Genomic DNA, 55,756 nt, shown 5'->3' with positions numbered 1-55,756 from the left:
GCCTCCTGTTACCGGCGAAAGTCATCGTGTCGCGGCCCTGCTACAAAAAGCCGGACCCGGGACCCCCTGTCCGGAGCCCCCTGCCCCCCAGATACGGGACCCGCCCCGGCAGAAGGCCATGGACAGCCCCTGCTGCAGCGCCGCGTATCGGGGCTTTTCCCAAGTCCGTGCGGCGAAGGTTGGAGGGTCCTGAAGTTGAAGGTAGCCGCGAACCGTCTTCTGCAGGACTGCCGGGCCCGGACGCACTCCGCGTGGAAGCGCCGGGTCCGGCTTCTGCACGCCGGCGCCGGCTTCTTCTCCCCGGCTTCTGCATTCGGGCCGGACGCCCTACAGGTGCTTCTCTGCGTAGATGCGCAGCGCGTCGCTGACGAAGCCGGCTCCCTGCTCGCCGCCGTAGTTAGCGGCGAATCGCGGGTCGGCAACGTACATCTCGCCAAGGCCCGTGACGTAGCCCTTCGTGTCCCCGTCCGGGGCGGACGCCGGCGTGCCGGGAATGGCCGTGAGCCACTCGACATGGCGACGCGCGAGTTCCTGGGCCTCTTCGCTGTCCGCTGAAGCACCTGATTCGGCGGCGCGGATCCAGTCACGGCCGAGTTTTTCGGCGCCCTGCTTCCACGCCTTTTTCTCCTCCGCCCCCATCCCGCGCCACCAGGAATCCCCGGCCGCGTAGGCCTCCTTTCCCCACCGTTCCTCGACCTCGTCCTTGTACTGGGTGTGGTCGAATCCATCGAACATATTTTCAGCCACGAGTTCTCCATCTCCTCTCAGTGATTCGAGGGTTTGCCGGACAGAGGCCACCTGACGGTCCAGGCGCGCTTGCTCCTGCCGAAGCCAGTCAAGGTGCCCGCTGAGCGCCCGGACAGCATCGGTCTCGTGCCGGAGCACGTCGGATATCGCCGGGAGGCCGAGTCCCAACTGGCGCAGAAGCAGGATGCGCTGCAGCTGCACCAGGGCAGCGGCGTCGTAGTACCGGTACCCGTTGTGGCCGGTTCTCGTCGGCTTCAGCAGCCCGATGTCGTCGTAGTGGCGCAGCGTACGGCTGGTTGTGCCGGCGATCTTCGCTATCTCCTGGATCGACCAGTCCATCCGTCCCTCCCCTGCTCCCACGAGCCCTGTCCCTGGGAGGACAGCTCCCTGCGGGCTGTTCCCTTGCCGTTTGTCCCCTCGCGGGCCGGCCGGTCCGGCCCGATACCGAGACTCTAGGGGTTGACGTTACGTCAAGGTCAAGGGCGCTAGGCCCCGGCTCCGACCCATTCCACGGTGCCGTCGGTGAAGAACTGTTCCTTCCAGATGGGGACCTGGTCCTTGATCCGGTCCACCAGTTCGGAGCAGACGGCGAACGCCTGCCCGCGGTGTGCCGCCGCCACGGCGCAGACCAGGGCCGGATCCCCGATTTCCAGGGAACCCACCCGGTGCGCGGCCCAGATCCGGACCGGGGTGCCGGTATCGCCGGAGTGTTCGGCCACCAGTTCCGCCACCACATCGGCGAGGACCTGGTGCGCCGTGGGATGGGCGCTGTAATTCAGCCGTTCCACCGCCTTGCCGCCGTCGTGGTTCCGCACAACGCCGCTGAAACTGACCACCGCTCCCGCAGTGTCCGACTCCACGGCGGCAATGGCCTCGTCAACGGAGATGGGCTCCGCGCTCAGCACGGCATGCACCACCTCGAATGTCTGACCGGTGGCCGTGCGTCCGGTGTTTGCCTGTTCAGTGCCCATGTCCGCCCTCCAGCTGGTCACAGAGATGCCCGATCACCGGATCCAGCACGGACAGTCCGTCCATGACGCCCTTCGGTGATCCGGGCAGATTAACGATGAAAGTTGTGCCGGCGGCCCCTGCGTGCCCCCGGCTGAGCATCGCCAGCGGGGTCTTGGCGATGCCGGCCTGCCGGATCCCCTCCATGATGCCCGGAATCTCCCGGTCAAGCAGGGGCAGGGTCATCTCCGGCGTCCGGTCATCGGGGCTGAGCCCCGTGCCGCCGCTGGTGATTACGACGGCGGGACGCTGGGTGAGCAGCGCCCTGATCGCGGCGCCCACGGACTCGCCGTCGGGAACGACCATGGCGGGGAACGCCTCAAATCCATGCTCGGTGAGCCAGTCGATGATGACCGGCCCGGTCTCGTCCCGGTACTCGCCGGCGGCGGCACGTGTCGAGGCAATGACGACTCCGGCCTTCCTGCCTTGGACGTCGCCGTGGACGTGCGGTTCCGGTGTCCTTCCGGGCGTGCTCACAGCGTCCAGTCCCCGCTCTTGCCGCCGCTTTTGGCCAGCACCTTGATGTCGGTCAGCACGGCGTGCTTGTCCACGGCCTTGATCATGTCGTAGACGCTCAGTGCCGCGACGGAGGCCGCCGTCAGCGCCTCCATTTCCACGCCCGTGACTCCCCTGGTCTTCACGGTGGCGAAGATGTCCACGGTGTCCGGGCCGAGCTCGAAGTCCACCGTCACCTTCGATATCGGCAGCGGATGGCACAGCGGAATCAGTTCCGGGGTCTTCTTTGCCGCCATGATGCCGGCCACCCGTGCCACGGCCAGGGCGTCGCCCTTCGGCAGGCCTCCGGTGCCCAGCAGGGCCAGGACTTCCGGCGTGCTCCGGACAGTTGCGCTGGCCGTAGCCTCCCGTGTGGTTTCCGTTTTTGCTGATACATCCACCATCTGGGCGGTGCCGTCGCTCCGCAGGTGGGTCAGCGCGGCGTTGTCATTTTCTGCAGTCACAGCATCCATACTTCCACTTCGGCGCCCTGTGCGAGCGCGGATACTCCTTCAGGCACCTGGACCAGGGCGTTGGACCGGGCGAGGGCTCCGACCAGATGCGAGCTTTCGCCGCCCTCCAGCCGTACCGTGCCGTCCGGCAACAGGGTTCCGCGCCGCACCTGGTGCTTGCCGGCCGGCGATGTGAGCGGCTCGAGGAGCCGGCCACGAACCACGTTCCGTGGGGAGGGCGAGCCGAACAGCCCGCTGAGGACCGGCCGCAGGAACATCTCAAACGACACGAGACAACTGACCGGGTTCCCCGGGAACCCCAGGAGGGGCACGCCGTCGAACGTTCCGATCCCCTGTGGACCGCCGGGCTGCATGGCCACGTGGCCGAAGCGCACGTCCTGGCCGTCCATGGCCTGCCGCACTACCTCGTACGCGCCCTTGCTGACTCCGCCGGTGGTCACGATGAGGTCCACGTCCGAGACGTGGCGGCGCAGCAGGCCGCAGAGGGCGGCGGGATCATCCGTTGAGATGCCGGCCCTGATGACCGCCAGTCCGGCCTGCCGGAGCGAGGTTTCCAGCAGGGTCCCGTTGGCATCGAAGATCTTGCCGGGCTCGAGCTGCCCGCCCGGCTCCACCACTTCATCGCCTGTGGTGACGAGAAGGACCGTCAGCCGGCGGTGGACCAGGACGATCGGGATGCCCAGTGCGGCGATCAGCCCCAGCTGGCCGGGGCCGAGGCAGGTGCCGGCCGCCAGGGCAGCTTCACCCGCGCGGATATCGCTGCCGGCCTCCCGGATGAACGTCCCGGCAGCCGCTGGAGGGAGCCGTACAGTCGCCTCCGCGTCGGGAGCCGGGAAGGCTGCGGGAACTGCCCGCTCGATGGGGACGACGGCGTCGGCCCCGGGCGGGACCATGGCGCCCGTCATGATGGGGGCTGCCGTCCCGGGCTGCAGCGGTGCGGGCCGGGCCCCGGCCGGAACGGGAGCGGCGACGCGCAGCTCCCCACCGCCGTCGGGCACGTCCTCCGTGCGGATGGCAAAGCCATCCATCTGCGAGTTGGCGAAGGGAGGAAGGTCCAGGGGCGCGGTGATGTCTTCGGCCAGCCCCCTGCCCAGGGCCTCGGCGAGGGCGAGCCGTTCAGTGCCGCCGGCGCTGCGTAACGGCTCCAGCAGGGCCCGGACGGCGTCGCGGTGTTCCGCCACGCCGCGGTGTGCGTGCGCTCTGCTCCCTGCATCGTGGGCAACTGCGTCGTGGGCCATTGGGGACGATGTGGCGGCAGTGGCGCGCGGCTGCGTGTGGCGGTGCATGGTCCTGCCTTCGGGAGTGACGGCTATGGGTTCACGTCAACTCTAATGGTGTGGAAGCCGGTGGCGCCGTCCGGAGCAACCGGCGTGTGCTCCTCCGCCTGGACAGTGCCGCTAAGATCTGTCGCACGCACTTGGACTTCATACCGGCCCGGCTGGAGGTCAATGCCCAGTTGCCACTGGCACCACGTGTCCACGGAGATGCCGGGAGCCAGGTCCGCCTGCTGCCAGCCGCCGCGGTCCACGCGCAGCTCCACCTTGCCGATGCCGGTGTGCTGTGCCCAGGCCACGCCGCCGAACATCACCTGCCCCGGGCGGGCCGACCGGCCGTCGCGGGGTACATCGATGCGCGAGGAGATCTTGATGGGCCCGCGTTCCGACCAGCCGCGCGGCGTCCAGTAGGCAACGTCATCGGCGAACCTGGTGACCTTGAGCTCAACGAGCCACTTCGTGGCGGACACGTAGCCGTAGAGCCCGGGTACCACCAGCCGAACAGGAAATCCGTGTTCGAGCGGCAGCGGCTCACCGTTCATGCCTACCGCGAGCAGTGCGTCCCGGTTGTCCGTGAGGACGTCCAGCGGCGTGCCGGCGGTCCAGCCGTCCGAGCTTCGGGACAGCACCATGTCCGCGCCGGGAAGGGGGCCGGCCATCGCCAGCAGTTCGCGGACAGGCCAGCCGAGCCAGAGAGCATTGCCGATGAGGTCGCCGCCGACCTCATTGGACACGCAGGCGATGGTCACGTGGCGTTCCAGCATTGGTTTGGCCTGCAGGGCTTCGAAGTCGAGTTCTATCTCCCGCTCCACCAGGCCGGTGACCTTCAGCTTCCATTCCCGCGGGTCCAGGACGGGGACGGAGAGTGCGGTGTCGATGCGGTAGAAATCCGGATTTGGGGTGACGAGGGGATCCATGCCATCGAGGCCGATCTCGGCACCGGCCGGAATGGCTGCTGCAGCCGACCTGGGCTCCGGAAGGCGCAACGTCCTGCGGACCTCGTTGACCCCCGCTGCCCCGCCGCGCCAAGCTGTGGCAACCGCGCCTCCCACCAGAACCACCGCAGCTGACCCGCCCAGCAACTGCAGGAAGCTGCGCCGCCCGTCACGGCCCTGCTGCGCAGCTGCCTGCCAGGCGGCCAGCCGCAAAATCAGGCTTTGCAGCAGCATGCCGCCGATCCCTGCCGCCAGCACCGGGAGTGCGACGGCGATGACGGTCACCTGCGCGCGGGTCAGGACCGCAGCAACGCCGACGAGCCCGAAGACGGCGAAGACTGCGGCTCCGGCATAGCGCCTGCGCAGCTCCAGCACTCCGGACAGCGCCGCCAGGGCTGCGATCACCAGCGCCATGCCCGCCAGCAGGGCAAGCTTGTCCGCCGTGCCGAACAGTGCAACCGCCCAGTCCTTCACTCCCGGCGGAACAGCATCGATCACCGCACCGCCCAGCGCCGTCATCGTGGACAGTGAAGGACTGAGGAAGCCTGCGATGAGCTCGCTGGCCACCAGCCCGGTGCCCGCGGCCACAACGCCGGCGCCTGCCGCCCACCAGCGGGACGTGGCAGGTACGGCTCCGGACGCTTCAGGTCCAGAGGTGGGGAAGCTATGCATTCCGGCTGAAGCCCCGGGCGCTGCCGGCTGGGACTCGTTCACCCTTCCAGCATAAGTCCGGGCACCCGGGCCGGCAGCGGGAGCCCCCGGGCGTGATGCTTGGCCCAACGTGGCGTAGCCTGAATTCATGAGTGTTCAGCTTGGCATGCCGCAGCCGCGCGAAGGAGCCGCCCTGCTTCCTGGCGCGCCTGGAGTTCCCGCTGCCCGGCCCGCCGATGCTCCCGCCGGACTCGTTGACCGCTATGGCCGCCGCGCCACGGACATGCGGCTTTCCCTCACTGACAAGTGCAACCTGCGGTGCACCTATTGCATGCCCGCCGAGGGGCTGGAGTGGCTGTCCAAACAGGCAGTCATGTCGGCTGCGGAAATCGTGCGGATCGTGCGTGTGGGCGTGGATCTGCTGGGTGTGCGCGAGCTGCGCCTGACCGGTGGCGAGCCACTGGTCCGGGCGGACCTGGTGGACATCATCGCCGCGCTCCGGGAGGAACATCCCGCCCTGCCAATCTCCATGACCACCAACGGAGTGGGCCTGGACAAGAAGGCCGCCGCGCTCGCCGCCGCCGGACTCACCCGCATCAACGTTTCGCTGGACTCACTGCACGAGGAGACCTTCACCAAGCTGACGCGGCGCCCGTTCCTTGACCGCGTCCTTGCCGGCGTGGATGCAGCGTGGGCGGCAGGCCTGGGACCGGTCAAGCTCAACGCCGTGCTCATGCGCGGCATCAACGACGCGGAATCGCCGGCGCTGCTGGCATGGGCGCTGGACCGGGGCTACGAGCTGAGATTCATCGAGCAGATGCCGCTCGACGCCGATCACGGCTGGACCCGGCGCAACATGATCACCGCGGCGGAGATCCGTGAACTGCTGTCCGCGGACTATGTGCTCAGCCCGGATCCGCGCGCCCGGGACGGGGCGCCCGCCGAACGCTTCGAAGTACGACGCCGACCCGTAGGGTCTGTTGCGGGCGGTTCTGCGCAGCCCGACGGCCCCGTGCTGGGAACCGTGGGGATCATCGCTTCCGTCACCGAGCCCTTCTGCTCGGACTGCCGCCGGACCCGAATCACCGCTGAAGGCAAGATCATGAGCTGCCTGTTCTCCCGGGAGGAATTCGACCTGCTCGGACTCCTCCGGGCGGGCGCCAGCGACCAGGAACTGGCGGAACGCTGGCAGGATGCCATGTGGCTCAAGCCCAAGGCCCACGGCATGGACCACGTGGGACTCGACGCGCCGGACTTCGTCCAACCGGACCGCAGCATGAGCGCCATCGGAGGCTGAACCCTTGAACGTACGTTACTTCGCTGCCGCACGCGCTGCGGCGGGCCTGGAAGAGGAGCGCTTCGACCTTCCGGCCGGATCGACGGTGGAAGCACTGCTGGCTGCCGTCCTCGACGTCGAACGCGCCGAGCCGCCGGCCGGAACGCCGCGGCTGGCCACCATCCTGGCCAGGAGCAGCTTCCTGCTCAATGAAGTCGCCGTCCGGGACCGCTCAGTGGTCCTCCGCGAGGGCGACGTGGTGGACGTCCTGCCGCCCTTTGCCGGAGGCTAGGGACGCGTGTCATGAGGGGTGACGCGTCGGCGCCGTGCCGAGCGCCAGGGCCAGCAGGGCGTTTCTGCTCCGGACTCCACAGGCTGCAAAGACGGCCTTGAACTGGTCCTGCACCGTGTAGGGGCTGATGTGCAGGGCAGCCGCCAGTGAAGCCGTGTCCAGTCCGCCCGCGGCAAGCTCAAGCAGGCTGCGTTGCCTCGGCGTCAGGCCAAAGCACCGGGTAAACACCTCGAGCCTTTCTCCGGACGGGCATTCCTGGATGGTCACCGCCAGCGATGCCGCGCCGTCCTCCCCAGGGTCCAGCCGGAATGACCTCAGCACCGCCCACCGGCCGGATCCAATGGGCACCCGGGCCGATGCCGCATGTACATCAACCCCGGACTCGCGGGCCAATAGCTGAGCTGCGACGTTGAAGACCTCGGCCGGTACGGCCGAGTAGGGACCGGGCCCCGGCTGCAGCAGTCCTATCCAATCAGCGGCCGAGGCACTCCGTCCGGTAACTTCCAGCCCGGAGTCCAGGACCAGCAGGGCCTGCTGCGGCAGGTCCTGCGGTAGGGCCCCCTCGCGCTCCGGCGGGCGTGGCCCGCGCCGCTGCAGGACGTCCCTCCTCATCCCCGCCGCCCGGCTTCTCCGCAACCCTGACGCTATGGCCGGTGCAGCCGTCGCCAGATACCGGGATTCAGTATCAGTGAAGGGTCCGTCCTCGCCGGTCCGCCACAGGTCAAGCCAGCCCCAGCACCCGTGCCTGTCCGCGAACACGGTCGAAAGGACGTCCGTGACGGCGTACCGGGAGAGGATACCGGCCCACAGCGGGCTGGAGGCGGGGTTGCCGCCGGTTGCTGTGAGAAGGCTGACGGCTGGTGGGCCGCCGCCGAGCAGAGATGTCCACCGCCCTGCTGCCGTCACGTACTTCAATCTGATCAGGGCAGGCAGTTCCTGCGGGCAGGGGATGCTGGCCATCGGCGACATGCCCGTGCAGGTTTCGGGATCTGTGAGTGGCCACGCAAACCAACTGAACGGAACAATGGTGCCAAGCTCCGCCAGCACCGCCGCGCGCAGTTCATGGTTCTCCATCGAAGCACTGCTGAACTGACCAATCCGTTCCAGGCTCCGGTTCAGCGCCCAATGCGTGGTCATGAAACCAGTATGGCCCCGCTGTGGCGCCCCAAAGGCGTGCTGCCCGCACGCTCCCAGATTTCTGGGATACCGCGGCGGCACCGGCCCTGCCTACCGTAGGCCCATCGGGCACCTGGGTTCCCGCAACTGAAAGGACTGACATGTACACGCTGCAGATCGAGCATGGAATCAAGGACTTCGCGATGTGGAAGGCCGCATTTGATCGGGACCCGGTCGACCGGGTTGCCTCGGGGGTACTCGCGCACCGCATCAGCCGGCCGGTGGACGATCCGCATTACGTGGTGGTTGAACTTGACCTTGCGAGTCTTGAACAGGCCGAGGCGCTGCTGGCCAAGCTGCGGCAGCAGGTTTGGAGCTCGCCGGCAGCGGCTCCTGCACTGCACGGGGCTCCGCAAACGCGGATTGTGGAATCTGCAAACTGACTAGCGCTCAAGCAAGGGGCTGACGTGGCCGTTCGCGCTGTCAGGTGCGGCGGCAAACCGAGGTCATGAAGGGGCTGTAGTCCTGGGCGTCGCTGAGCCGGAGTTCGGCGGTGTGGATGAGGACTCCTTCATCAACGCGAAACGTGTGCCGGGCGGTGCCGCGGTCGCTGTGCCGTTCCACCGTGAGCGTGGCATCATGCCAGGCGCCGCGGGCCGGTGCCGCCGGGGGCTTCCCCATGCTGTCGACGTAGTACCAAAGTGTTTCATCGTGATCGGGATCCACGGTGAATACCCCGTGGCCTTCAAAGTGCGTGCCGTCGGCCTCGATGTGCCTGTATGTCTGCACCACTGCAAAGCCGCCGGCCGCCCTCGTGAACGTCACCTCTGCGGCGGCCGTCCGGGCCGGGCCCCAGGGCGAGGCGGCCAGCTCAGTTGTCCCCGCCCAGCGCCCGACGAACAGCTCCAGCGCCTCGTGGGCTGTCCCCGGATGCGGCCGGTCCATTATTCCTCCGAGTGCGGTTCCTCTGAATGGGATTCCTGCGGCGCGGGATCTGGCTCCATCATGGTCCCGTCCTCAGGGCATGTCCAGAGCAAGGTCCGAGGGCGGGTCCAGAGCAAGGTCCGAGGGCGGGTCCAGAGCAAGGTCCGGGGCAAAAGTCAGAACCCGAAGGTTTCGGTCTCCTCGAAGGGCCCGACAACCGTGACCGTCCGGGGCGCCGCCGCGAGCTCACCGGCCAGCTCCTGGACCTGCTCCGCGGTGACGGCCTTGATCAGCCGCAGGGTCTCGTCGATGTCCTGGTACTCCCCGGACACGAGCTCGGCGCGGCCCAGCCGGGACATGCGCGAGCCGGTGTCCTCCAGGGCCAGCACGATGCCGCCACAGAGCTGCCCCACCGCCTTGCGGAGTTCCTCCTCGGAGATGCCGCCCTCAGCGAGCTTGTCCAGCTCCGCCCCCAGCAGCTCCAGGACCTGCCGGACCTTGGTAGGTGTGCAACCGGCGTACATGCCGAAGTAGCCGGCGTCCGCGTACGAGGAGGCAAAGGAATAGGTGGAGTAGACGAGCCCGCGCTTTTCCCGGATCTCCTGGAACAGGCGCGAGGACATGCCTCCGCCGAGCACCGCGTTCAGCACGCTCATGACATACCGGCGCTCGTCGGTGGCCACGATCGTAGGGCAGCCCATGATGATGTTGGCCTGTTCCACGGGGCGCTTGACCACGTGCAGCCCTGCGGTTCCGGTGATCTCTGCGCGCTCCGTGGACCGTCGATCCACCGGGGCCGCATCGGGCTCCAGGGACCAGCCGGCGTCGTGGAGGGCATCAACCACAAGACGGCACACGACGTCGTGATCCAGACCGCCGGCGGCGGTGATGACCAGCTCGTCGGGGCGGTAGTAGCGCCGGTAGTGGTCCCACACCGAGTCGCGGGCCACGGCCCGGATGGCGTCGGGGGTACCGCCAATGGGGCGCCCCAGCGGGTGCGTGCCCAGCACGGCTGCGACGAAGTGCTCATGGGCGACGTCTGTGGGGTCATCGCTGTCCATGGCGATTTCCTCGAGGATGACGTCGCGTTCCTGTTCCATCTCGACGGGGTCCAGCACAGCGCCGGTAATCATGTCGGCGATCACGTCGATGGCCATCGGCAGGTCCGTGTCCAGCACCCGGGCGAAATAGCAGGTGCTCTCCTTGGCGGTGGCCGCGTTGGATTCCCCTCCCACCTCGTCAAAAGCCGAGGCGATTTCGAGGGCTGTGCGGCGCCGGGTGCCCTTGAACAGCAGGTGCTCGAGGAAGTGCGTTGAACCGTGCTGCCCGGGAGCCTCATCCCGGGATCCGACGCCGACCCAGAATCCGATGGTGGCGGAGCGCTGGCCAGGCATGGCCTCGGTCAGCACACGCACCCCGCCCGGCAGAACCGAACGGCGGACTTCGGAGCCTCCGTCAGCTCCATGGATCAGGGTGTCACCGGGATGGTTCTGCGCCAACGGCAGGGGAACGACAGTCATCAAGGCCTTTCAGGAAGCGGAGCCAAATCTGCCTGCAATCCTACCTTTAAACGGCGGCAGGGCCGGTGAATGATCCACCGGCCCTGCCGCTGATGCCCGCGCTGAAAAACGCGGTGCAGACTACTCTGCTGTCGCCTCGGCGACCTCAGCCTTCTCGGCGCTTTCCTCTTCAGCCACGACCGGCGACAGGGACAGCTTGCCGCGGTCATCGATCTTGGTGATCTCCACCTGGATCTTCTGGCCGACGGAGACGACGTCCTCGACGTTGTCCACGCGCTTGCCGCTGGCGAGCTTGCGCAGCTCGGAAATGTGCAGCAGGCCGTCCTTGCCCGGGGTGAGGGAAATGAACGCACCGAAGGTGGTGGTCTTGACGACCGTGCCCAGGTAACGCTCGCCGATTTCCGGAACCTGCGGGTTGGCGATGGCGTTGATGGCGGAGCGGGCTGCATCGGCAGACGGCCCATCGGTGGCGCCAATGTAGACCGTGCCGTCGTCCTCGATCGAGATGTCGGCGCCAGTGTCCTCCTGGATCTGGTTGATCATCTTGCCCTTGGGGCCGATGACCTCGCCGATCTTGTCCACGGGGATCTTGACGGCGATGACGCGCGGCGCGAACTCGGAGAGCTCGTCCGGGGTGTCGATCGCGGCGTTGATGACCTCGAGGATGTGCAGGCGGGCCTCGCGGGCCTGCTTCAGTGCCGCTGCAAGGACCGACGCCGGGATGCCGTCGAGCTTGGTGTCCAGCTGGATGGCCGTGACGAACTCGGAGGTGCCGGCGACCTTGAAGTCCATGTCGCCGAAGGCATCTTCGGCGCCAAGGATGTCGGTCAGCGCTGCGTAGCGGGTCTGGCCGTCAACCTGGTCGGAGACCAGGCCCATGGCGATGCCGGCAACGGCTGCCTTCAGCGGAACGCCTGCATTGAGCATGGACAGCGTGGAGGCGCAGACCGAGCCCATGGAGGTGGATCCGTTGGAGCCGAGGGCCTCGGACACCTGGCGGATGGCGTACGGGAACTCCTCGCGGGACGGCAGCACCGGAACGAGCGCACGCTCGGCCAGCGCACCATGGCCGATTTCGCGGCGCTTCGGCGAACCGACACGGCCGGTCTCACCGGTGGAGTACGGCGGGAAGTTGTAGTTGTGCATGTAGCGCTTGCGCGTCACCGGCGACAGCGAGTCGATCTGCTGTTCCATCTTCAGCATGTTCAGCGTGGTGACACCCATGATCTGGGTTTCGCCGCGTTCGAAGATCGCCGAACCGTGGACGCGGGGCAGCACCTCGACCTCGGCAGTCAGCTGGCGGATGTCCGTCAGGCCGCGGCCGTCGATACGGATCTGGTCCTTGAGGATGCGCTGGCGCACAACGTGCTTGGTGACCGAGCGGAACGCTGCGGACACTTCCTTCTCGCGGCCTTCGAACTGGCCGGCCAGCGAGGCAACAACCTCGTCCTTCAGCTCGTCGGCAGCGTTGTCGCGCTCCTGCTTGTCCGCGATCTGGAAGACGGCGGTGAGCTTCTCGGTGGCGGCGGCCTCAACGGCGGCGTACACGTCGTCCTGGTAGTCCAGGAAGACCGGGAACTCAACGGTGGGCTTGGCCGCGCGGGACGCCAGGTCCTGCTGGGCTTCGCAGAGAGCCTTGATGAACGGCTTGGCGGCCTCGAGGCCCTCGGAGACGACCTCTTCGGTGGGGGCGGTGGCGCCCTGTTCCTTGATCAGGCTCCAGGAGTTGTCCGTGGCTTCGGCTTCAACCATCATGATGGCGACGTCGTCACCTGCCACGCGGCCGGCAACGACCATGTTGAACACGGACTTCTCAAGCTCGGAGTGCTTCGGGAAGGCAACCCACTGCGAACCCTGCTCGTCCGCCACGAGGGCAACGCGGACGCCGCCGATCGGGCCGGAGAACGGCAGGCCGGAAAGCTGGGTGGACATCGACGAGGCGTTGATGGCCACGACGTCGTAGAGCTCGTCCGGGTTGATGGCCAGCACGGTGACCACAATCTGGACCTCGTTGCGCAGGCCCTTGACGAACGCCGGGCGCAGCGGGCGGTCCATCAGGCGGCAGGCCAGGATGGCCTCCGTGGACGGGCGGCCTTCGCGGCGGAAGAACGAGCCCGGGATACGGCCGGCGGCGTACATGCGCTCTTCGACATCAACCGTCAGCGGGAAGAAGTCGAAGCCTTCGCGCGGGTGCTTGCCCGCGGTGGTGGCGGAGAGCAGCGCGGTGTCTTCGTCGATGTACACCATCGCTGCGCCGGCTGCCTGCTTGGCAAGACGGCCGGTTTCAAAGCGGATTACACGCTTGCCAAAGCGGCCATTGTCAATGACTGCTTCTGAGAACTGGATTTCGGGACCCTCCAAGAGAGTCACCTCCGTTTCTTTGGTAACGGAAGTCCAGCCGCATCAACCCAGTCCAGCATCTGTCTACTGGCCTGCACTGCACCCGGTCATCGATCGAGACCCACGGGCCTGCTTCAATCAGCGAAGCTTCCCGGGGATCACTACCGAGGACCGCGAATGCGTGATGCGGTTGATCCTCCTGTTTAGTTTTTCTACTGAAGAAGGCGGCCCGTTCCGTGCAGGAAAGGGCCGCCCCCTAAATCAGACTAGCGGCGCAGGCCGAGACGCTCGATGAGCGCACGGTAGCGGGCGATGTCAGTCTTCTTGAGGTAGGTCAGCATGCGCTTGCGACGACCAACCATGGCCAGCAGACCGCGCTGGGTGTGGAAGTCGTGCTTGTGCTCCTTCATGTGCTCAGTGAGATCCTTGATCCGCTGAGTCAGGACGGCAACCTGGACCTCGGGTGAACCGGTGTCGCCTTCGGTGGTTGCGTATTCCTTGATGATGGACTGCTTTACAGCGGCGTCAAGTGCCACAATAACTCCTTGAGATGTGCCGTGAGGCCCGAATCAGTAACTCACTGCCGGGTGTGCAGGCGCGGACCAGCCCGTCAAAGCAGGCGGTACGCACGAAACAGGATCCAGCAACCACGGACTGCAGCCGGATCCACCGTTTAGTTTACCGGCCTTGTCGCAATCTTGTCGAAACGCCGCGGCAGCAGTCCGCGGACGGCGGCCATGCCGCGGTGGAGCTCCGCGAAGCTCGTGCTCAGCGGCGACAGGCCGATCCTGATGCCTGCCGGGGCACGGAAATCGGGGATGACGTCCTTGTCCCACAGTGCAGCGGTCACTTCCCGGAAGGACGGATGGTCGACGGTGATGTGGCTGCCCCGCAGTTCAGGGGCCCGCGGTGTGGCGAGCCGGACGCCTGCCGGGGCCAGCCAGGCGTCATGGAGTTCCAGCGCGTACGCGGTCAGGTGCAGGGATTTTTCGCGGACTGCCGCCATCCCCACTTCCTCGAGCAGGTCAAGGGTGCCGCGCATCGCGATCATCCCGAAAATGGCCGGGGTTCCGCTGAGGAAGCCGCGGATGCCCGGAGCAGGCTCATAGCCGGGGCCCATCTCGAATGCGTCCCGGCGTCCCATCCAGCCCCAGATGGGCTGGGCCAGGCCCGCAAGGTGCCTGGCATTGACGTACGCGAACGCGGGCGATCCGGGCCCGCCGTTGAGGTACTTGTAGGTGCAGCCCGCGGCAAAATCGACGCCGGCGGCGTCCAGCTCCACCTCCACCGAACCCGCCGAATGGCACAGGTCCCACACCATCAGCGCTCCGGCCTCGTGCACTGCCGCCGTGATGCCCGGCAGGTCCGCGAGGAACCCGGACCGGTACGCCACATGGCTGAGGAGCACGACGGCGGTGAACGGCCCAGTTGCCTCCCTCACCTGGTCAAGGGTCACCCCGGAGTCGGGGTCGGCGTCGATCCAACGCAGTGTCAGCCCCTCTTCCCGTGCGATGCCCTCGACAAGGTAGCGGTCCGTGGGGAAGTTGTCGGTGTCCAGGACGATCTCTGTCCTCGCAGGGTCCTTGACGGCAGCAAGGGCGGCGCGGATCAGCTTGTAGAGCACCACGGTGGTGGAATCGGCAATGATGGTCTGGCCGGGCGCCGCGCCCAGGACGACGCGGCCCAGCTGGTCCCCTATGGCCTGGGGCAACTCCAGCCATTCCTCGTCCCAGCCGCGGATCAGGCGGCCTCCCCAGCCGGCATGGATGAAGGCGTTGATGTCGTCGGCTGTCCGTTTGAGCGGGCGGCCCAGGGAGTTGCCGTCAAGGTAGGACAGGTCCGTGTCCGTCCCGATGAACTTCTCCCGGTAGGCGGACAGGGGGTCGGCGTCGTCGAGCAGGCGGGCGCGCTCGAGGAGTACGTCGTCGTGGGCCTCGCTAAGGGTGGTCACTGGCCGATCTCCGTCCGCACGGCGAACAGTTCCGGGAAGAACGTCAGTTCGAGGGCTTTCTGGAGGAAGGCCACGCCGCTGGAGCCGCCGGTTCCGCCTTTCATGCCGATGGTCCGCTGCACGGTCCGCAGGTGCCGGAACCGCCACAGCTGGAAGTTGTCCTCGAGGTCCACGAGCTCCTCGCATGCCTCGTAGGCGCCCCAGTTGTCGGACGCGTTCTCGTAGATGTGCTTGAACAGCGGGACGAGTTCGGGTACGAACTCGTGGGCCTTGGTGACGTCACGGTTCAGGACGGAGGCGGGTACCTCGAAGCCCTGACGGTGCAGGTAGGCGAGGAACTCGTCGTAGATGCTCGGGGCGTCAAGGACTTCCTGCAGCAGCGCGTGGGCTTCGGGGTCCGATTCAAAGACCGGCAGCATCTTCCGGTTCTTGTTGCCCAGCACGAATTCCACAGCCCGGTATTGGCTCGACTGGAATCCCGAGGAGTTCCCAAGGAAGCCGCGGAACTGCGAATACTCCGTGGGCGTCAGGGTGGCGAGCACGGACCACTGCTCGGTGAGGGTCTTCTGGATGTGCTTGACGCGGGCGATCCCTTTCAGGGCTGTGCCCAGATCGTCCGCCCTAAGGTGTTCGGCCGCGCTGCGAAGTTCATGCAGGACCAGCTTGAGCCAGAGCTCGGTGGTCTGGTGCTGGATGATGAACAGCATCTCGTCATGGTGTTCCGGTGTGCTGACGGGCTGCTGCGCACTCAGCAGCGTGGGCAGCTGCAGATACGCCCCATAGCTCATTCTGGAACTGAAATCGCGGACGATTCCCTTGTCCAGTTTCCTGGTGTTCTTCTCCACGGTCACAGCGTTGCCTTCCTTGCCAAGTACTGTGTGGGGCGCCGAATCAGCGCTTGCGAAGGAGGTCGTGGGCCTGCACGACGTCCTGGCGCATCTGCTCCACGAGGGCTTCAGGCCCACGGTACGCCACCATGCCCCGGAGCCGGGCGACAAACTCCACAACTACTGTCTGGCCGTACAGATTGAAGTCGTCAATGGATTCCTGGGGACGGTCGATGACGTGGGCCTCCACCTGCCGGCTGACGCCGTCGAAGGTCGGGTTGGAGCCAACCGAGATGGCGGCCGGCCACCGGGTGCCATCCTGGTCCACCAGCCAGCCTGCATAGATGCCGTCCGCAGGGATGAGTCCGCTGGCGTCAGAGGAGAGGTTGGCGGTGGGAAAACCGAGGGCGCGGCCCCGGGCGGCCCCGTGGACCACTTCCCCGCGCATCTGGTGCGGGCGTCCCAACACGGCGGCCGCCGTGGCGACGTCGCCTTCCATCAGTGCCTCACGCACCCAGGTGGACGAACAGCGGCGGTCCATGCCGCCGTCGTCGTGGAGGGGAAAGCCCTCCGAACCGAATTCACTGATGACGAGAACCTCAAAGCCGAACTCCTCCCCCAGTTTCCGCATGGTGTTCAGGTCTCCGGAGTTGCCGCGGCCAAAACGCGTGTCGTGGCCGATGACCACGTGGCTCGCATGAAGGGCGTCGACGAGGACCGTGCCCACGAACTCCTCCGGAGTAAGGCTGGCGAGTTCGAGTGAGTACTTCATGACGAGCACCGCGTCCAAACCGAGTTCGCCGAGCGCGTGGAGCTTGTCCTGCAGTCCCATGATGAGCTCGGGCGCGGACTCTGGCCGGTGGACCTGGGAGGGATGGGGGTCAAACGTGACGGCGACGGAACGTGCCCTGTTCAGCCTTGCTGTCCGGATCAGCTGAGACAGCACCTGCTGGTGGCCGCGGTGGACGCCATCGAAGTTGCCGATAGTGACAACGGAAGGACCAAAGTCATCGGGGACTTCGGTCGGATCGTTCCAGATGTGAACCATCAACCTCGCCTTTTACTGCCTGACACGAATCTGTCCGGCTGCCGCCGGGGCGCCGGAACTCTATAAGGTTACCCGCAATCGCCGGAGCGCATGGACGGCCGCCTGCGCCGGGATCAGTCCCGCGGCGGGCCTAGTCGGCGGCCGCGGCAGGCCGCCTGCGGTACAGCCAGACCAAGCCCAGCACCGGGAGGACCAGGGGGATGAAGGCGTAGCCCCGGCCGAACAGGGACCACACCGTCTCATGCGGGAACTGGACGGCGTCGAAGACGCTCAGCGCGCCCACGACCACCACGCCGACGAGTTCCACGAGCACGGCGGCGACCGATATCCGGAACCAGATCCGCCCCGGCTTGGCGAGCGAAACCGTGGCCACAACGTACACGAGCGCGGCGAAGGCGGACAGCAGGTAGGCCAGCGGCGCCTCGGAGAATTTCGTGAGGATCTGGTAGCCGGCGCGCGCGGTGGCCGAAATGGCGAACACCGCGTACACGGCGATGAGGAGACGCCCCGGGCCGGTATTGCGGGTGTCGGTGGTCTTGCGACCGTTCTGTGCGGTGTGGGCTGGCGTTGCGGTCACGTTGTTTTCTTCCAATTCAGTACCAGATCTGGTTCATTCGCGCGGCCATGACCAAGGCAGTCACTCCCACGGCGGCGAGGACAAAATTGCTCCAGCGGGTCCGTTCCAGGATGGACCAGTACACCGCCGCGACGGGCAGCAGCAGGGCTGTCACGAGATAGCCCCAAAACTCCCAGGCCTCTCCCGCGATCGGCTCCCCGGCGATGACCCTGACGATCGAGCCCACAAGGTAGACAAGCAGGGCCAGTTCCACAGCGGCCACCGACAGGATGGTGACGTCGTTGGGGGCCTTCTTCAGGATTCCCGCGACCGCACAAATGACGGTGGACAGGAGCCCGACAACAAGGATGATGTAGAAATAGGCGTCCACGGTCAGCCAGCCTGCTCGCTGGTGGCGGTGCCGCCGGTTCCGGGCGCAAAGACGAGAACCGGCTTGGCGAAGCTGCCGGTATCAGCCAGCAGTGCCACGAGGGAACCGTCGGGAGCAAACGCCGCGGCCGGGCGTTCGGCGGTGGCCGCCTGGGCAGAGCCGGCCGGTGCCCCCGCAGCGATGCGGCGGCCAAAGGATATCTCCGTGGTTTCATCCGCGGTGAGCTCGCGGTTGGGCATCAGCGCGCGGGCTGCCTGGGAGATGTCCAGAACCTCGAGGTCGTCGGCAAGCTGTTCGAGGGTCCGGGCCTGGTCCAGGGAGTAGGGGCCCACGCGCGTCCTGCGCAGCGCCGTCAGGTGGCCTCCGACGCCGAGCGAGCTGCCCAGGTCCCGGGCCAGCGCACGGATATAGGTTCCGGAGGAGCACTCCACCGTGACGTCGACGTCCACCACGGAACCACCCCGGTCAGGCCGGATGCCATGTACCTCGAAGCGGTGGATGGTCACCGCCCTGGCCGCGAGCTGCACGTCCTCGCCGGACCGGACACGGGCATAGGCCCGCTCTCCGTTGACTTTGATGGCGCTGACGCTGCTGGGCACCTGCTGGATCTCGCCCGTCAGGGATGCAATTCCGGCGCGGATGTCTGCCTCCGTGACCGCGGCCGCGCTGGCCGTGGCCACCACCTCGCCCTCGGCGTCGTCAGTGACGGTGGATTCGCCGAGCCGGATGGTCGCCGTGTACGTCTTCGATGTCCCCACGATGTACGTGAGCAGGCGCGTGGCCTTGTTGATCCCAACCACGAGCACGCCGGTGGCCATGGGATCCAGCGTTCCCGCATGGCCCACTTTCCGGGTACCGGCGATCCGCCGCATCCGTCCAACCACATCGTGGCTGGTCCATCCCTGCGGCTTGTCCACTATTACCAGTCCAGAAAGCACGCCTCCCAGTATATCGGCGCGCGCCGATCCGACCGTCAGCCTCCTTTCTCCCCCGGCAGGCCTGCAGAACGGGAGCCGTGCCGGACTAGGATGGCGTCATGCCTGAGCTTGCGCCGCACGTAGTCGATGTCCCCGTCAATCAGATCCGCGAGATCACAGAGGCGGCCTGGCTTGTACCCGATGCCGTGGTGCTGAGCATCGGCGAACCCGGCTTCCCGCTTCCCCGGCACGTCCTTGACGCCGGAATGGCCTGTCTGGACCGCGACGAGACGAACTACACTCCGAACGCCGGAATCCCTGCCCTTCGGGAAGCTTTAGCCGCCAGGTTCCGGGAGCAGTCCGGCACTGACATCGGAGCCGACCGGGTGTATGTGGTCGCTGGCGCGCAGCAGGGCCTGCACATGGCCATGAGCCTGCTCCTCGCCCCAGGCGATGAGATCCTGGTGCCCAATCCCGGCTATCCCACCTTCGCCATGACCAGCAGACTGCTGCACGCTGTCCCTGTGCGCTATCCTCTCTATCCGGAGTACGACTTCCAGCCGCGGATCGAGGACGTGGAAGCGCTGATCACGGACCGGACCCGCGTCCTCATGCTCAATTCGCCGTCGAACCCCCTGGGTGCAGTGCTGGGCGAGGACGTGACCCGGCAGCTCGTGGACCTTGCCCGTCGGCATGACCTCTGGATCATTTCGGATGAGTGCTACGAGGCCTTCACCTACGATGTCCCGCATGTCAGCCCCGCCCGGTTCGACAGCGACGTCCCCGGTGAAGCGAGGGTGTTCACGTCCCTGACGCTGTCCAAGACTTACGGACTGACCGGGCTCCGGATTGGCGGCCTCGTCTGCCCGCCCGGACTGGAGCAGCGGATGAACAACGTGATGGAGTCCATCGTCTCCTGCGTGGCCTCGCCGTCGCAGTATGCGGCCCTGGCCGCACTGACGGGCCCCCAAGACTACGTGGTGCAGGCGCGGGCACATTACCGGGCCAACCGCGATGCCGCCTCCGCCATCCTGCGCGCCAAGGGCATTCCGTTCCTCTCCGCACAGGGGGCCTTCTACCTGTGGGCGGACGTGTCCCATGTGAGCGGGGGCGATGTGCGGACCTGGGTCCGGACGTTCCTCGCCGAGGCTGGCGTGTCCTTCGCGCCAGGAACCGCATTCGGGTCCATTGGAGAAGGCTGGATCCGGATCGCGCTGTGCAGCAGCCCGGAAGGACTCGTGGAAGGCGTCAGCCGCCTGCCGGCGCGGTGCTGAGCCCCAGCTGCCGGATGCGGCGCACGGCGTCAGCCGCGGCTGCCGCCGAGGGCTGACTCCAGCCAGGACCGCAGCACGGGAGCGGGAGCCGCCCCGACCTGGCGGGCCACCACTTTCCCGTCGACGATGACCATCAGCGTGGGAATGGACTGCACGGCAAAACGCCGGGACAGCTCCGGGGCACGGTCCACGTCAACCTTCACGAGCTTGAGCTGCCCGGCCTTCTCACGGGCAAGCCCGTCAAGGACCGGGCTCACCGTCCGGCACGGGCCGCACCAAGCGGCCCAGAAGTCAACGAGGACCGGGACGGTGGACTGCTCAGCGATGCGGGCGAAATCACCGTCGACCGCCGGAACGATCCATGGCAGATCCTGGCGGCAGCTTCCGCAGCGCGGGTGTCCGGCGGCGGCAGCGGGAAGCCTGTTGGTCTTGCCGCAGCGGGGACAGGTGGCCAGCTGGGACTGCATGGCTCAGTAGTCGGTGCGTTCGACGTTGTTGAGCCAGGCGTCAAAGGGAGCGCCCGACGTCGGAACCGGGGTGTGGCTGACCGGCAGCAGCTCCGGCCGGGTTCCTCCGAAATATTCATAGAACACCGCATCGTCGAATCCGGCCGCGGCGGCACCGTGGCGGTCGGCGGCGAAGTAGACGCGGTCGATGCGCGCCCAGAGCGCAGCCGCCAGGCACAGCGGGCACGGCTCGCAACTGGTGTACAGGACGGCGCCGCTGAGATCGAAGTTCGCGGTTTCCGCCGCCGCGGTGCGAATGGCCACCACTTCAGCATGCGCCGTGGGGTCGTTGTCACGGGTGACGCGGTTGACGCCTTCATGCGCCGTTCCGTCCGCGGTAACCACGAGCGCACCGAAGGGTCCTCCCCCGGCCGCCACGTTTCTCTCGGCCAAGGCGACTGCCTCGGTCAGGTACTCCAGGACATCTGCTTCGGTCGGTTGCGCAGGCATGCTCTGATCATAGCCAGATAAGTGCGTTGTGCCGGGGCCGGTGCCCGCCACTTGTTTCTGGCCATCGACAGCCTTCAATTCCCGGGGCTAGAATGCGCGCGTCGGGGGAACCCACATCGGGCCAAAAATACGGTCTCAATGCTCTGGATGAACACCATTGACATTGGAGACAGCATGAAAAAGAAACCGCTATTCCTGGCCGTCCTTGCCGCAACGGCCACCATTCTGTCCTCCGCTCCGGCCCTCGGGGCCGCCCCGGATGCCAAGCCTGTCGCTCCGAAGGTTCTCGCGAAGGGACTGCTCACTCCGCTGCACGTCAGCGCCGGACACGACGGCTCGGTTCTTGTCAGCGAAGCGTTCGCGGGCCGGCTGGTGCGGATCGCCCGCAACGGAGCCCGTTCCGAGCTTTTCAACAACCCTGCCTGGAGCGTGGCGGGGGCCGACCGGCAGCGCGGAACGATCTACTTCGCTGTGAGCCAAGGGGCCGGGCCCATGGATCCCCGCCCGCTGGCCGGGCATATCCGAAGCATCGGTACTGACGGCAAGCACCGCACTTTCGGCGATCTGGCTGCCTTGGAGACGAAGCACAACGCCGACGGCGCCACCCAGTACGGGTTCCGGAACCTGCCGGCCGCCTGCGCGGCCCAGCTTCCAAAGGACATACCGGTCTCCTACAAGGGCGAGATCGATTCCCACCCCTACGGAATCGAAGTTTCCGGCCAGAAGGTGTACGTGGCTGATGCGGGCGCCAACAGCATCGTGTCCGTCGATCTGAAATCCGGCAAGACCAAGACCGTGGCCCTGCTGCCGCCCCGTTCCCACCGTGTCACTGCGGCACAGGCTGCAGCACTGAAGTTGCCGGGCTGCATCGCGGGCCATACGTACAGGTTCGAACCGGTTCCCACAGACGTCACCGTCGGTCCGGACGGCTGGCTCTACGTGTCCTTGCTCCCGGGCGGGCCTGAAGATCCGGCCCTCGGCGCCCGCGGCGCGGTGTACAGGGTCAACCCGCACAACGGTACGGTCAGGCTGTTTGCCGACCATGTGATGTCGCCGACCGGCATTGAGGCGGATCACGATGGCAACATCTACGTGGCATCGCTGTTCGGGAAGGGCGTGCTCAGGATCGACGACGACGACCGCAAACAGCGGGTGCTGCTCCCGGCAATGCTCACCGCTGACGTCGATCTCAGGGGCGACACACTCTATGCCACTGTGAATGCGCTGCCTGCACCGAACAAGGCCCCGGACGGCCGAGTGGTTTCCCAGCCCCTGACAGGGCACAAGGATGACTGACCACGAGGATGACTGACCGCCGCCCGGACGGACAAACCGACGGAGATCGAACCGTCAACAGAAAAATGGTGCGGCCGGATCCATTGGATCCGGCCGCACCATTCTCTTTACTGCTTTTCTTTGCTGCTGACTCGCTCTGGACCTACTTGCTCTGGTCCTCGTCGATGTCGTCTTTGCCGCCGAGGTCGGTGTCCTCTTCGTCGAAGTCGTCTTCGTCGATGTCCACGTCCGCCGGAACGTCGCTCTTGTACGGGTCCGCGTCACCGGCGTGCTTTGCGTTCTCCGCCAGCGCCGCAACCTCGGCGTCGCGTTTCTTCGCGGCGCGGAGCAGCTCCTCCAGGTTGGAGGCATTCACGGGAATCTGGTCCGCAACGAACTCCAGCGTGGGGGTCAGCCGGACCGTGATGTTGCGGCCGACTTCCTGGCGCAGCACACCCCGTGCCTTCTCCAGGCCCTTCGCGGCATCAGCCTGCACGGCCTGGTCACCGAACACGGTGTAGTAGATAGTGGCGTGCTGCAGGTCATTGGTCACCCGGGCATCAGTGACAGTAATGCCCTCAAGCCGCGGATCCTTAACCTTCCGGCCAAGGGCCTCTGCAACAACAACCTTAATCCGCTGCGCCAACTTGGCAGCGCGTGCCGGATCAGCCATTTTTACTCCTAAAAATTTAAATGTACGACGGCGCGTTGACGGCTCACGTACACATCTTGGGTTTGGTGCCACACGCCTAAAGGCGAGCCCAAGGCGGACCACCGTTGGGTTTTTCCGGCGGCCAGGGAGTGGCATCGAAGGGGCGGGGCCGCCGGAAAAATCCAACGGCCCCGCACCTTGTAACGCTAGGACACTTTAGACGCGCGGCTTCTCGCGCATCTCGAAGGTCTCGATGATGTCGCCTTCGTTGATGTCGTTGTACGAACCAAGCCCGATACCACACTCGAAGTCCGTGCGAACTTCGGTGGCGTCGTCCTTGAAGCGCTTGAGCGTCTCAACGGTGAGGTTGTCGCCGATGACCTTGCCGTCGCGGCTGATGCGGGCCTTCGTGTTGCGTCGGATGATGCCCGAGCGAACGATGGAGCCTGCAATGTTGCCGAACTTGGAGGAACGGAACACCTCGCGGACCTCGGCGGTGCCAAGCTGGACTTCCTCGTACTCCGGCTTGAGCATGCCCTTGAGGGCCATCTCAATGTCATCGATTGCTGAGTAGATGACGGAGTAGAAGCGCATGTCCACGCCTTCGCGGTCTGCCAGTTCGGCAACACGCTCGGCGGGCTTGACGTTGAAGCCGATGATGACGGCGCTGTCGACCGTTGCCAGGTTGACGTCGTTCTGCGTGATGGCACCGACACCGCGGTGGATAACGCGGAGCTGGACACCCTCGCCGACGTCGATCTTGAGCAGCGCGTCTTCGAGGGCTTCCACGGCACCGGACACGTCACCCTTGAGGATGAGGTTGAGGGTGTCGATCTTGCCTTCGGCGACGGCCTGGTCGAAGTCTTCCAGGCTGATGCGCTTGCGGCGCTTGGCCAGGGCGGCGTTGCGGTCGGCTGCTTCACGCTTCTCGGCGATCTGGCGGGCGGTGCGCTCGTCAGCGGTCACGAAGAAGGTGTCGCCGGCGCGCGGCACGTTGGACAGACCCAGGACCTGAACGGGGCGGGACGGGCCGGCCTCGGTCAGGGCGCTGCCGTCGTCGTCGAACATTGCACGGACACGGCCGTGGGCCGTACCGGCAACGATCGTGTCGCCGACGCGCAGGCTGCCGGACTGGACCAGGACAGTTGCCACGGAACCGCGGCCCTTGTCGAGGTTGGCTTCGATCGCGATACCGCGGGCGTCCTTGTTCGGGTTGGCCCGCATGTCCAGCGCGGCATCTGCCGTGAGCAGAACCGCCTCGAGCAGCTCGTCGATGTTCAGGTTCTGGCGTGCAGAGACCTCAACGAACATGGTGTCGCCACCATACTCTTCGGGAACCAGGCCGTACTCGGTCAGCTGGCCGCGGACCTTGTCCGGGTTGGCGCCTTCCTTGTCGATCTTGTTCACGGCCACGACGATCGGCACGTTGGCCGCCTGGGCGTGGTTGAGGGCTTCCACGGTCTGGGGCATAACGCCGTCGTCCGCTGCGACCACGAGGATGGCAATGTCCGTGACCTTCGCACCACGGGCACGCATGGCAGTGAACGCCTCGTGGCCAGGGGTGTCGATGAAGGTGATCTTGCGGTCTTCGCCTTCGTGGTTGTGCGTAACCTGGTAGGCACCGATGTGCTGGGTGATGCCGCCGTGCTCGCCCGCCATGACGTCGGACTTGCGGATGGCATCGAGCAGGCGCGTCTTACCGTGGTCAACGTGGCCCATGACGGTGACTACTGGAGGACGTGCCTCGAGGTCCTCGTCGCCTTCTGCCTCAAGCTCGGCGTCGAAGTCGATGTCGAAGGTGCTGAGCAGCTCGCGCTCCTCGTCCTCCGGCGATACGACCTGAAGCTTGTAGCCAAGCTCCTCGCCCAGCAGTGCAAAGGTTTCCTCATCCAGCGACTGGGTGGCCGTTGCCATTTCACCGAGGTGGAAGAGCACGGTCACCAGCGCAGCGGGGTTCGCCTCGATCTTGTCGGCGAAGTCCGTGATGGATGAGCCACGGCGCAGCCGGACTACGGTGTTGCCGTCGCCGCGGGGTACGCTCACGCCACCCAGCGACGGGGCGCTCATCTGCTCAAGTTCCTGGCGCTTTGCACGCTTCGACTTGCGCTGCTTGCCACGGCCTGCGCCGCCCTTACCGAAGGCACCCTGGGTTCCGCCGCGGCCGCGGCCGCCCTTGCCGAAACCGCCGCCTGCCGGAGCGCCGCCGCCTGCACCGGGACCGCCGGTTCCGGGAGCGCCGCCTGGACGGCCCGGACCGCGGCCTCCGCCGCCGGGACGGCCTGCACCAGCCGGTGCCGGACGCTCAGTGCGGTTGGGCATCATGCCGGGAGTGGGACGGTTTCCACCGGCACCACCCGCGGGACGCGGACCACCAGCGCCCGGGGCGCCACCGGTACGCGGAGCACCGGGACGGGGACCGCCCGGAGCACCACCGGTACGCGGAGCGCCCGGACGGGGCCCGCCGGCGCCTGCTGCGGGGCGGGGACCGCCGGGACGGTCACCGTCAGTACGGCTGCCGCCCGGACGGGGCATGCCCTGGGACGTCGCGAACGGGTTGTTGCCCGGGCGCGGCGGACGGTCTCCGTCGCCGCCACGGCCGCGGGGCATGCCCTGGGACGTTGCAAACGGGTTGTTGCCTGGACGGGGACCGCCCGGGCGGGGAGCGGAGCCACCCTGGCGTGCCGCGGGCGCTGCCGGAGCATCTGCTTTGGGGGCCGGACGCGCGCCGGGCTTAGCGCCCGTCGAGGGAGCGGCGGGGGCAGCCGGCGAGGGAGTTGCCGGGGTTGCGGCAGCGGGAGCAGCAGGTGCTGCAGGTGCGGCCGGCGCTGCCGGAGTTTCAGCTTTGGGTGCCGGTGCCGGTGCGGATGCCGCTGCTGGTGCCGCTGCCGGGGCAGGTGCCTGGGCCTTCGGGGCAGCCGGACCGGGAGCCGGGGCGGGGCGTGATTCTGCTGCCTTGGCCGGAGCCTTGGGAGCGCTGGCGGGTGCTTCGGTCTTCGAAGCGGCCGCAGCCGGGAAGGCGTTGCGGAGTTTCCGCACAACGGGGGCCTCAATGGTGGAAGAGGCAGAGCGAACGAATTCGCCCAGTTCCTGCAGTTTTGTCACTGCATCTTTGGAAGTAATACCGAGCTCTTTAGCAAGCTCATGTACGCGGACCTTGGCCACATTTCTCCTGTCTCGGTCCGCACCGAGCCAGGCACGAACCGTCTACTTCTTACTGCGGACCTCCGCCGCGAGTGCAGCTGAAAGGTCCATTGCAGAGCGCAACAAAGTTGTCATCGTTGCGCACTCATCGCTGGGAACTCATCGGGTTTCCATCAGTTTTCTGACCCGCTTTCAGGTTGGACGGTTGTTGCTGCGGCCACCGGAGTGTCCACGGCGTGCGTGCCTGCCATGATCCGGCGTTCGACGGCTGCGGTATCGGTTGCGCCCTTGAGGGCCCTTCCAAATGCACGCCGCTTGACCGCCAGGGCCAGGCACGCTTCGCTGGGGTGCAGCCATGCACCCCGGCCAGCCATCCGGCGTCGTTCATCCACTACGACGGCGGATGACCCGCCGGCGTCGGAGACGAGCCGGAGTAACTCAGACCGTGGCCCTTTCTTTCGGCATCCGATGCAGGTACGTTCCGGCTGATTCCCGAGGTGTTGCACTGCTGCCACTGTCGAGTATCTTCCTGCCTGTACTTATCTGCCTGCCCACTGCTCTGCCGCTGCCGTCTGGCAGAGGCGGGAACACATATGGGCACACTGATGCCGGCTGCTAGGCACGGTCATGTTCCATTCTAGCCCCTCAGGGCCCCCTGACCCGAAATGCCGGACGAAACTGCCCGCTGCAATCGCGGGCAGTTTCGTGTCCGGCCCAGGCGCGGGTGAACTGCGGAAACGTTCGTTTTACGTGCGCGGCGCCGCGGCGTCGGACACAATGTCGATGCGCCAGCCGGTCAGCTTCGCCGCGAGCCGGGCGTTCTGGCCTTCCTTGCCGATGGCGAGGGACAGCTGGTAGTCCGGCACAACAACGCGGGCGGACCGGGTGGCCTCATCCGTAATGGTGACGGAATTCACACGCGACGGGGACAGTGCGCTGGCGATGAACGTTGCGGGATCCTCGCTGAAGTCGACGATGTCAATCTTTTCGTCGTTCAGCTCGGTCATGACTGCGCGCACGCGGGAACCCATTTCGCCAATGCAGGCGCCCTTGGCGTTAATGCCCGGGGTGTTGGCCTTCACGGCGATCTTGGTGCGGTGCCCGGCTTCGCGGGCCAGCGCGACGATCTCCACCGAGTGGTCGGCGATTTCCGGAACCTCCAGCTCGAAGAGCTTCCGCACGAGGCCCGGGTGCGACCGGGACAGCGTGATGGACGGGCCCTTGGTGCCGCGGTGCACATCAATCACGTAGGCACGGAGCCGGTTTCCGTGGATGTACTTCTCCCCCGGGACCTGCTCGGGCGGCGGCAGCAGCGCTTCCACGGTTCCGAGGTTGACCTGGATCATGTGAGGGTTGTTGCCCTGCTGGATCAGGCCCGCCACGAGTTCGCCCTCGCGGCCCTTGAATTCGCCCAGGACGTTGTCGTCCTCAACGTCGCGAAGCCGCTGGAGGATGATCTGGCGCGCGGTGCTCGCCGCGATCCGGCCGAAACCGGCAGGCGTGTCCTCGAACTCGCCGATGGGCACGCCGTCGTCGTCGATTTCCGTGGCCCAGATGGTCACATGCCCGCTCTTGCGGTCCAGTTCCGCGCGGGCTTTCTCGAAGGCGCCCGGAGACTTGTGGTAGGCAACCAGCAGTGCCTGCTCGATCGTGGGGATGAGGAGATCCAGCGGGATTTCGCGCTCACGCTCCAGGAGTCTCAGTGCGCTCATGTCAATATCCATCAGGCCTCCTCAGAAGGTCCATTGTGCTCATTTTCCAGACCGGCCTCGTCGAGGTGGCTGAACTCAATTTCGACTTTTCCGCTGCGGATCTTGTCGAAAGGAAGTTTTACGGGGTCCCCCTGCTTGGGCTTCATGCCTTTTTTCACGGCAATTTCCGGGACCAGCGTCACGCCGGAATCGTCAACCGACTGGATCCGGCCCGTGACGTTGTCACCCTGGATCACGCTGACGCTCACCATCCGGCCGCGGGCACGGTGCCAGTGCCGGGGTTCCTTCAAGGGGCGCCCCACTCCCGGCGAGGAAACCTCGAGGTCGTACGGGCGGCTGTCCGTGCTGGGGTCGTTGTCCAGAATGTCGGAGAGTTCCTTGGAGATGTCCGCGATGACATCGAGGCTGACCCCGCCGGTTTCTTCCTGGGGCAGGTCCACCACCACGTGGACCACGCGGTTGGAGCCTGCGACGTTGATGGCAACATCCTCCAGGTACAGCCTGTGCGCCTGGACCGCGGGCTCAAGCAAAGACCGGAGGCGTTCAGCCTCGGGGTTAAGGACAGCCGCGGGCTCAGCCTTTCCCGCGTCGGTCCGGTCTGATGAAGTCGTGGCTTCTGCATTGCTCACGATGCCGGCCGCCTCCCTATAGATGATGTTGTGACTACTAGCCTAACGATATTCCGGCGGCCTTGGTGCACGGAGTTCGCCGCAGCCGTGACAACATAGTCTGTTGTGAAAGAGGACACCAGGGAAAGCGGCCGGACGACGAACTATTTCCGGTATGCCCTCGCCGCCTTCACGGCTCTCCTGGTGCTCAGCCTGGGTTTCGGCCTGATTCCGCGGCCTTCTGCGGAGCCTGCCGCCCCGCCTTTTACCGAGCAGGCACGGGCATCCGCCCTCGCTGAGACCCTTCGGCTGAGGTCAGTCAGCCAGCAACTGGCGAAGGACTCCTCCGGCGCCGAGCGGCTGATGTACTCGCGCACTGTGACATTGCTGACTACGCAGGCGAGGGCGCTGCTGCTTCCCTCCGATGCCGCTGAGTCTGCTGCTCCTTCCCCGTCGCAGACGGAATCTGCGGGATCGAAGTCTGCGGGTTCTGAGACTGCGGCGCCGGCCACCGCCGGTGGACCTCCAACTGCCTCTCCTCCGCCGTCGGCTTCCTCCCTGGCGGCCGGGCTGTCTGCCAGCGGCAAGCTGCGCCTCGCCCATGCTCACACGGCCGACGGCGGGATGGCGCGCCTGCTGGCGGCCGTCGGCACCGCACAACTGGTGCAGGCGATCGCCCTCGCGGGGGCTTCCGGGACACCGGTTCCTGACCTGCCTCCCGCCCCGGCACCAATGCGTACCCTGGCCGTCGGATGCCAACCGTCCGGCACCGCGGCTATGCGTTCAGGCGAGGGAGCGCAGCCAGACGAGGGAACGCCGGCAGGCAACGGAACGCCGGCGTCCGTCCCGCCCGAGGCGGCCGGAACGGTGCCGCCGGTGGCCGCTGAGCCAAACGAGTCCGCCGGTGCTGCCTCCGCAACAGCTGCCCTCGGGCGCGTTGTCCGCACGGAGGTGGAGACCGTCTACGGCTACCAGGTGGCGCTCACCCGGCTCGATGACCAGGCGGCAAGCCAGCGGGCCAGGGACCTGTTGGCCACGCACGAGGCACTGGTGGACGAGGCAGAGACCCACACCCGTGTCCACTGCGCGCCGGTCCCGCCCCGCGAACCCGGCTATGCGCTGGATGCATCATTCCTGAAGAATCCGGCCGCCGGATTGGCCAGCCTCGAGGCCGGTACCTTGCCCGTGTACGGCGATCTTGTGGCGCTGAGCGATGGGCCTACCAGGCACTGGGCGATCGCATCGCTCCTGGGAGCCGCACAGCGTGCCGTGGGCTGGGGATCCGATCCCGGCCCCGTCCCGGGACTGGTGCTCGACACCTCGCAGCTTCCCCCCTTGCCGGAAATCGCCACGCCCACAGCGTCGCCCGTGTCCCCGCCGTCCTAATTTCCTGCCTGCCTCTGGCAGGCGGGTTGCCGTGGTGGTTTGCTGGAGCCATGGAGTCAGCGGACGTTGCAGGATCTCCCCACGACGGATGGCACAACAACGAGCCCCACAACAACGATATGGTTCACCGCCTGAACTGGCTTCGCGCCGGCGTCCTCGGCGCGAATGACGGCATCGTGTCAGTCGCCGCGATCGTGGTGGGCGTGGCCGGCGCCACCAGCGAGCACGGCCCCATCCTCGCTGCTGGCGCCGCGGGCATGGTGGGCGGCGCAGTATCCATGGCCCTGGGCGAGTACGTATCTGTCAGCAGCCAAAGCGACAGCCAAAAGGACCTGATCGAAAAGGAACGCCGCGAGCTCGCCGAGGAGCCTGAGGACGAGCTGCTCGAACTCACAGCCATCTACCGGAGCAAGGGCCTCACCGAGGAAACGGCACAAAAGGTGGCCCGGGAACTCACCGAGCACGACGCCTTGGCGGCCCACCTGTCGGCGGAACTGAATATCGACGAACAGGACATCGTGAGCCCGTGGCATGCCGCGTTTGCCTCGGCCATCGCCTTCACCCTGGGTGCGGTCCTGCCCATGCTTGCAATCCTGCTGCCACCGGAAAACATGCGCGTTGCCGTCACGTTCGGAGCCGTCCTGGTGGCTCTGGCCCTCACCGGTGCCCTCGCCGCCTGGATCGGCGGCGGATCCAAGGTCCGCGCCGCCACACGCGTGGTGGTGGGCGGCGGGCTCGCACTTGCCGCGACGTTCACCATCGGCAACCTGCTGGGGGCCAGCGGGATCATCTAGGCGGGCGGCGCCACCGCCGCACCGCTGATATTTCTGGAGCCGGCGGACGTCGGCCGGCGGGAAGGCCGCGTCAACTACGATGGGGCTGATGAGCCGCACAACTGCCCTTCCCATACCTCCGGACTTTGCGCGCCGCTACTCCCGCAGCAGCGCCGGCCGGTCGTGGCTGGCTTCCCTCCCCGGGCTTGTGCGCAGCCGCATCGAGCATTGGGATCTGGAAGTAGACCTGGAGCCCGGCGCCCTGCCATGGAGCGGGCACGGCGGGATCGTGGTGCCGGTGCGGGCGCAGGGGGTTCCTGCAGCCCTGAAAGTGGCCTTTCCCCACGAGGAAGCCCTCGTGGAACGGCATGCACTGGCTCTCTGGAACGGGCACGGAGCCGTCCGCCTGCTTGCCTCGGACGCCGGAACGTGCTCGATGCTCCTCGAACGGCTGGATGCCGAGCGGTCGCTCCAGTCAGAACCAATGGACATTGCCGTCGACGTGTGGGGCAGGCTCATGCGGGAGCTGAGCATCGTTCCCGACGGCCGGACGCAATGGCGGGAGTTCGTGCACGTCGCCGCAAGGGCGGAGCAGTGGAGCGACGATCTTCCCGCCGAATGGGAGCAGCTCGGACGGCCCTTCCCCCGGTGGCTCCTGGAAGCCGCACTTGAGGTGTGCCAGACCAGAGGCGCCGTGGGTCGCCGGACGGGCACTGACGTGCTCGTCAACACGGATTTCCACTTTCTCAACATCCTCGCAAGGCTGGACGGGCGCCCCGGACACGCGTCTTATGCCGCCATCGATCCGCAGCCCATGGTGGGTGAAGCGGAGTTCGCCGTGGCTCCCGTGCTGTGGAACCGGATACCGGACCTGCCTGCCGCGGACCCGGAAGCAGGGCTGCGGGCCCGATGCCGCGACTTCAGCGTGGCGGCGGGGCTCGATGCGGAGGTAGCGCGCCAGTGGAGCGTCGCCCGCGAAGTGGACAACGCCCTGTCCTATGCTTCAAAGCCGGGCCACGGCGGAGACCTCGCCCGGTCCCTGTGGGTTGCCAGCACCCTTGCCGGACGGACACTGGAGGGGCTCCCCCCGGCGCATGCGCTGCCCGAGCCTGGCCAGGCTCCCGGGGATTCGCCTCCGGTTTAGGGCAACGGACTCCTGTGCCGTCACGGGCGGCCGCGGACCGTTTCGAGTGCCGCCCGCACTGCCTCCACTGCCGTGGTGACGTCCCCGGCGTCGGTGGTCCAGTTGCTCACGGATACCCGCACCACGTCCCTGCCGTGCCAGCGGGACCCGGACATCCACACCGTTCCGTCGGCAATGAGCCTCTCCGCCACGTCGCGGGTTGTGGCGTCGTCGCCGAAGGCCAGCGTGATCTGCGTGAACCCGACCTCGTTAAGGACCTCCACGCCGTCGAGGGCTGCGAGCTTTTCCGCCAGCTGGGCGGCGGTCGACGCGAGGCGGCGGATCTGTTGGGCCACACCCTCGCGTCCCAGTGATTTCAGTGCTGCCCACACCGGCACACCCCTGGCCCTGCGGGAAAGTTCCGGAACCCTGTGGCTGGGATCGCCGGAGCCGTCGGCATCCTGGATGAGGTAGCTGGCGTGCAGTCCCATGGCGCTGCGCAGCGCCTGAGTGTCCCTCACGACGACGATGCCACAGTCGTACGGGACGTTCAGGCTCTTGTGGGCGTCCGTGGCCCAGGAGTCGGCCTGTTCCACGCCTGCTGTCAGCCCGGCAAGTTCCGGGACGGCCGCGGCCCAGAGCCCGAACGCTCCGTCCACGTGCACCCAGGCGCCGTGCGCCTTCGACACCGCGATCGCCGCGGTAAAGGGGTCGAAAGCCCCGGAGTGGACGTCCCCGGCCTGCAGGCACACCAGTATCGGGGCGGACCTGGAACTTTGGGCGCCGTAGTTCGGGTCGCCGTGGTTCTGGTTATCGTGTTCCCGGGAGCCGTGTTCCAGGGCGATGCGGTCCAGGACACAGTCCAGCTCGGCAGCGTTGATGCGCCCTTGGCTGTCGGAGGGAACCACTGTGGGGCTGCCCATGCCCAGATAGCGGAGCACGAGGTCAACCGTCTCGTGGCGTGCCTCTCCCACAATGCAACGGATCCGGGGCGCACCGAAGAGTCCGTCGCGGTCCAGGTCCCAGCCGGCGTCCTGCATCAGCCGCCAGCGCGCGGCTGCCATCCCGGTGAAGTTGGCCATCGTGGCTCCGGTGACGAAGCCGACGTCGGATTCCTCCGGCAGGCCGAGCAACTGAAGCAGCCAGCTGCCGGCTGCCTCTTCAATGGCGGCAATGGCCGGTGTGGCGAAGCGGAGCGCAGAATTTTGGTCCCATGAGCTGACCAGCCAGTCCGCCGCCATGGCAGCCGGCAGGGTGCCGCCGATAACCCAGCCGAAAAAGCGCCCTGAAGGCATGGCCATGAGGCCGGGTTCGGCGTGGCTGGCCAGGTAGTCCACGACGTCTGCCGGGGCCATGCCGGACTGTGGCAGCCCGCCGTCGAACGCTGCCGCGAGTTCACGGGCCGCCTGCTGCGGCCCTACCCTGCGGTGTGGCTGGCTTTCGAGCCAGCGGATGGCATGACGGACGGCCGCAGCAAGGGCTTCCTCATACGGTTCCGCACCCGCTGACATAGAGGCATGCTACGCCGCTCCCGGGCACCTGCGAAGAGGCCACTCAGGCGAAGTTTTCCTGCCAAACGTCGAAGCCAAGCTTGACGATGAGGGCACCGACCACGACGAGGAACACCAGGCGCACGAAGCGGCTCCCCTGCCGGACCGCGGTGCGGGCGCCCAAGTAGCCCCCTGCCATGTTGGCCAGCCCCAGCAGCAGGCCGATTCCCCACAGCAGCGAGCCGTGCGGCAGGAAGAACAACAGCGCGCCGGCGTTCGTGGCCATGTTGACGATTTTGGCCTTGGCGCTTGCCTCAAGAAACGCGTAGCCCATAGCCGACACCAAGGCGATGACCAGGAATGACCCCGTGCCCGGACCGATCAGGCCGTCGTAAAAGCCAATCACGCCGCCAATGGTGCAGGCCACCACATAGTGGGTCCCGCCGTCGTGCCTAAGAACGGTCAGGTGACCGGCGTCAGGCTTGAGCGCCGTAAACAGCGCGACGGCGACCAGCGCCACGACGATGATGGGCTTGAACACCTCGGCCGGCAGACGGGCCGCCAGCAAGGCGCCCCCGAAACTGCCGGCCAGGGCTATGGCCGCCATGGGCAGCGCCGTGCGAAGGTCTGGGCGGACCCGCCCATAGTAGGTGACGGCGCTGGTGGTGGTGCCGAAGATGGAGCCCATCTTGTTCGTGGCGAGTGCCTGCACGGGGGTGATGCCCGGCACCAACAAAAGCGCCGGAAGCTGCAGCAGGCCGCCGCCGCCCACCACGGCGTCGACCCATCCTGCGGCAAAGCCCGCCACCACGATCAGGATGATGGTGGCGAGCTGTATCGATTCGAAACCCGATAGCACCTGCGGGACTGCGGGACGTCAGTTGCTGCGGACGGCGTTGACCACGAAGTCAACGGCCTTGTCCACTGCCACGTTTTCCGCTTCGCCGCTGCGGCGGTCCTTGATCTCGACGACGCCGTCCACGAGTCCCTTGCCGACGGCCAGGATCGTGGGGACGCCTATAAGTTCGGCGTCGCCGAACTTCACGCCCGGAGAGACCTTGGGCCGGTCGTCGTAGATCACGTCAAGGCCGGCGGCTTCGAGCTCGAGGGCGAGCTGTTCCGCCGCGGCGAAGATCTCGTCGCCACGTCCGACGGCCACGACGTGGACATCCGCCGGGGCCACAGAGCGGGGCCAGACCAGGCCCTTGGCGTCATGGTTCGATTCCGCCAGGGCGGCCACGGCACGCGTCACGCCCACGCCGTAGGAGCCCATGGTGACCACGACCTGTTTGCCGTTCTGGTCCAGGACCTTCAGTTCCAGGGCTTCGGCGTACTTGCGGCCGAGCTGGAAGATATGCCCCATTTCGATGCCGCGTGCCGTCTCCAGCGGACCGGACCCGTCCGGAGCTTCGTCACCGGCACGAACTTCGGTGCACTCGATGACGCCGTCCCAGCCGAAGTCGCGGCCTGCCACGAGGCCGAAAACGTGCTTGCCGGCCATGTTGGCTCCGGTCACCCAGGACGTGCCGCTGACGACGCGCGGGTCCACGAGGTAGAGGAGCTTGGCGGCGCCCTCGAGGCCGAGCAGGGGCGAACCCAGTGACATGCCGGGGCCAAGATATCCGCGGACGATGAGTGGGTTCTTGGCGAGGTCCTCGTCCCCCGCAGCCTCAACGGTGATTTCCCCGGCAACGGGGAGGTAGGCGCCGATGTTCGCTTCGACCCGCTTGAGGTCGATGCCGCGGTCACCGGGCACGCCGATGACGACGATCTGGCGCTCACCCGTGGGCAGGGTGACGGCGAGAACCACGTTCTTCAGCGTGTCCGCGGCAGTCCATGGGCCGCCGTCGGCATCGCTGCGGGGAACGAGCTCGTTGGAGGCGGCGACGAGGGTCTCGATGGTCGGCGTGTTCGGCGTGTCCCGGATCTCGGCCGGGGGTGCGTTGGTGTAGTCAATCTCGGCCGGGACAACGGTGGTCACGGCCTCGACGTTGGCCGCATAGCCTCCGGCGGAACGCACGAACGTGTCTTCGCCGATCTCCGTGGGGTGCAGGAACTCTTCGCTCCGGGAGCCGCCCATGGCGCCTGCCGTGGCGGCCACGGGAACCACGTCCAGGCCGAGCCGTTCGAAAATCTTCAAGTAGGCGGCGCGGTGCGCGTTGTAGCTCGCGTCCAGCCCGGCGTCGTCCACGTCGAAGGAGTACGAGTCCTTCATGATGAACTCGCGGCCACGCAGCAGGCCGGCACGCGGGCGGGCTTCGTCGCGGTACTTGTTCTGGATCTGGTAGATGCTCAGCGGCAGATCCTTGTACGAGGAGTAGAGATCCTTGACGAGCAGGGTGAACATTTCCTCGTGTGTCGGGGCAAGGAGGTAGTCACCACCCTTTCGGTCCTTGAGCCGGAAGATGCCCTCGCCGTACTCCGTCCAGCGGTTCGTGGCCTCATAGGGCTCCTTGGGCAGCAGGGCCGGGAAGTGGACTTCCTGGGCGCCGATGGCGGCCATCTCCTCCCGGATCACCTGCTCCACCTTGCGCAGAACGCTCAAACCCAGCGGCAGCCACGTATAGATGCCCGGCGCAGCCCTGCGGATGTAGCCGGCACGGACCAGGAGCCGGTGGCTCGCTACCTCAGCGTCGGCGGGGTCTTCGCGCAGGGTGCGCAGGAACAGCTTGGAAAGTCGAAGGACCACGGGTAAGTATCCGTTTCTGGGGGAAGTGCTGAAATGTCTGGGTACTAATCTACCGGCAAGGCAACGCCTCGGCTTCCGCGGGGGTTCCGCGGGCTCGCACCGCAACTGAACTGAAGCGCAACAGAAGAGCCACGCCCCACAGCAGAAGCCCCTGGCCGTCGCCGGCTGGTCATCCCTGTGGTGACGTGGCTCCACGGCCGGTCATGCCGTTAATTCTCTGAGACCATCCCGCACCCGCAGGCACGATTAGGTAGAACCTATGTGATGGCAGTCACCGATTTCAAATCTGCCCTCGCTAAATCTCCCATGCGCTAAATCGCCCACGCGCTGAATCGTCCTGCACTGCGCTCAGAAGAGAACGGTGGCGAACGTTCCCACCTGGCGGAACCCAACGCGCTCGTACGTGGCGCGGGCGCGCGAGTTGTAGTCGTTGACATAGAGACTGGTGATCGGAGCTATTTTCTGGGCCAGCAGCACCACGGCCGCCATGTAGCCTGCGCTGAGCCCAAGTCCCCGGTAACTGGGGTTCATCCACACGCCCTGCACCTGCGTGACCTCTGAGGTCACGGCACCGAGCTCGGCTTTGAACACCACTTCGCCGTTATTCAGGTGCACCAGGGAATGGCCCTGGCGGATCAGTCCCGCGACGCGCCGGCTGTAGAAGTCGCGGCCTCCCAGGTACGGCGAATAGCCCACTTCCTCCTCGAACATGGCAGCGCAGGCGGGGAGGATGGTGTCGAAGTCGGCGTCCTGCCCGAAGCCCAGCTGCCAGTTGGGCTCGACGGCGGGTGGGCCGGCAATGGTCATCAGGGGCTGGTCCGCCCGCACTTCGTGGGCGAGGTGCCCCAGATGCTCCAGCTGGCTGTGCAGCGCCAGCACGGTGGGGGCGGGACCGAAGATGGACGCATACCTGCGGCCCGAACGGTGGGCTGCGGCAGCAACTGCCCCGGTCAGGGCGGGGGCCAGCTGCACCGGGACGAGGTTGGCGCCTGCCCAGCAGGCGCCAACCAGCGAATCTCCGTCGAAGACACCCAGGATGTTGGCGCCTCCGGGAGTCGGGGCAGCCGTCCCGGTCGATTCCAGATGAGACAGGATAAAGACATTGGCCACAGGATCAGCACCGGCCAGCTCGCGCAGCCCGGCTGTATCCGCGGCACCCAGTGCCCGGACAGTTGTCCTGTCCGGAGCGGCTCCGTCCTTATGAGACGCTAACCACGGGGCTACCCTTGACAGCATCTTCGCCATCGGCCTCCCCCATCTCTTCCGCGATACGCATGGCCTCTTCGATCAGTGTCTCAACAATCTGGCTCTCAGGGACAGTCTTGATGACCTCGCCCTTCACGAATATCTGGCCCTTGCCGTTGCCAGAGGCAACTCCAAGGTCCGCTTCGCGTGCTTCGCCGGGTCCGTTGACGACGCAGCCCATGACGGCAACGCGCAGCGGGATCTCCATGCCTTCCAGTCCGGCAGTGACCTGCTCGGCGAGAGTGTAGACGTCCACCTGGGCGCGGCCGCAGGACGGGCAGGACACAATTTCGAGTTTTCGCGGGCGCAGGTTGAGCGACTGCAAGATCTGGTTGCCCACCTTGATCTCCTCGACCGGCGGGGCGGAGAGGGACACTCGGATGGTGTCGCCAATCCCCCGCGACAGCAGGGCGCCAAAGGCGGTGGCGGACTTGATGGTGCCTTGGAAGGCGGGGCCCGCCTCGGTGACGCCCAGGTGCAGGGGCCAGTCGCCTTTTTCGGCCAGCATCTCGTACGCCGCCACCATGATGACGGGGTCGTTGTGCTTGACGGAGATCTTGAAGTCGTGGAAGCCGTGCTCCTCGAACAGGGAGGCCTCCCAGACGGCGGATTCCACCAGCGCTTCCGGCGTGGCTTTGCCGTACTTCTTCAGGATGCCTGGCTCCAGCGACCCGGCGTTGACGCCGATGCGGATGGAGGTGCCGTGGTCCTTGGCCGCCCTGGCGATCTCCTTGACCTGGTCATCGAACTTACGGATGTTTCCGGGGTTGACGCGTACGGCGGCGCAGCCGGCCTCGATGGCCGCGAAGACGTACTTCGGCTGGAAGTGGATGTCGGCGATGACCGGAATCTGTGACTTCCGGGCAATGATCGGAAGGGCTTCAGCGTCATCCGCTGAAGGGCAGGCCACGCGGACGATGTCGCAGCCGGTCGCGGTCAGCTCGGCGATCTGCTGCAGGGTGGCGTTGATGTCCGTGGTGGGAGTGGTGGTCATCGACTGCACGCTGATGGGCGAATCGGAACCGACGCCCACTGGGCCGACTTTGATCTGCCGCGTCTTGCGGCGCGGAGCAAGGACGGGAGGCGGTGCGGATGGCATTCCCAGGCTGACCGAGGTCACGTGGTCTCCTTGTATCGAAAAATGTAGTGGCGGGCTATGCGTGGTCGGCGAGAAGGCCGGTCACGGGAACCCATTCCGTGGTGCGGGTGCCGGAGATGACGCCGGCAGAGGCGAAGGGGTCCTGCTTGAGAATGTCGTTCAGGGCGTTCTCGTCGGCGGCTTTGAATATCAGCAGGGCTCCGGCGCCGTCACCGTAGGGTCCGCTCGCCAGGAGTAGCCCGTCCTGGGCCAGTGCTGCGGTCCATTCGCGGTGCGAGGGGCGGCTGGCGCTGCGGGCTTCGGAGGATTCGGCGTCGTACACGTACTCAACAGCAAAAACAGTCATACAGATACCCTATCCCGCGGCTGCCCTAGCCGAGGAGCACCACCTTCGTAAAGGCCGCAACGCCGGAGGCCCACAGCATCGACGAAAGGGTGCCAATGATGAACCGTTCGGCGGCAACAGGCGTCTCTTTGAGTTCGGCAAAGCGTCCCAGGCCTTTGATGGCCACCACGTAGGCGATGGCCACAGGCTGCCCGGCCAGGATGGCAAGGCACACGGCCAGCCGTTCCAGCACCCCGATGATGGCCCCGCCCCGCAGGATCCGCGTGGCGGGCTGTTCCGCCGGCGCATCACCCGGCACCGAAATATCGCCGTTCACGGAGTTCCCGGGGCCCGCCGTTCCTCCAGTCCCGGCCGCGCTTTCACGGTCCACGGTGACATCGGCGGACGGGTCATCCGTGCTGGCGGCCGGTCCGGCGGCGGCATCGGCTTTGTCATCGATCGTGCGTGCGAGCCTGAACACGAGGGCCGTCACCGGCCAGCCGACGAAGCCTGCCGTCAGCAGGGCCAGTGCGATCCAGAGTGCGTTCACCGTTCTCCTCGGTTGGGTGCTTCCGGGCCGGATGCTTCCAGGACCAGCCCATGTGCGGTGGCCAGCAGCATTTCCACTGCGGGTCTCGCCGCCCATTCTTCCTGCCATCCGGACCTGATGATGGCCCGGCTCACCGATTGTTCGCTGATTCCCAGTTCCTGCGCCACCTGCTTCTGCTGTCCGTGCCGGCCGGGATCGCGCCCGTTCCGGGCGCGCAGTGCGTCCACCACGCGCCATTGCGCCTCGGTGCGCTCTTGGACCAGCCGCCCCACGAGGCGCAGGACGGCTTCGGCGTTGGCGCACGCTCTGGCTCCGGCTTGACCCTTACCCGCTTCAGCCGCAGCGCGCGGGACACCGCCGGACATGACGGCCAGCGGAACGTGGCTGGCCGCAGCCTTGGCCCGGTCCACCGCCTGCCGCGCCGCAACGAAGGCGGCCCCTGATCCTTCCCGGGGGCTTTCGGGCAGCGGCTCATTCACGGACCCGACGCCGATGCCCACATACCAGAGGCCGCTGCGGAGCGCGTGGAGCGCCACTTCCACCACATCCGCCGGTTCACTGAGGACGCCCTGGACCTCATCGCCAACCGAGCGTTCAAAGCGGCCGCCTGTCGGGCGCAGGCCCTCTGTCAGGCGCAGCCCCTCAAGCAAGGCGGGTACCCGGTCTATGTCGGTGCTGCTGCCGCGCTGGTCAATGGTCAGAACGTACATGCCACAACCGTAATCGGCCGATTCCTAAATATCAATCATAAACGGCTGATTAATATAAATCAGCCGAAAAACGCTGATAATCGGGAATCAGTCGAAAAAGGTTAGCCGAAGAGATTGACGGGCTTCACGATGTCCGCGTAGATGAGCAGCGCGCCCATGCCCATCAGCAGCACAGCCACCACATAGGTCACAGGCAGCAGCTTGGCGATATCGAACGCGCCCGGATCCGGTTTGCCGAAGAGCTTCGCCACGCGGCGCCGGGCCCCTTCGTACAGCGCCCCCGCCACGTGGCCGCCGTCGAGCGGCAGCAGCGGCACCAGGTTGAAGACCGCGAGGGCGAAGTTCAGGCCGGCGAGCAGGCCCACGAGGGCGGCCAGCCTGGACTGCACCGGCACCTCTTCCATCGCCGCAACCTCGCCCGCCACCCGGCCCACGCCGACGACGCTGATGGGGCCGTTCGGATCCCGGGGCTCCTCGCTGAACGCGGCCTGCGCCACGCCCGCAACCCGCGCGGGGAGGTTCAGGATCACGCCGGCAATCTGGCGGATATTCTCTCCCGCCATGGGGAGGACGGACGACGCGGGCTGGGCAACCAGGGCGGTCTGCGCACCGATGCCGAGGAAACCGACGTCGTGGTACATGGGCTTGCCTTGGTCGTCCTTCGCCTGCCGTCCGTCTGGGCCGATGACCGGACGCGACGACAGCACCGGGGTGACCGTTGTGTTCACGGGCGCGCCGTCCCGCTCCACCGTGATGCGTACCTCCCGGCCGGCGGATGCGCGGATCCAGCCGGTGAGCTCAGCCCAGTCAGTCACGGCCTTGCCGCCGAACGAGGTGATGACGTCCTTCGGCTTGAGGCCGGCGGCGGCGGCGGGCGTGAGCTTGCACGCCGCGGAGTCCGGGTCGACCGTCTCCCCCGCCTTGACCTGGCATTTCGAAACGTCGGCGACCGTCGTCGTCGGCTCGGCCAGGCCGAAGCCCATGAGCATCACAGCGGTCAGCACGAGTCCGAGCAGCATGTTCATGGCCGGCCCGCCGAGCATCACGACGATTTTTTTCCAGACCGGAAGCCGGTAGAACAGCCGGTTTTCGTCGCCCGGCTGCACCTCTTCATGGGCCATGGACCGCGCCTCGGTGGCGAGTGTCTGGAACATGCCAGTGCTGGAGGGGCGTACCGAACCGTCGTCCTTGTTGGGTGGGTACATGCCGATCATCGACACGAAGCCCCCCAGCGGCAGGGCTTTGAAGCCGTATTCCGTCTCACCCTTTTTCTTGGACCACAGCGTGGGGCCGAACCCGATCATGTACTTGGTGACGCGCACCTTGAACAGTTTGGCGGGAAGCAGATGGCCCACCTCGTGCAGGGCAATGGAGGCGGCGATGCCCACCGCCACGAAGGCCACACCGAGGATAAAGAGGATAACGGGACTCATGCTTTGATCTGCTGCTTCCTAGAGACTGCTCACTGCTAAACGTTCGTGGGTGCGCGCGCGTGCCCACCTTTCAGCATCCAGCACGGACTCGACCGTTAGCCGGGAGGAACCCGAATGTTCGCTGAGGACAGATTCGATGGTATCCACAATGTCCGTGAACCGGATGCGGCCGCCGTGGAACGCCATGACGGCTTCCTCGTTGGCCGCGTTGAATACGGCAGGGAACGTGCTCCCCTGCCTGGCCGCGTCCTTGGCAAGCCTGACGGCGGGGAACGCGGCGCCGTCGAGTGGCTCGAAGGTCCAGCTCGTGGCCTGGGTCCAGTCACACGGCGACGCCGCGTTCGGAACCCGGTCCGGCCACCCCAGGCCGAGGGCGATGGGCAGGCGCATGTCCGGCGGCGAGGCCTGGGCGACGACGGAGCCATCCACGAACTGCACCATGGAATGGACCACAGACTGTGGATGAACCACGACGTCGATGCGGTCAAGCGGGATGTCGAACAGCAGGTGAGCCTCGATCACTTCCAGCCCCTTGTTCACCAGGCTTGCGGAGTTGGTGGTGACCATCAGGCCCATGTCCCAGGTGGGGTGCGCGAGGGCTTCCTCCGGACTGACGCCTGCCAGCTGTTCGCGGGTGCGGCCGCGGAACGGGCCGCCGGACGCCGTGAGGATGAGCCGGTCCACCTCGGCGGACGAGCCCGAACGCAGGCATTGGGCGATGGCGGAGTGTTCGGAGTCCACCGGCACGATCTGCCCGTCCGCGGCGGCGGCCTTGACGAGCGAACCGCCCACGATCAGGGATTCCTTGTTCGCGAGCGCGAGTGTGGCTCCGGCCTCAAGGGCGGCGAGCGTCGGCGCCAGGCCGATGGAACCGGTGATGCCGTTAAGCACAACGTCGGCATCCATGGCCGCGATCCTGGTGGCGGCGTCCGGGCCGGCGATGATGTCCGGCCGGTAGGACGAAAGACCTGCCGAACGGGCGGCATCGTCGATCAGTTCCTGGAGCCGGCCCGGGTCGCCGGAGGCGATCCCCACTGCCAGCGCCCGCGTGTGGACGGCCTGCCGCGCGAGGAGTTCCAGGCTGCCGCCGCCGGCACTCAGCGCCACCACCTCGAAAAGGTGCGGGGCGCCGTCGACGACGTCAATCGCCTGGGTGCCGATGGAACCGGTGGATCCGAGGAGGACGATTCTGCGCATTGCTTAAGTATCCCGCACCCGCGCCGGCCGTCGGGTGCGGAGGTTGCCCTCGCACAGAACAGCCGTCCCGGGACAGCGGTTCCCGGACCTCCAGCTCACACGAGTTAGGTAGACTACGCACAGCAGAGACTACCCACCCGAGGATCAGCCCATGAAGCGCAAGGCCACCGCCCTGGACGTCGCCAAACTGGCGGGCGTCTCGCGCAGCGCCGTGTCACTCGTCCTTAATGGCCGGGGTGACGGCAACGTCGCCCTCGAAAGCCAGCAGCGCATCCGGGAAGCGGCCGCGGCCCTCAACTACTCCCCCAACGCCATCGCCCTCAGCCTGCGGAACCAGCGGACGCGGGTGATTGGCATCGTGTCGGACCACGTGGTCGTCAGTGCCTTTGACGGGAACATCATCGGCGGGGCCGACGACGTCGCGCGGAGCCGCGGCTTTGTCACGGTAGCCATGGATACGGAGTTCGACGCCGCCCGGGATGAGAGCGCCGTGGAAACCCTGCTGGACCGGCAGGTGGAGGGGCTCATGTACGTTACCGAGGGCCTCAAGCCCCTGGACGTGCCGCCTGGGATGCTGCGGGTTCCATCGGTCCTGGCCAACTGCTTCGACAGGGCCCCGGCCCCGGCCCTTTCCCATGTGATCCCGGACGAAGTGCGCGGCGGCAGGGAAGCCGCCAACCACCTGCTGGGGCTGGGCCACCGCGACATCGCCCTGGTGGCCGGGCCCGGCGAGGGCTCGGCCGCACCCCTCCGCGTCGCCGGCTACCGCGAGGCCTATTCCGGGCGCCACCTTCCCGTCCGGGAAGACCGGATCAGCTTCGCCGGATGGGACATCGACGACGGATTCCACGGCGCCATGAAGCTGCTCGACGGCGTGCCTCCCGCCGAGCGGCCCACCGCCATCATGGCCGGCAACGACCGCGTGGCCATCGGCGTCATGCTGGCAGCCGCCCGCCTGGGCCTCAACGTGCCCGGGGACCTCTCGATCATGGGCTACGACGACGAATTGCACATCGCCGACACGATGGTTCCCGCGCTCACCACCATGGCACTGCCGCTTCGGGAGATGGGAGCCGCGGCCATGACCCAGCTGTTGGAACTGATCGAGGGCGACGGCGGTCCGGAACCCGCGCGAGTTGAGGGCCTCGAGACATTGGTCCCCTGCCGCCTCGTAGTCAGGGAGTCCACGGCGCCCGTGCCTGCTGGCCGCAGCTGAGTGCGCTAGTTGGGCTGGGCGAGCTCCCACACCTCAGCCTGCGCCCCGCCGGGAAGCTCCAGGTGCCATTCCTCACCGGGAAGCGGGTAGGCACGAACGGTTGTTGCCACACCGTTTGTCCGGTAGACCTCCACAATGGACGCGTCCACGAAGATCCGGAGTGATCCGCCCTCCGGCAGCGGCTCCGCGAAGACAACCTGTTGGTTCCCGCCACTGTCCCCGCCCCCTCTGCCAACAAGCAACAGGCGAACCTCGCCCAGGCCTGCGGACAGACCGCGGCCGTCCATCACCAACGCCTCCGCCGCACTTGGCAGCACCACTGTGCCGCCCCGGGCCTTCGCCACGGACTGGCCGCGGTAGGCCGTGATCTCGGGGGCAGGGGTCACGGCAAGAGCGCCGTCCACCACGGAGAGTTCACGGGGGAAGGTCAGCACACCGGCCCACCCGGCGGCGTCAATGTCGTCCTGGCTGCGTCCCCGGCGCCCGTCGCGCCCCGGGCTCTCGTTGGCCCAGCCCCACAGCAGGGCCCGGTCCTCCAGGGCCACGATCTGCGGCGCGTAGAAGTCGCGCCCAAGGTCGGACTTCCCGCCGCCGCGGGGCGTGAAGACCGGCAACCCGGTCTGAGGGTCCTCGGTCAGCGTACCGATGAGGTGGCCCACTCCGTTGGCGTGCTCGTGCTCGTCACCCGACAGCCAGAGCGAGAACATCATCAGCCAGGTCCCGGTGCCGGCGTCGGCGGAGTCTCCTGTGTCCCCTGCGACGGAGTCCCCGGAAGAATCCGGCACCCGAACCAGTTGCGGGCATTCCCAGATCTCAGCCGGCGTGAATTCGGAGGCCACCGGATTCTCCGACGTCAGCCAGATCCCCTGGTACTTCCAGTCGGACATGTCCTCCACCGTGTACAGGAGCAGCGCGGCCTGCCCGTTGGCGAGACCGGCACCCTGCATGGCATAACGCTTGCCGTTGAACCGGAAAATGAACGGGTCGCGCACCGCGGTGACCTGCCCGTCGTCGGGCATGGTGGCAGCCACGTGCCCCGTCTGTTCCCAGGTGACCAAATCGGAAGACCCGCGGGCGATGACCACCTGCGAGTGGCCCCCGTCGCCGCGGACGCCCGAGTACGCCGCGGTGGGAACACCGCCGTCGTCCGTCACCACACCGGTCCAGCAGCCGTACTCGTCCGGACCGCCGTGCTGCGGGCGCAGCGCCACCGGGTGTTCCTCCCAGCGCACCAGGTCGGCGGAGCTCACGTGGCCCCAGGCGATCCTGTGGTGCCGGGCGGAGTCCGGGTTGTACTGGAAGAACACGTGGTACCGGCCGTTGAGGTAGCTGATGCCGTTGGGGTCGTTAATCCAGCCCTGGGCCGGACGCGGGTGGAACCGGGGGAAAGCGGGGTCGGTGTGGGCGGCGGCAACGTCGTCGAAGCGGACGGCGGTGAGGTCCTGGGAGGACATGACAGGGCCTTTCAGTGAGGAGGTTATTTTCCGGTGCCGGCCGTGAGGCCGTCCTGGAGTGCGCGCTGGCCGAACATAAAGACCACCAGCGCCGGAATCATGGACAGGACCACGCCCGCGAGCACCACGGAGATGCTGCCGGTTCCCAGGTTGCCCTGGAGAGAGACAAGTCCCAGCGGGAGCGTGAAGTTTTGTTCGGAGATCGTCAGAATGAGCGGGCGGAAGAACTCGTTCCAGTGGAAGTTGAACGCAAGGATTCCCACGATCGCCATGCCGGGTATCGCCAGCGGCGCATAGACGGACCGGAACGTCCGCCAGGGCGAGGCGCCGTCGATCGCGGCGGCCTCTGCCAGTTCGACGGGAAGCCCCATGAAGTATTGACGCATCAGGAACGTGCCGAACGCCGTCGGAATGGCCGGGAGGATCAGCGCCAGCAGCGTGTCCGAGAGGCCCATGCCGCGGATCAGCATGAAGACGGGAACAATCGTGACCTGTACCGGCACCATCATGGTGGCCAGCACGATCGAAAACAGTGCGCCGCGGCCGCGGAACTTCAGGTGGGCGAATGCGTAGCCTGCCAGCGCCGCCGTGACCATCTGCCCCACCGCGATCAGCCCGGTCACCAGGGCGCTGTTGAGGACGAGAAGGAAGATGTTCAGCTGGCGGAAGACCTCGCCGTAGGACGTAAAGTCCGGGTCCCAAGGGATGAACGACGGCGGCAGTTTGAAGGATTCCGACGGCGACCGCAGCGACGTGGACAGGGTCCACAGCACCGGGCCCAATGTCACGGCGGCCGCGAGCAGCAGCAGGAGGATGCGGATGGCGAACGCCCAGCTGAACCTGCGGCGGGTGGGTGAAGTTTCCGGAAGGCCCTCGGACAGCCGGGGGGAATGCCCGGGAGCCAGGCCGTGCTCTGTTGTGGTGATCATGGCTGGCCTTACTGGTAGAAGACGAATCGTTTGCTGAGCCGGAACTGCGCGGCCGTGATGGCCATGATGATCAGGGTCAGGAGCACACCGATGGCGGACGCCTGACCGAATTCGAGCCGCTGGAAGGCCGATTCGAAGATCACCATGACGGCGGTACGGGTCGAGTCGCCGGGGCCGCCGCGGGTCAGCACGTAGGGCTGGTCGAACACCTGGAGGGCGCTGATGATGGCCATCACCGAGGCCACCAGCGTTGTGGGGCTCAGCAGGGGCAGCGTCACGTGCAGGTGCTTGCGCCAGCCGGTGGCGCCGTCGATGGATGCCGCTTCATAGGTCTCCACGGGGATGGAGGCCAGGCCGCCGATGAACAGCAGGAAGGAGAACCCGAAGTTCTGCCACACGTACACCAGGATCACGACGGCGGCGGACCCGCCCGGCGTGGTCAGCCACGGCACCGCGGGGATGCCCACGAGGGACAGGAACCAGTTCACGACGCCGAACTGCTCGTTGAAGAGGTAGCGCATGAAAATGGAAACCGAGGCCGCGGACAGGATCAGCGGGAAGAAGAAGGCGGAGCGGAAGAACACGCGCAGCCAGGCCGGCATCTTCTCCTGGACCATGACCGCGAGCGCCAGGGCGAGCCCCAGCTGGAGTGCCACGGCCACCACGACGAACACGATGGTGTTCAGGAAGGACACCCGGACGGTGGGGTCCTGGACCACCTGGGAGAAATTGTCGAAGCCCACAAAGGCGGGCGCGGAGATGATGTCCCAGCGGAAGAAGGCGAGGACCACGGAGGCCACGATCGGGACCAGCGTGAACAGCCCCATGCCGAGGACGGTGGGGGCCAGGAAGATCCACGCCAGCCAGCGCTGGCTGTGCCTGCCGCTGGTACGGGCGGCGGCGGATTTGGCAGTGGCTTTGGCGTCAGGCGGCGTCCCCTTGCCTGCCGACCCGGCCACGTCCCGGGTAGTGGTGCTCATGAGGTCCTCCTCAATGCCAGTTCAAGGTCACGCTGCATCGAGGCGAGGGCCTGCTTGAGCTGGCGCTCGTCGCCGCTGACAGCCAGCGATACGTTCTTCATCAGGGCCGTTTCGACGGCGGCCTGCTGTGGTGGCGCCGGAATGGGGCCTGTGGTGGGGAACCGGTCAAGGGTGTCGTAGAAAACCTTCCAGTGGGCGGGTCCCTTGCCGGCGTAGAGCTGCCCGTTGACCATGGAGCGGCGCGACGGGGTGGTGGCCGGGTTGGGGAAGATCAGTTCCATCGCCTCGCGGCTCGCGCTGAATTTGATCCACTCCCAGGCGGCGTCCTTGTCCTTGGCGGTCTTCATGATCGCGTAGCCCGCGGTGCCGAACTGGTGGCGCTGGGTCTTCCAGCGCGGGAAGAACTGGACGTCGAAGTCGCTTGCGCCCATCCCGGCCTCATGCAGACCCTGCACCCAGTAGCCGCCTGCCGGCGTGGTGCCGATGCGGTTGGAAGCAAACAGCCCGACGAGGGAGTTGCCGCCGCCTTCCTCCGGGCGGACACCGAGCCCGTCCCTGACCAGGCCGCGAAGGTAGTCGAAGGATTCAAACACACGGTCGTCGTCGGCGTTGGGCTCGAGCCACTGGTATCCGCCCGACCGGAGGCTTCGGGACGGATCGCTGGCGTAGAAGCCGTCCCAAAGCCACTCCCCGCCGGCGGACCTGGTTTCCTTTAGGAAGCTGGTGTCGTTCGCGTAGAGCCACGGCACTACCCCGCCGAAGAGCCGGTTGGTCCAGTAGTAGGGCGTGAAATCCGCGGTGCGGGCCTTGCGCATGGCGGCGAGGCTGTTGCGGAAGTCCAGGTGGGTCCAGTCGTCCGCCGGGCGGTCCAGCCCTGCCTGCGCGAACGCGGTGGTGTTGTAGTACATGTTGGCGGCGTTCCAGTCCATGGGGAGCTGGTACAGGCTGCCCTTGTACATGAAGGCCTCCACCAGGCTGGGGTGAACGTCGTCGAAGAACTCGGCCATGTCCGCGGCGTCGCGGCGCACGTACTCGTCCAGCGGATGGGCAAGCTTTTCCGCGAAGAGCTGGGCGCCCTCCGTAGCCACGTACACCACGTCCGGCGGGGTGCCCGCGGCCACCATGGTGAGGATCTTGGTGAAGAAGTCTTTCCAGTCCACTGCCTGGATGGCCTGGACCTTCACCTTGATGTCCGGGTGCAGGCGGGTGAAAGCGTCGATGGCGCGCTGGCGGGCGGCGGCGTCCGCGGCGGTGCCCAGGATGGCGATGCTCAGGCTGTTGTCCCCGCGGCCCGGAATGTCCGTCCCGGAGAGGCGCGGCCACGACGCCGCGGTTGCTCCGATAATTCCCACGCCGAGGGCACCGAGGGCGGTGCGACGGGAGATCTCCCGCAAGTGCCGGTTTGTGGTTTCGGTCATGTCGAATTCCTTCCTAACACGTGTCAGGTACTGTATAAGAGGCACCTAACACGTGTCAAGCATCACAATTCAGGGTGCGGGGCCGAGGAAGCCGCCCTTGATGGATCTGCATAGGATGGCAGGACCATGACCAGCCCGGACACCAGCCCGCGTGCAGAAGCCAAACCGGCCCGCGCCCCTCGCCGCGCCACCGTGATCGCGGTCGCCTCACTGTTGGGGGCGACGCTGTTCTGGGCCGGCAACTACGTCGTCGGCGCCGGCGCTGTCGAAAGCATCGACCCCCTCAGTCTCGTTTTGCTGCGTTGGGCCCTGGCCCTCCTCCCGCTGCTGGTGATCGCACAAGTAATCGAACGTCCGCCATGGCGGCAGCTGATGGCCGCATGGCCGTGGCTGATCGCCCTGAGCGCGTTCGGGCTGCTGGGCTACAATCTGCTGCTGTACGCCGCACTGGAACACACCGACGCGTTCAGCGCCTCACTCATCAACGCCTTCAACCCGGCGCTGATCACCCTGGCCGCCACCATCTTCCTGCGGGAACGCCTGACGCTGACGGCGATCGGCGGGGTGCTGATCGCCCTGGCCGGCGTCCTCGTCGTCCTCAGCGGCGGCGACCCGGCCACACTGCTGGGCACCGGGTTCGGAAGCGGCGAGCTTTTCATGATCGGTGCCATCGCGGCGTGGACCGCCTACACGATCACGGGGCGCCTGGCCCCGAGGATCCCGCCGATCACCGCCACCGCCCTCCAGGCCGCTATCACCGTCACCGTGCTCACCCCGATCAGCCTCGCCACCGGCGGACCCGTCCTGCCTGCCACGGCCGAAGCAATCACATCCCTGGCCTTCATCGCGGTCTTTCCATCAGTGCTTTCCTACGTGCTGTGGAACCGCGCACTGACCGTCATCCCCGCCGGCAGCGCCGGCGTGTTCCTGAACCTCATCACCGTCTTCACCGCCGCGCTCACCATCCTCGCCGGCCACCCCTACACCGCCGCCCAGGTCATCGGCGGACTTATCGTCATCGCCGGCGTCGTCCTGACGAACGCCCCCAGCCTGCGGGTCGGTCAGAACCGGCCCTGACGGCTGGGCACCTTGACGCGTTTCTTGCCGTGAGTAACGTGGAAGCGTGGACTGGGCCGCGTGGCTTGACTGGTTTAACGCGCCGGACTACGAATTCGCCCGGCAGGTGCTGCAGCGTGGCGTAGCGGCACTGTTCTTCGTCGCGTTTCTTTCATCGCTGAACCAGTTCCCGGCGCTGCTCGGCGAGCGCGGACTCCTGCCCGTGCCGGATTACCTGGAAGCGTTCACCAGGCTGCGCCGGCCCACACTGTTCCGCTGGCGCTATTCAGACCGGCTGCTGCGGGCGGTCTGCGCGGTGGGGATGGCCATCTCCGCCCTTCTGGTTGCCGGCCTTCCGCAGCTCGGTCCCCCGTGGCTGCCGCTCATAGCCTTCCTGGCGCTGTGGCTGCTGTATATGTCGATCGTCAACGTGGGGCAGACGTTCTACGGTTTCGGCTGGGAGATGCTGCTCCTCGAGGCGGGCTTTACCGTGGCGTTCCTTGGCTCGGACCAGACCGATCCGCCCCGGACCATCCTGCTCCTCGTGGCCTGGCTGGTGTTCCGCCTGGAATTCGGCGCGGGCATGATCAAGATCCGCGGCGGCCGGGAGTGGCGGGACCTCACGGCGCTGTACTACCACCACGAGACGCAGCCGATGCCCGGTCCGCTGAGCCGGCAGGCGCACCTTCTGCCCAAGCCGTTCCACCGGATGGAGGTGCTGGGCAACCACTTCGCCCAGCTGGTGGTGCCGTTCTTCCTTTTCGCCCCGCAGCCGATAGCCAGCGTCGCTGCCGGCATCATCATCTTCACCCAGCTCTGGCTCGTGGCCAGCGGCAATTTCGCGTGGCTGAACTGGATCGCCATCGTGCTGGCCTTCGCGGCGGTCAGCGATCCCGTGGCGCATGCCGTGCTGCCTGTCCTGCCGCTGGACTGGCGCGCGGCCGGCGGCACCGAACAGCAGATGCCGCTGTGGTGGCTGGTCATCACGCTCGCGGCGACGGTGCTGCTCGTTGTGCTCAGCTACTGGCCCATCCGCAACCTGTTTTCACACCACCAGCTGATGAATGCCAGTTTCAACCGCTGGCAGCTCGTGAACACCTACGGCGCGTTTGGCACGGTCACCAAGCAGCGGATCGAGGTCGCGGTGGAGGGGACCCTGGATGAGGAACCGGACGATGCCGCGGACTGGAGGGAGTACGGCTTCAAAGGCAAGCCGGGAGACGTGCGCCGTCTGCCGCGGCAATACGCCCCCTACCACCTGCGGCTCGACTGGCTCATGTGGTTCCTGCCGCTCCGGACCGTCCATGAGGAGTGGTTCTACGCGTTCCTGGCCAAGCTGCTGGAGGCGGACCGGTCAATGCTGCGTCTGTTGCGCCATGACCCGTTCGACGGCGAGCGCCCCCGCTGGGTGCGCGCCCGCACCTACCTGTACCGCTTCTCCAGCCGGGCAGAGTTCCGCGAGACCGGCCAGCGCTGGATCCGCACGCCGCTGTACGAGGCCATCCCGCCGCTTTCGCTGCGGCACGCGCCAGGACGGCGGCAGTAGCAGGGCGGTAAGTAAATCCGCCTAGGTGCTGGCGCGGGCGCGCCTGATGGTGGATTCCGCGTGCCTGAGGATGGGTCCGTCGATCATCTTGCCGTCGTACTGGAATACTCCGCTGCCCGCCGCGTTTGCTGCGTCCAGCAGTTGCCGGGCCGCGGCAACGTCCGCTTCGGACGGGGCGTAGGCGCCGCGCACCACGGCCACCTGGGTGGGGTGGATGCACGCCTTCGAGCTGAATCCGGAAGCCACGGCATCGCGGGCCTCGGCCCCGAGGCCCTCAAGGTCCGGGATGTTGACGTAGACGGCGTCCACGGCTTCCTTGCCGAAGGCCCCGGCCGCCAGCAGCACCGACGATCGGGCGTGCAGCGCCACGGCGCGGTAGCCGCCGTCGTCCTTCCTGCTCGAGGTGCCGCCGAGGGACGCGAGGAGGTCCTCTGCTCCCCACATCAGGCCCACCACGTTGGGCTCGGCGGCAATGGCAGGGGCGTTGATGATCCCGGCCGCCGTTTCGCACAGGGCAATGACGTGGAAGCCCTCCAGGGCCCGCAGCTGCTCCGCGCTTTCCGTCTTGGCGAGCATCACCGTCCGGTAGGGCGTATGCGCGAGGCAGTGGAGGTCCTTTTCGAAGTCCTCAGTGCCGGCGGGGTTGATCCGGATAATGGTCCGCGTGGGTTCAAGCTCGGGGACATCGCCCTGGGCACCAACCTGGGCGAGGATTGCGCCCCTGGCACGCTTTTTGTCTGCAGGGGCCACCGCATCTTCCAGGTCCAGGATGACGGCATCGGAGCGCTCAGCGGCTTTCTGGAAGCGTTCAGGGCGGTCGGCAGGGCAGAACAGCAGGGCAGGGCCCATGACGAAACTCATGGCTTCATTCTCCCCCTTGAACCGGGTTCTGCGCCGCCTCCTCCTCCAGATGCGCCTCCCGCGTCCACATCAGGCAGCTGCGCGTCGCCAGGGCCACCACCGCGCCGTCCTGGTTGCGGCCCGTGTGCTTCATAGTGACGATTCCCTGCCCCGGGCGGGAGCCGGAGAGCCTTTTTCCGGTGACGACGGTCTCGGTGTACAGCGTGTCGCCGTGGTACAGCGGTCCGGGGAAGGACACGTCGGTCAGTCCCAGCTGCGCGATGATGGTGCCCTGCGTCAGTTGGGCGACGGACTGCCCGACGACGGTCGCCAGGGTGAACATCGAGTTCACCAGCCGCTGCCCGAACGGCTGCCCCGCGCTCCACGCCGCGTCCAGGTGCAGGCCCTGGGTGTTCATGGTCATCGTGGTGAACAGGACGTTGTCCGTTTCCGTGACGGTCCGGCCCGGGCGGTGCGCGTACACGACGCCCTCCTCGAGTTCCTCGAAGTACAGCCCGCGCTGCTCGATCACGCGAGGACCGCCGGTGGTTGAGCCTGTCGAAACCCCGTCAGCACTCCCTTCAGGATGCGCCGTCATACGGTCAGTTCCTGGTCTTCCTCAAACAGCTCGGCGCCGGTGGCCGCGGCCACGTCCTCGACGGACACATTGGGCGCCAGCTCGCGGAGCACCAGCCGGGACGCGCCGCCGTCAGCGACCACGTCAATCACCGCGAGGTCGGTGATGATGCGGTCCACGCAGGCCTTCCCGGTCAGGGGCAGCGTGCACTGGTCGACAATCTTCGGCCTGCCGTTCCGGTCCACATGCTCCATCATCACAATGACCTTCTTGGCTCCGAAGACCAGGTCCATGGCGCCGCCCATGCCCTTGACCATCTTGCCCGGGATCATCCAGTTGGCCAGGTCCCCGTTGGCGGCCACCTCCATGGCGCCAAGCACGGCAACATCCACGTGGCCGCCACGGATCATGCCGAAGGACAAGGAGGAGTCGAAGAACGCCGCCCCCTTGTTGACGGTCACGGTTTCCTTGCCCGCGTTGATGAGGTCAGGATCGACCTCATCCTCGCCGGGGTAGGGCCCGACGCCCAGAATGCCGTTTTCCGAGTGCAGTACAACCTCCACCCCAGCGGGGATGTAGTTGGGAATCAGAGTGGGCATGCCGATGCCCAGGTTGACGTACTGCCCGTTGCTGAGCTCCTGGGCCACCCTCGCCGCCAGCTCATTGCGGGTCCAGCCCTTGCCTTCAGGGTGCGGCGTCGCCGCACGGTATTCGTGGCGGATGCCTTCGGGGCGGGGCGGTGCCCCCGGCGAGCTGATCGACTCCATGGCTACGCTCCTGCCTGATTGGTGGTGCCGGACGTGGGGGTGCCTGGGGCAGAGAGTGCCACCGTCCGCTTTTCAATGCGCTTCTCGCCCTGCGGCGCCACCACGACGCGCTGGACGAAGATTCCGGGAAGGTGCACGTGTTCGGGGTCCAGCTCCCCCGGTTCCACCAGCTCCTCGACCTCGGCAATGGTGATGCGCCCTGCCATGGCGCACAGCGGGTTGAAGTTCATGGCCGTGGCGTGGAAGACCAGGTTTCCGTGCCGGTCCCCTTTCCAGGCGTGGACCAGGCCGAAGTCGGGTGCAAGGGACTCCTCAAGGACGTAGTCCACCCCGTTGAAGCTGCGCACCTCCTTGGGGGCGGAGGCGACGGCAATGCCGCCGTCGGCGTCGTACTTCTGCGGCAGGCCGCCCTCGGAGACCTGCGTGCCGACGCCTGCTTTCGTATAGAACGCGGGGATGCCGGCACCGCCGGCGCGCAGCTTTTCGGCGAGCGTTCCCTGCGGGGTCAGCACCACCTCGAGTTCACCGGCAAGGTACTGGCGGGCGAACTCCTTGTTCTCCCCGACATACGAGCTGACGGTCCGCCGGATGCGCCCGTCCCGGAGCAGGATTCCGAGGCCCCAGTCGTCAACCCCGCAGTTGTTGCTCACCGTTTCCAGCTCCTTGGTGCCGGCGCGGTGGAGCGCGTCGATGAGCGCCACCGGGATCCCGCACAGACCAAAACCGCCGACGGCCAGCGAGGCGCCGTCGGAAATATCGGCGACAGCCTCGTCGGCGCTGGCAACAACCTTGTCAATCATCATTGATCCTTTCAGGTCCCGACAGACTCAGCCACCGGGCCGTTTAGAGCCCGAGTTCCCGGGCGATCAGCATCAGCTGAACCTCCGTGGTGCCCTCCCCGACCTCAAGGATCTTGGAGTCGCGGTAGTGGCGTGCCACGGTGAACTCGTTGATGAAGCCATAGCCGCCGAATACCTGGGTGGCATCCCGCGCATTGTCCATGGCCGCCTCGCCTGCGACCATCTTAGCTATGGCCGCCTGGGTCTTGAACGGCTTGCCCGCAAGCATCCGGGCGGCCGCGTCGTAGTAGGTCAGGCGGGCCGTGTGGGCCCGCGCCTGCATCCGGGCAATCTTGAAAGCGATGGCCTGGTACTTGCCGATGTTGTTCCCGAAAGCGCTGCGGTCCTTGGCGTAGCGGACCGAGAGATCCACGCAGCCCTGCGCGGCACCGGTGGCAAGGGCGGCGATGGCGATGCGGCCCTCATCGAGGATGGACAGGAAATTGGCGTAGCCACGGCCCTGCACGCCCAGGAGGTTGGCTTCGGGAACGCGCACGTCCTTCAGCGTCAGGGGATGGGTGTCCGAGGCGTTCCAGCCGACCTTGTTGTAGGCCTTCTGCGCCGTGAAGCCGGGGGTGTCGGTGGGTACCAGGATTGTGGAGATTTCCTTCTTGATGCTCCCGTCCTTGCGCTCCTGCTGGCCCGTTACCGCAGTCACGGTCACGAGCCGTGAGATATCCGTCCCCGAGTTGGTGATGAATTCCTTGTTGCCGTTGATGACCCAGGTCTTATCGTCACCGGCGCCCTCCAGCCTGGCCGTGGTCTTCGTCCCTCCGGCGTCGGAGCCGGCCTCCGGCTCGGTCAGGCCGAACCCTGCGAGCGCTTTTCCGGACGCGAGCAGCGGCAGCCACTCCTCTTTCTGCGCCTCGGTTCCGAAGCGGTGCACCGGCATGGCGCCGAGGGACACGCCGGCTTCCAGGGTGATGGCCACGGACTGGTCAACGCGGCCCAGCTGTTCCAGTGCGAGGGCCAGAGCGAAGTAGTCTCCGCCCATGCCGCCGTATTCCTCAGGGAACGGCAGCCCGAACAGGCCCATGTCCGCCATCTGCGAGACAACCTCGTACGGGAAGCTGTGTTCTTCATCGTGCTTGGCCGAGACGGGCGCCACGACCTCGTCGGCGAACTCGCGCACGGTGTTGCTGAGGTCCTGGTACTCCTCGCTGAGCTCAAAATCGGCCATAGCTAGGCTCCCTTACGTTCATTGGCTGGATCTTGGGTGGGTGGTTCGACGCAGTGCGAGGTCCCTTCGGCATGGATGGTGGCCAGCACCTGGTCTGCCTTCACCAGGTCCCCGGTCTTCACCGTGATGTGCACCGTGCCGGGCACTTCCGCCACGAGCTGGTGTTCCATCTTCATGGCCTCCACCGAAAGGAGTACCTGGCCGGCCGTTACGGCGTCGCCGTTATCCACGGCGACCGAGACGACGGTCCCCGGCATGGGCGAGCGGACTTCGGGATCGGCCGCGCCGTCTTCCCGCTCGATGGCGGCCAGCACCCGCGCGAGCCGGGCCTCCCGGCTGAGCACTTCCAGCCCGCAGCTCCAGCCGCCGCTGCCCACATGGACGGTCTGCGGGCGGCCCTCCGGGCGGCCTGCCTCTGGATGGTCCTCCCACTCGTACCCCAACGCGAAGATCCGCTCCTGGCCGTCCACGTCCAGGTGTATGGATTCGCCTGTCAGCCCCAGGACGCGGACCTCGTGGTCAGGCCCGTCGTCGACTCGGACCATGGCATGGCCGAGGTAACGGTCACTGAGCCA

General features: G+C 66.7%; 55 protein-coding genes (1 of these 55 running past the window's edge). 11 read left to right on the top strand and 44 right to left on the bottom strand.

All coding sequences use genetic code 11. From position 1 onward, the window contains the following. Positions 1-327: 327 nt before the first annotated feature. The 6 genes from AC5RUM_RS06355 to AC5RUM_RS06330 form a co-directional block, all read right to left on the bottom strand. Positions 328-1,086, bottom strand: coding sequence for a MerR family transcriptional regulator (locus AC5RUM_RS06355; RefSeq protein ID WP_494034142.1), 759 nt, complete (start codon positions 1,084-1,086; stop codon positions 328-330). A gap of 146 nt (positions 1,087-1,232) precedes the next feature. Then, positions 1,233-1,718: a molybdenum cofactor biosynthesis protein MoaE gene (locus AC5RUM_RS06350; protein ID WP_494034141.1), complete on the bottom strand. Its 486-nt coding sequence runs from the start codon at positions 1,716-1,718 to the stop codon at positions 1,233-1,235. Continuing rightward, positions 1,708-2,232, bottom strand: coding sequence for a MogA/MoaB family molybdenum cofactor biosynthesis protein (locus AC5RUM_RS06345; RefSeq protein ID WP_494034140.1), 525 nt, complete (start codon positions 2,230-2,232; stop codon positions 1,708-1,710). The genes AC5RUM_RS06350 and AC5RUM_RS06345 overlap by 11 nt, the downstream gene beginning before the upstream one ends. Further along, on the bottom strand, positions 2,229-2,723 hold the full coding sequence (gene moaC / locus AC5RUM_RS06340) for a cyclic pyranopterin monophosphate synthase MoaC (protein ID WP_494034139.1): 495 nt from the start codon (positions 2,721-2,723) through the stop codon (positions 2,229-2,231). The genes AC5RUM_RS06345 and moaC overlap by 4 nt, the downstream gene beginning before the upstream one ends. Continuing rightward, a complete protein-coding gene (locus tag AC5RUM_RS06335; RefSeq protein ID WP_494034138.1) occupies positions 2,711-4,009 on the bottom strand; it encodes a molybdopterin molybdotransferase MoeA in 1,299 nt (432 codons plus the stop codon). The genes moaC and AC5RUM_RS06335 overlap by 13 nt, the downstream gene beginning before the upstream one ends. 23 nt (positions 4,010-4,032) lie before the next feature. After that, positions 4,033-5,451, bottom strand: coding sequence for a molybdopterin-dependent oxidoreductase (locus tag AC5RUM_RS06330; protein WP_494034223.1), 1,419 nt, complete (start codon positions 5,449-5,451; stop codon positions 4,033-4,035). Positions 5,452-5,731: 280 nt separating this feature from the next. Between AC5RUM_RS06330 and moaA the strand changes: the two genes are divergently transcribed. Then, entirely contained in the window at positions 5,732-6,880 is a 1,149-nt protein-coding gene (moaA, locus tag AC5RUM_RS06325; RefSeq protein ID WP_494034137.1) for a GTP 3',8-cyclase MoaA, read from the top strand. A 4-nt stretch (positions 6,881-6,884) separates the two neighbouring features. After that, a complete protein-coding gene (locus AC5RUM_RS06320; protein WP_494034136.1) occupies positions 6,885-7,151 on the top strand; it encodes a MoaD/ThiS family protein in 267 nt (88 codons plus the stop codon). Positions 7,152-7,160: 9 nt separating this feature from the next. On the opposite strand, the gene AC5RUM_RS06315 is transcribed toward AC5RUM_RS06320, so the two are convergent. Next, positions 7,161-8,288 carry a helix-turn-helix transcriptional regulator gene (locus AC5RUM_RS06315; protein WP_494034135.1) on the bottom strand — a complete coding sequence of 376 codons (1,128 nt, stop codon included), beginning with the start codon at positions 8,286-8,288 and terminating at the stop codon, positions 7,161-7,163. Positions 8,289-8,428: 140 nt separating this feature from the next. Between AC5RUM_RS06315 and AC5RUM_RS06310 the strand changes: the two genes are divergently transcribed. Beyond that, positions 8,429-8,710: a hypothetical protein gene (locus AC5RUM_RS06310; RefSeq protein ID WP_494034134.1), complete on the top strand. Its 282-nt coding sequence runs from the start codon at positions 8,429-8,431 to the stop codon at positions 8,708-8,710. Between the two features lie 40 nt (positions 8,711-8,750). On the opposite strand, the gene AC5RUM_RS06305 is transcribed toward AC5RUM_RS06310, so the two are convergent. The 10 genes from AC5RUM_RS06305 to truB form a co-directional block, all read right to left on the bottom strand. Further along, entirely contained in the window at positions 8,751-9,212 is a 462-nt protein-coding gene (locus AC5RUM_RS06305; protein ID WP_494034133.1) for a DUF1579 family protein, read from the bottom strand. A 155-nt stretch (positions 9,213-9,367) separates the two neighbouring features. Beyond that, complete coding sequence (locus AC5RUM_RS06300) at positions 9,368-10,711, bottom strand: M16 family metallopeptidase (RefSeq protein ID WP_494034132.1); 1,344 nt, start codon at positions 10,709-10,711, stop codon at positions 9,368-9,370. Between the two features lie 120 nt (positions 10,712-10,831). Next, complete coding sequence (locus AC5RUM_RS06295) at positions 10,832-13,072, bottom strand: polyribonucleotide nucleotidyltransferase (protein WP_494034222.1); 2,241 nt, start codon at positions 13,070-13,072, stop codon at positions 10,832-10,834. 245 nt (positions 13,073-13,317) lie between these two features. Next, complete coding sequence (gene rpsO, locus AC5RUM_RS06290) at positions 13,318-13,587, bottom strand: 30S ribosomal protein S15 (protein ID WP_215050635.1); 270 nt, start codon at positions 13,585-13,587, stop codon at positions 13,318-13,320. 137 nt (positions 13,588-13,724) lie between these two features. After that, positions 13,725-15,002, bottom strand: a complete 1,278-nt coding sequence (gene kynU / locus AC5RUM_RS06285) for a kynureninase (protein WP_494034131.1) — start codon at positions 15,000-15,002, stop codon at positions 13,725-13,727. Next, positions 14,999-15,853, bottom strand: a complete 855-nt coding sequence (kynA, locus tag AC5RUM_RS06280; protein ID WP_400577825.1) for a tryptophan 2,3-dioxygenase — start codon at positions 15,851-15,853, stop codon at positions 14,999-15,001. Before kynA ends, kynU begins: the two co-directional genes overlap by 4 nt. Positions 15,854-15,893: 40 nt before the next feature. Then, positions 15,894-16,877: a bifunctional riboflavin kinase/FAD synthetase gene (locus tag AC5RUM_RS06275; protein WP_494034130.1), complete on the bottom strand. Its 984-nt coding sequence runs from the start codon at positions 16,875-16,877 to the stop codon at positions 15,894-15,896. Positions 16,878-17,007: 130 nt separating this feature from the next. Beyond that, on the bottom strand, positions 17,008-17,454 hold the full coding sequence (locus AC5RUM_RS06270) for a hypothetical protein (protein ID WP_494034129.1): 447 nt from the start codon (positions 17,452-17,454) through the stop codon (positions 17,008-17,010). 16 nt (positions 17,455-17,470) lie between these two features. Next, positions 17,471-17,824, bottom strand: a complete 354-nt coding sequence (locus tag AC5RUM_RS06265; RefSeq protein ID WP_494034128.1) for a hypothetical protein — start codon at positions 17,822-17,824, stop codon at positions 17,471-17,473. A 2-nt stretch (positions 17,825-17,826) separates the two neighbouring features. Then, the gene (truB, locus tag AC5RUM_RS06260) at positions 17,827-18,762 is read right to left on the bottom strand and encodes a tRNA pseudouridine(55) synthase TruB (RefSeq protein WP_494034127.1); all 936 of its coding nucleotides are present in this window, start codon (positions 18,760-18,762) and stop codon (positions 17,827-17,829) included. Positions 18,763-18,860: 98 nt separating this feature from the next. On the opposite strand from truB, the gene AC5RUM_RS06255 reads away from it, so the two are divergent. After that, complete coding sequence (locus tag AC5RUM_RS06255) at positions 18,861-20,015, top strand: pyridoxal phosphate-dependent aminotransferase (protein WP_494034126.1); 1,155 nt, start codon at positions 18,861-18,863, stop codon at positions 20,013-20,015. Positions 20,016-20,044: 29 nt separating this feature from the next. On the opposite strand, the gene trxA is transcribed toward AC5RUM_RS06255, so the two are convergent. Both trxA and AC5RUM_RS06245 read right to left on the bottom strand, forming a co-directional pair. Further along, entirely contained in the window at positions 20,045-20,482 is a 438-nt protein-coding gene (gene trxA / locus AC5RUM_RS06250; protein ID WP_494034125.1) for a thioredoxin, read from the bottom strand. Positions 20,483-20,485: 3 nt separating this feature from the next. Further along, a complete protein-coding gene (locus tag AC5RUM_RS06245; RefSeq protein WP_494034124.1) occupies positions 20,486-20,971 on the bottom strand; it encodes a nucleoside deaminase in 486 nt (161 codons plus the stop codon). Positions 20,972-21,145: 174 nt separating this feature from the next. Here AC5RUM_RS06245 and AC5RUM_RS06240 point away from each other — a divergent pair, with 174 nt between their 5' ends. Further along, entirely contained in the window at positions 21,146-22,267 is a 1,122-nt protein-coding gene (locus AC5RUM_RS06240; protein ID WP_494034123.1) for a ScyD/ScyE family protein, read from the top strand. Positions 22,268-22,409: 142 nt separating this feature from the next. Here AC5RUM_RS06240 and rbfA read toward each other — a convergent pair whose 3' ends face one another. The 5 genes from rbfA to rimP form a co-directional block, all read right to left on the bottom strand. Further along, positions 22,410-22,919 (bottom strand): 30S ribosome-binding factor RbfA, encoded by a 510-nt coding sequence (gene rbfA / locus AC5RUM_RS06235; protein WP_494034122.1) that lies wholly within the window; start codon positions 22,917-22,919, stop codon positions 22,410-22,412. Positions 22,920-23,114: 195 nt separating this feature from the next. Further along, entirely contained in the window at positions 23,115-26,060 is a 2,946-nt protein-coding gene (infB, locus tag AC5RUM_RS06230) for a translation initiation factor IF-2 (protein ID WP_494034121.1), read from the bottom strand. Between the two features lie 152 nt (positions 26,061-26,212). Continuing rightward, on the bottom strand, positions 26,213-26,545 hold the full coding sequence (locus AC5RUM_RS06225) for a YlxR family protein (RefSeq protein ID WP_494034221.1): 333 nt from the start codon (positions 26,543-26,545) through the stop codon (positions 26,213-26,215). Between the two features lie 240 nt (positions 26,546-26,785). Next, a complete protein-coding gene (nusA, locus tag AC5RUM_RS06220; protein ID WP_400577846.1) occupies positions 26,786-27,763 on the bottom strand; it encodes a transcription termination factor NusA in 978 nt (325 codons plus the stop codon). Continuing rightward, entirely contained in the window at positions 27,763-28,380 is a 618-nt protein-coding gene (rimP, locus tag AC5RUM_RS06215; protein WP_494034120.1) for a ribosome maturation factor RimP, read from the bottom strand. Before rimP ends, nusA begins: the two co-directional genes overlap by 1 nt. 105 nt (positions 28,381-28,485) lie before the next feature. Between rimP and AC5RUM_RS06210 the strand changes: the two genes are divergently transcribed. From AC5RUM_RS06210 to AC5RUM_RS06200, 3 genes are all read left to right on the top strand, one after another. Continuing rightward, positions 28,486-29,745, top strand: coding sequence for a ferritin-like domain-containing protein (locus AC5RUM_RS06210; protein WP_494034119.1), 1,260 nt, complete (start codon positions 28,486-28,488; stop codon positions 29,743-29,745). A 50-nt stretch (positions 29,746-29,795) separates the two neighbouring features. After that, positions 29,796-30,539 carry a VIT1/CCC1 transporter family protein gene (locus AC5RUM_RS06205; RefSeq protein ID WP_494034118.1) on the top strand — a complete coding sequence of 248 codons (744 nt, stop codon included), beginning with the start codon at positions 29,796-29,798 and terminating at the stop codon, positions 30,537-30,539. A gap of 88 nt (positions 30,540-30,627) precedes the next feature. Next, positions 30,628-31,662: an aminoglycoside phosphotransferase family protein gene (locus AC5RUM_RS06200; RefSeq protein ID WP_494034117.1), complete on the top strand. Its 1,035-nt coding sequence runs from the start codon at positions 30,628-30,630 to the stop codon at positions 31,660-31,662. 20 nt (positions 31,663-31,682) lie between these two features. Here AC5RUM_RS06200 and AC5RUM_RS06195 read toward each other — a convergent pair whose 3' ends face one another. From AC5RUM_RS06195 to dxr, 10 genes are all read right to left on the bottom strand, one after another. After that, positions 31,683-33,152, bottom strand: coding sequence for a pyridoxal phosphate-dependent decarboxylase family protein (locus AC5RUM_RS06195; protein WP_494034116.1), 1,470 nt, complete (start codon positions 33,150-33,152; stop codon positions 31,683-31,685). 43 nt (positions 33,153-33,195) lie between these two features. Then, a complete protein-coding gene (locus AC5RUM_RS06190) occupies positions 33,196-33,990 on the bottom strand; it encodes a sulfite exporter TauE/SafE family protein (protein WP_494034115.1) in 795 nt (264 codons plus the stop codon). A gap of 18 nt (positions 33,991-34,008) precedes the next feature. Beyond that, positions 34,009-35,820, bottom strand: a complete 1,812-nt coding sequence (locus AC5RUM_RS06185; RefSeq protein WP_494034114.1) for a proline--tRNA ligase — start codon at positions 35,818-35,820, stop codon at positions 34,009-34,011. 348 nt (positions 35,821-36,168) lie between these two features. Then, positions 36,169-37,056, bottom strand: coding sequence for a GNAT family N-acetyltransferase (locus AC5RUM_RS06180; RefSeq protein ID WP_494034220.1), 888 nt, complete (start codon positions 37,054-37,056; stop codon positions 36,169-36,171). Beyond that, entirely contained in the window at positions 37,019-38,185 is a 1,167-nt protein-coding gene (gene ispG, locus AC5RUM_RS06175; protein WP_400577853.1) for a flavodoxin-dependent (E)-4-hydroxy-3-methylbut-2-enyl-diphosphate synthase, read from the bottom strand. The genes AC5RUM_RS06180 and ispG overlap by 38 nt, the downstream gene beginning before the upstream one ends. A gap of 34 nt (positions 38,186-38,219) precedes the next feature. Next, positions 38,220-38,510: a YciI family protein gene (locus AC5RUM_RS06170; protein WP_494034113.1), complete on the bottom strand. Its 291-nt coding sequence runs from the start codon at positions 38,508-38,510 to the stop codon at positions 38,220-38,222. A 25-nt stretch (positions 38,511-38,535) separates the two neighbouring features. Next, entirely contained in the window at positions 38,536-39,039 is a 504-nt protein-coding gene (locus AC5RUM_RS06165) for a hypothetical protein (RefSeq protein ID WP_494034112.1), read from the bottom strand. After that, positions 39,036-39,749 (bottom strand): MarR family transcriptional regulator, encoded by a 714-nt coding sequence (locus AC5RUM_RS06160; RefSeq protein ID WP_494034111.1) that lies wholly within the window; start codon positions 39,747-39,749, stop codon positions 39,036-39,038. The genes AC5RUM_RS06165 and AC5RUM_RS06160 overlap by 4 nt, the downstream gene beginning before the upstream one ends. 101 nt (positions 39,750-39,850) lie before the next feature. Continuing rightward, positions 39,851-41,182 carry a M50 family metallopeptidase gene (locus AC5RUM_RS06155; protein ID WP_494034110.1) on the bottom strand — a complete coding sequence of 444 codons (1,332 nt, stop codon included), beginning with the start codon at positions 41,180-41,182 and terminating at the stop codon, positions 39,851-39,853. Between the two features lie 18 nt (positions 41,183-41,200). Then, positions 41,201-42,379: a 1-deoxy-D-xylulose-5-phosphate reductoisomerase gene (gene dxr / locus AC5RUM_RS06150; protein ID WP_494034109.1), complete on the bottom strand. Its 1,179-nt coding sequence runs from the start codon at positions 42,377-42,379 to the stop codon at positions 41,201-41,203. 151 nt (positions 42,380-42,530) lie between these two features. Between dxr and AC5RUM_RS06145 the strand changes: the two genes are divergently transcribed. Further along, on the top strand, positions 42,531-43,595 hold the full coding sequence (locus AC5RUM_RS06145; RefSeq protein WP_494034108.1) for a LacI family DNA-binding transcriptional regulator: 1,065 nt from the start codon (positions 42,531-42,533) through the stop codon (positions 43,593-43,595). Between the two features lie 5 nt (positions 43,596-43,600). On the opposite strand, the gene AC5RUM_RS06140 is transcribed toward AC5RUM_RS06145, so the two are convergent. Genes AC5RUM_RS06140 through AC5RUM_RS06125 form a run of 4 tightly spaced genes read right to left on the bottom strand, consistent with a single transcriptional unit; the run spans position 43,601 to position 48,376 of the window. Beyond that, positions 43,601-45,049, bottom strand: coding sequence for a glycoside hydrolase family 32 protein (locus tag AC5RUM_RS06140; RefSeq protein ID WP_494034107.1), 1,449 nt, complete (start codon positions 45,047-45,049; stop codon positions 43,601-43,603). Positions 45,050-45,072: 23 nt separating this feature from the next. Further along, a complete protein-coding gene (locus AC5RUM_RS06135; RefSeq protein ID WP_494034106.1) occupies positions 45,073-45,978 on the bottom strand; it encodes a carbohydrate ABC transporter permease in 906 nt (301 codons plus the stop codon). A gap of 8 nt (positions 45,979-45,986) precedes the next feature. Then, entirely contained in the window at positions 45,987-46,958 is a 972-nt protein-coding gene (locus tag AC5RUM_RS06130; protein ID WP_494034105.1) for a carbohydrate ABC transporter permease, read from the bottom strand. Beyond that, positions 46,955-48,376: an extracellular solute-binding protein gene (locus AC5RUM_RS06125; RefSeq protein WP_494034104.1), complete on the bottom strand. Its 1,422-nt coding sequence runs from the start codon at positions 48,374-48,376 to the stop codon at positions 46,955-46,957. The genes AC5RUM_RS06130 and AC5RUM_RS06125 overlap by 4 nt, the downstream gene beginning before the upstream one ends. A 126-nt stretch (positions 48,377-48,502) precedes the next feature. Between AC5RUM_RS06125 and AC5RUM_RS06120 the strand changes: the two genes are divergently transcribed. Continuing rightward, positions 48,503-49,453, top strand: coding sequence for a DMT family transporter (locus tag AC5RUM_RS06120; RefSeq protein ID WP_494034103.1), 951 nt, complete (start codon positions 48,503-48,505; stop codon positions 49,451-49,453). Positions 49,454-49,499: 46 nt separating this feature from the next. Continuing rightward, positions 49,500-50,978, top strand: a complete 1,479-nt coding sequence (locus tag AC5RUM_RS06115; protein WP_494034102.1) for a lipase maturation factor family protein — start codon at positions 49,500-49,502, stop codon at positions 50,976-50,978. Between the two features lie 21 nt (positions 50,979-50,999). Here the strand turns inward: AC5RUM_RS06115 and AC5RUM_RS06110 are convergent, their stop codons facing one another. The 6 genes in view from AC5RUM_RS06110 to AC5RUM_RS06085 are tightly spaced (at most 43 nt apart) and all read right to left on the bottom strand, a layout consistent with a single transcriptional unit that may run on beyond the window. Then, positions 51,000-51,839 carry an HpcH/HpaI aldolase/citrate lyase family protein gene (locus AC5RUM_RS06110; protein WP_494034101.1) on the bottom strand — a complete coding sequence of 280 codons (840 nt, stop codon included), beginning with the start codon at positions 51,837-51,839 and terminating at the stop codon, positions 51,000-51,002. Positions 51,840-51,843: 4 nt separating this feature from the next. Further along, positions 51,844-52,416, bottom strand: a complete 573-nt coding sequence (locus AC5RUM_RS06105) for a MaoC family dehydratase (protein ID WP_494034100.1) — start codon at positions 52,414-52,416, stop codon at positions 51,844-51,846. Then, entirely contained in the window at positions 52,413-53,162 is a 750-nt protein-coding gene (locus AC5RUM_RS06100; protein WP_494034099.1) for a CoA transferase subunit B, read from the bottom strand. The genes AC5RUM_RS06105 and AC5RUM_RS06100 overlap by 4 nt, the downstream gene beginning before the upstream one ends. Positions 53,163-53,164: 2 nt before the next feature. Further along, on the bottom strand, positions 53,165-53,962 hold the full coding sequence (locus tag AC5RUM_RS06095) for a CoA transferase subunit A (RefSeq protein ID WP_494034219.1): 798 nt from the start codon (positions 53,960-53,962) through the stop codon (positions 53,165-53,167). A gap of 43 nt (positions 53,963-54,005) precedes the next feature. After that, positions 54,006-55,181, bottom strand: a complete 1,176-nt coding sequence (locus AC5RUM_RS06090; protein WP_494034098.1) for an acyl-CoA dehydrogenase family protein — start codon at positions 55,179-55,181, stop codon at positions 54,006-54,008. 2 nt (positions 55,182-55,183) lie between these two features. Continuing rightward, positions 55,184-55,756, bottom strand: the final stretch of a protein-coding gene (locus AC5RUM_RS06085) for an acetyl/propionyl/methylcrotonyl-CoA carboxylase subunit alpha (protein WP_494034097.1). It continues 1,644 nt past the right edge of the window; the window shows 573 of its 2,217 coding nt (coding positions 1,645-2,217); its start codon lies beyond the right edge, outside the window — the gene reads right to left on this strand; it ends in the stop codon at positions 55,184-55,186.

Source organism: Arthrobacter sp. B2060, from assembly GCF_059090445.1.
This window is presented reverse-complemented; position numbering and strand designations above follow the sequence as displayed.

What these genes read in the sequence shown, in the direction of transcription:
- moaA (WP_494034137.1), top strand. Translation starts at nt 5,732, where the DNA reads ATGAGTGTTCAGCTTGGCATGCCGCAGCCGCGCGAAGGAGCCGCCCTG.
- AC5RUM_RS06145 (WP_494034108.1), top strand. Translation starts at nt 42,531, where the DNA reads ATGAAGCGCAAGGCCACCGCCCTGGACGTCGCCAAACTGGCGGGCGTC.
- AC5RUM_RS06240 (WP_494034123.1), top strand. Translation starts at nt 21,146, where the DNA reads ATGAAAAAGAAACCGCTATTCCTGGCCGTCCTTGCCGCAACGGCCACC.
- AC5RUM_RS06255 (WP_494034126.1), top strand. Translation starts at nt 18,861, where the DNA reads ATGCCTGAGCTTGCGCCGCACGTAGTCGATGTCCCCGTCAATCAGATC.
- AC5RUM_RS06245 (WP_494034124.1), bottom strand. Translation starts at nt 20,971, where the DNA reads ATGCCTGCGCAACCGACCGAAGCAGATGTCCTGGAGTACCTGACCGAG.
- AC5RUM_RS06275 (WP_494034130.1), bottom strand. Translation starts at nt 16,877, where the DNA reads ATGGTTCACATCTGGAACGATCCGACCGAAGTCCCCGATGACTTTGGT.
- AC5RUM_RS06350 (WP_494034141.1), bottom strand. Translation starts at nt 1,718, where the DNA reads ATGGGCACTGAACAGGCAAACACCGGACGCACGGCCACCGGTCAGACA.
- AC5RUM_RS06300 (WP_494034132.1), bottom strand. Translation starts at nt 10,711, where the DNA reads ATGACTGTCGTTCCCCTGCCGTTGGCGCAGAACCATCCCGGTGACACC.
- AC5RUM_RS06140 (WP_494034107.1), bottom strand. Translation starts at nt 45,049, where the DNA reads ATGTCCTCCCAGGACCTCACCGCCGTCCGCTTCGACGACGTTGCCGCC.
- AC5RUM_RS06180 (WP_494034220.1), bottom strand. Translation starts at nt 37,056, where the DNA reads ATGCTGTCAAGGGTAGCCCCGTGGTTAGCGTCTCATAAGGACGGAGCC.
- AC5RUM_RS06155 (WP_494034110.1), bottom strand. Translation starts at nt 41,182, where the DNA reads ATGAGTCCCGTTATCCTCTTTATCCTCGGTGTGGCCTTCGTGGCGGTG.
- AC5RUM_RS06200 (WP_494034117.1), top strand. Translation starts at nt 30,628, where the DNA reads ATGAGCCGCACAACTGCCCTTCCCATACCTCCGGACTTTGCGCGCCGC.
- AC5RUM_RS06355 (WP_494034142.1), bottom strand. Translation starts at nt 1,086, where the DNA reads ATGGACTGGTCGATCCAGGAGATAGCGAAGATCGCCGGCACAACCAGC.
- AC5RUM_RS06095 (WP_494034219.1), bottom strand. Translation starts at nt 53,962, where the DNA reads ATGATTGACAAGGTTGTTGCCAGCGCCGACGAGGCTGTCGCCGATATT.
- AC5RUM_RS06315 (WP_494034135.1), bottom strand. Translation starts at nt 8,288, where the DNA reads ATGACCACGCATTGGGCGCTGAACCGGAGCCTGGAACGGATTGGTCAG.
- AC5RUM_RS06195 (WP_494034116.1), bottom strand. Translation starts at nt 33,152, where the DNA reads ATGTCAGCGGGTGCGGAACCGTATGAGGAAGCCCTTGCTGCGGCCGTC.
- AC5RUM_RS06105 (WP_494034100.1), bottom strand. Translation starts at nt 52,416, where the DNA reads ATGACGGCGCATCCTGAAGGGAGTGCTGACGGGGTTTCGACAGGCTCA.
- nusA (WP_400577846.1), bottom strand. Translation starts at nt 27,763, where the DNA reads ATGGATATTGACATGAGCGCACTGAGACTCCTGGAGCGTGAGCGCGAA.
- moaC (WP_494034139.1), bottom strand. Translation starts at nt 2,723, where the DNA reads ATGGATGCTGTGACTGCAGAAAATGACAACGCCGCGCTGACCCACCTG.
- dxr (WP_494034109.1), bottom strand. Translation starts at nt 42,379, where the DNA reads ATGCGCAGAATCGTCCTCCTCGGATCCACCGGTTCCATCGGCACCCAG.
- AC5RUM_RS06205 (WP_494034118.1), top strand. Translation starts at nt 29,796, where the DNA reads ATGGAGTCAGCGGACGTTGCAGGATCTCCCCACGACGGATGGCACAAC.
- AC5RUM_RS06100 (WP_494034099.1), bottom strand. Translation starts at nt 53,162, where the DNA reads ATGGAGTCGATCAGCTCGCCGGGGGCACCGCCCCGCCCCGAAGGCATC.
- AC5RUM_RS06310 (WP_494034134.1), top strand. Translation starts at nt 8,429, where the DNA reads ATGTACACGCTGCAGATCGAGCATGGAATCAAGGACTTCGCGATGTGG.
- AC5RUM_RS06130 (WP_494034105.1), bottom strand. Translation starts at nt 46,958, where the DNA reads ATGAGCACCACTACCCGGGACGTGGCCGGGTCGGCAGGCAAGGGGACG.
- rbfA (WP_494034122.1), bottom strand. Translation starts at nt 22,919, where the DNA reads ATGGCTGATCCGGCACGCGCTGCCAAGTTGGCGCAGCGGATTAAGGTT.
- AC5RUM_RS06160 (WP_494034111.1), bottom strand. Translation starts at nt 39,749, where the DNA reads ATGTACGTTCTGACCATTGACCAGCGCGGCAGCAGCACCGACATAGAC.
- AC5RUM_RS06335 (WP_494034138.1), bottom strand. Translation starts at nt 4,009, where the DNA reads ATGCACCGCCACACGCAGCCGCGCGCCACTGCCGCCACATCGTCCCCA.
- AC5RUM_RS06090 (WP_494034098.1), bottom strand. Translation starts at nt 55,181, where the DNA reads ATGGCCGATTTTGAGCTCAGCGAGGAGTACCAGGACCTCAGCAACACC.
- AC5RUM_RS06125 (WP_494034104.1), bottom strand. Translation starts at nt 48,376, where the DNA reads ATGACCGAAACCACAAACCGGCACTTGCGGGAGATCTCCCGTCGCACC.
- AC5RUM_RS06110 (WP_494034101.1), bottom strand. Translation starts at nt 51,839, where the DNA reads ATGAGTTTCGTCATGGGCCCTGCCCTGCTGTTCTGCCCTGCCGACCGC.
- AC5RUM_RS06330 (WP_494034223.1), bottom strand. Translation starts at nt 5,451, where the DNA reads ATGACGGCGCTGGGCGGTGCGGTGATCGATGCTGTTCCGCCGGGAGTG.
- AC5RUM_RS06170 (WP_494034113.1), bottom strand. Translation starts at nt 38,510, where the DNA reads ATGACTGTTTTTGCTGTTGAGTACGTGTACGACGCCGAATCCTCCGAA.
- AC5RUM_RS06135 (WP_494034106.1), bottom strand. Translation starts at nt 45,978, where the DNA reads ATGATCACCACAACAGAGCACGGCCTGGCTCCCGGGCATTCCCCCCGG.
- AC5RUM_RS06120 (WP_494034103.1), top strand. Translation starts at nt 48,503, where the DNA reads ATGACCAGCCCGGACACCAGCCCGCGTGCAGAAGCCAAACCGGCCCGC.
- AC5RUM_RS06305 (WP_494034133.1), bottom strand. Translation starts at nt 9,212, where the DNA reads ATGGACCGGCCGCATCCGGGGACAGCCCACGAGGCGCTGGAGCTGTTC.
- trxA (WP_494034125.1), bottom strand. Translation starts at nt 20,482, where the DNA reads ATGCAGTCCCAGCTGGCCACCTGTCCCCGCTGCGGCAAGACCAACAGG.